The 57671-nt window shown below is 65.6% G+C and carries 50 protein-coding genes, 2 other RNA genes and 2 pseudogenes (1 of these 54 running past the window's edge); 27 read left to right on the top strand and 27 right to left on the bottom strand.

What is annotated here, in order from left to right; genetic code table 11:
* Positions 1-145: 145 nt before the first annotated feature.
* Together Y887_RS13950 and Y887_RS13955 are read left to right on the top strand one after the other, a co-directional pair.
* Positions 146-1399: an efflux RND transporter periplasmic adaptor subunit gene (locus Y887_RS13950; protein WP_046964913.1), complete on the top strand. Its 1254-nt coding sequence runs from the start codon at positions 146-148 to the stop codon at positions 1397-1399.
* A gap of 52 nt (positions 1400-1451) precedes the next feature.
* Entirely contained in the window at positions 1452-2210 is a 759-nt protein-coding gene (locus tag Y887_RS13955) for an ABC transporter ATP-binding protein (protein WP_046964914.1), read from the top strand.
* A 44-nt stretch (positions 2211-2254) separates the two neighbouring features.
* On the opposite strand, the gene Y887_RS13960 is transcribed toward Y887_RS13955, so the two are convergent.
* On the bottom strand, positions 2255-3136 hold the full coding sequence (locus Y887_RS13960) for a sulfotransferase family protein (protein ID WP_146093353.1): 882 nt from the start codon (positions 3134-3136) through the stop codon (positions 2255-2257).
* A 151-nt stretch (positions 3137-3287) separates the two neighbouring features.
* On the opposite strand from Y887_RS13960, the gene Y887_RS13965 reads away from it, so the two are divergent.
* Positions 3288-4118, top strand: a complete 831-nt coding sequence (locus Y887_RS13965; protein ID WP_046964915.1) for a hypothetical protein — start codon at positions 3288-3290, stop codon at positions 4116-4118.
* A 55-nt stretch (positions 4119-4173) separates the two neighbouring features.
* On the opposite strand, the gene Y887_RS13970 is transcribed toward Y887_RS13965, so the two are convergent.
* Both Y887_RS13970 and Y887_RS13975 read right to left on the bottom strand, forming a co-directional pair.
* A complete protein-coding gene (locus Y887_RS13970) occupies positions 4174-5127 on the bottom strand; it encodes an alpha/beta hydrolase (RefSeq protein ID WP_104611532.1) in 954 nt (317 codons plus the stop codon).
* A 550-nt stretch (positions 5128-5677) separates the two neighbouring features.
* Positions 5678-5947: a hypothetical protein gene (locus Y887_RS13975; protein WP_146093354.1), complete on the bottom strand. Its 270-nt coding sequence runs from the start codon at positions 5945-5947 to the stop codon at positions 5678-5680.
* A 66-nt stretch (positions 5948-6013) separates the two neighbouring features.
* Between Y887_RS13975 and Y887_RS20370 the strand changes: the two are divergent.
* The 3 genes and pseudogenes from Y887_RS20370 to Y887_RS13985 form a co-directional block, all read left to right on the top strand.
* A pseudogene (locus Y887_RS20370) lies at positions 6014-6175 on the top strand (IS3 family transposase); the annotation flags it as partial.
* A gap of 55 nt (positions 6176-6230) precedes the next feature.
* Positions 6231-6539, top strand: a pseudogene (locus Y887_RS13980) (DUF4442 domain-containing protein); the annotation flags it as partial.
* Between the two features lie 138 nt (positions 6540-6677).
* A complete protein-coding gene (locus Y887_RS13985; RefSeq protein WP_425445612.1) occupies positions 6678-7682 on the top strand; it encodes a peptidylprolyl isomerase in 1005 nt (334 codons plus the stop codon).
* Between the two features lie 202 nt (positions 7683-7884).
* Here Y887_RS13985 and Y887_RS13990 read toward each other — a convergent pair whose 3' ends face one another.
* Positions 7885-8772 (bottom strand): DMT family transporter, encoded by an 888-nt coding sequence (locus Y887_RS13990; RefSeq protein WP_046964918.1) that lies wholly within the window; start codon positions 8770-8772, stop codon positions 7885-7887.
* A 170-nt stretch (positions 8773-8942) separates the two neighbouring features.
* Between Y887_RS13990 and Y887_RS13995 the strand changes: the two genes are divergently transcribed.
* The 4 genes from Y887_RS13995 (at position 8943) to Y887_RS14010 (ending at position 12362) form a co-directional block, all read left to right on the top strand.
* Positions 8943-9878 (top strand): LysR substrate-binding domain-containing protein, encoded by a 936-nt coding sequence (locus Y887_RS13995; protein WP_046964919.1) that lies wholly within the window; start codon positions 8943-8945, stop codon positions 9876-9878.
* 330 nt (positions 9879-10208) lie between these two features.
* Positions 10209-10523 carry a metalloregulator ArsR/SmtB family transcription factor gene (locus Y887_RS14000; RefSeq protein WP_024939743.1) on the top strand — a complete coding sequence of 105 codons (315 nt, stop codon included), beginning with the start codon at positions 10209-10211 and terminating at the stop codon, positions 10521-10523.
* A 30-nt stretch (positions 10524-10553) separates the two neighbouring features.
* Positions 10554-11987: a DUF2867 domain-containing protein gene (locus Y887_RS14005; protein WP_104611534.1), complete on the top strand. Its 1434-nt coding sequence runs from the start codon at positions 10554-10556 to the stop codon at positions 11985-11987.
* Between the two features lie 81 nt (positions 11988-12068).
* Complete coding sequence (locus Y887_RS14010; RefSeq protein WP_046964921.1) at positions 12069-12362, top strand: hypothetical protein; 294 nt, start codon at positions 12069-12071, stop codon at positions 12360-12362.
* 171 nt (positions 12363-12533) lie between these two features.
* Here the strand turns inward: Y887_RS14010 and Y887_RS14015 are convergent, their stop codons facing one another.
* Both Y887_RS14015 and Y887_RS14020 read right to left on the bottom strand, forming a co-directional pair.
* Entirely contained in the window at positions 12534-13340 is an 807-nt protein-coding gene (locus Y887_RS14015) for a DUF4349 domain-containing protein (protein ID WP_046964922.1), read from the bottom strand.
* Positions 13337-13693 carry a GFA family protein gene (locus tag Y887_RS14020; RefSeq protein WP_046964923.1) on the bottom strand — a complete coding sequence of 119 codons (357 nt, stop codon included), beginning with the start codon at positions 13691-13693 and terminating at the stop codon, positions 13337-13339. Before Y887_RS14020 ends, Y887_RS14015 begins: the two co-directional genes overlap by 4 nt.
* 235 nt (positions 13694-13928) lie before the next feature.
* Here Y887_RS14020 and Y887_RS14025 point away from each other — a divergent pair, with 235 nt between their 5' ends.
* A complete protein-coding gene (locus tag Y887_RS14025; protein ID WP_046964924.1) occupies positions 13929-15737 on the top strand; it encodes a DUF885 domain-containing protein in 1809 nt (602 codons plus the stop codon).
* Positions 15738-16201: 464 nt separating this feature from the next.
* On the opposite strand, the gene Y887_RS14030 is transcribed toward Y887_RS14025, so the two are convergent.
* The 7 genes from Y887_RS14030 to Y887_RS14060 all read right to left on the bottom strand — a co-directional run bounded on the left by Y887_RS14030 (position 16202) and on the right by Y887_RS14060 (position 27407).
* Positions 16202-18034: an ABC transporter ATP-binding protein gene (locus Y887_RS14030; protein WP_046964925.1), complete on the bottom strand. Its 1833-nt coding sequence runs from the start codon at positions 18032-18034 to the stop codon at positions 16202-16204.
* Between the two features lie 197 nt (positions 18035-18231).
* Entirely contained in the window at positions 18232-18828 is a 597-nt protein-coding gene (locus Y887_RS14035; RefSeq protein ID WP_046964926.1) for a plasmid pRiA4b ORF-3 family protein, read from the bottom strand.
* A gap of 96 nt (positions 18829-18924) precedes the next feature.
* Positions 18925-20889, bottom strand: coding sequence for an esterase/lipase family protein (locus tag Y887_RS14040; RefSeq protein ID WP_052765015.1), 1965 nt, complete (start codon positions 20887-20889; stop codon positions 18925-18927).
* Positions 20886-23972, bottom strand: coding sequence for an efflux RND transporter permease subunit (locus Y887_RS14045; RefSeq protein ID WP_046964927.1), 3087 nt, complete (start codon positions 23970-23972; stop codon positions 20886-20888). Before Y887_RS14045 ends, Y887_RS14040 begins: the two co-directional genes overlap by 4 nt.
* Positions 23969-25072: an efflux RND transporter periplasmic adaptor subunit gene (locus Y887_RS14050; protein WP_425445610.1), complete on the bottom strand. Its 1104-nt coding sequence runs from the start codon at positions 25070-25072 to the stop codon at positions 23969-23971. The genes Y887_RS14045 and Y887_RS14050 overlap by 4 nt, the downstream gene beginning before the upstream one ends.
* A 25-nt stretch (positions 25073-25097) precedes the next feature.
* Positions 25098-25934: a MipA/OmpV family protein gene (locus tag Y887_RS14055; protein ID WP_046964956.1), complete on the bottom strand. Its 837-nt coding sequence runs from the start codon at positions 25932-25934 to the stop codon at positions 25098-25100.
* Positions 25935-25952: 18 nt separating this feature from the next.
* Positions 25953-27407, bottom strand: coding sequence for an efflux transporter outer membrane subunit (locus Y887_RS14060; protein WP_046964929.1), 1455 nt, complete (start codon positions 27405-27407; stop codon positions 25953-25955).
* Between the two features lie 105 nt (positions 27408-27512).
* On the opposite strand from Y887_RS14060, the gene Y887_RS14065 reads away from it, so the two are divergent.
* Together Y887_RS14065 and Y887_RS14070 are read left to right on the top strand one after the other, a co-directional pair.
* Entirely contained in the window at positions 27513-28202 is a 690-nt protein-coding gene (locus Y887_RS14065; protein WP_046964930.1) for a response regulator, read from the top strand.
* Positions 28199-29392 (top strand): sensor histidine kinase, encoded by a 1194-nt coding sequence (locus Y887_RS14070; RefSeq protein WP_046964931.1) that lies wholly within the window; start codon positions 28199-28201, stop codon positions 29390-29392. Before Y887_RS14065 ends, Y887_RS14070 begins: the two co-directional genes overlap by 4 nt.
* A 61-nt stretch (positions 29393-29453) precedes the next feature.
* Here the strand turns inward: Y887_RS14070 and Y887_RS14075 are convergent, their stop codons facing one another.
* The 3 genes from Y887_RS14075 to rraA form a co-directional block, all read right to left on the bottom strand.
* Positions 29454-30719: a cation:proton antiporter gene (locus Y887_RS14075; protein WP_046964932.1), complete on the bottom strand. Its 1266-nt coding sequence runs from the start codon at positions 30717-30719 to the stop codon at positions 29454-29456.
* Between the two features lie 197 nt (positions 30720-30916).
* Entirely contained in the window at positions 30917-32512 is a 1596-nt protein-coding gene (locus Y887_RS14080; RefSeq protein ID WP_046964957.1) for a serine hydrolase, read from the bottom strand.
* Between the two features lie 23 nt (positions 32513-32535).
* A complete protein-coding gene (rraA, locus tag Y887_RS14085) occupies positions 32536-33030 on the bottom strand; it encodes a ribonuclease E activity regulator RraA (protein ID WP_046964958.1) in 495 nt (164 codons plus the stop codon).
* 452 nt (positions 33031-33482) lie between these two features.
* Here rraA and Y887_RS19230 point away from each other — a divergent pair, with 452 nt between their 5' ends.
* The 5 genes from Y887_RS19230 (at position 33483) to Y887_RS19240 (ending at position 37974) form a co-directional block, all read left to right on the top strand.
* Positions 33483-35459, top strand: a complete 1977-nt coding sequence (locus tag Y887_RS19230; RefSeq protein ID WP_162199170.1) for an asparagine synthetase B family protein — start codon at positions 33483-33485, stop codon at positions 35457-35459.
* 346 nt (positions 35460-35805) lie between these two features.
* The gene (locus Y887_RS14095) at positions 35806-36639 is read left to right on the top strand and encodes a DUF72 domain-containing protein (protein ID WP_046964933.1); all 834 of its coding nucleotides are present in this window, start codon (positions 35806-35808) and stop codon (positions 36637-36639) included.
* A gap of 115 nt (positions 36640-36754) precedes the next feature.
* A non-coding RNA gene (locus Y887_RS19235) (sX9 sRNA) lies at positions 36755-36831 on the top strand.
* A gap of 57 nt (positions 36832-36888) precedes the next feature.
* Complete coding sequence (locus tag Y887_RS14100; RefSeq protein WP_046964934.1) at positions 36889-37836, top strand: DMT family transporter; 948 nt, start codon at positions 36889-36891, stop codon at positions 37834-37836.
* 63 nt (positions 37837-37899) lie between these two features.
* Positions 37900-37974: non-coding RNA, sX9 sRNA (locus Y887_RS19240), on the top strand.
* Positions 37975-38051: 77 nt separating this feature from the next.
* Here Y887_RS19240 and Y887_RS14105 read toward each other — a convergent pair.
* The 4 genes from Y887_RS14105 to Y887_RS14120 form a co-directional block, all read right to left on the bottom strand.
* Positions 38052-39122, bottom strand: coding sequence for a GGDEF domain-containing protein (locus tag Y887_RS14105; protein WP_046964935.1), 1071 nt, complete (start codon positions 39120-39122; stop codon positions 38052-38054).
* A gap of 114 nt (positions 39123-39236) precedes the next feature.
* The gene (locus Y887_RS14110) at positions 39237-39959 is read right to left on the bottom strand and encodes a pseudouridine synthase (RefSeq protein WP_046964936.1); all 723 of its coding nucleotides are present in this window, start codon (positions 39957-39959) and stop codon (positions 39237-39239) included.
* A 79-nt stretch (positions 39960-40038) separates the two neighbouring features.
* Positions 40039-42444, bottom strand: coding sequence for a putative bifunctional diguanylate cyclase/phosphodiesterase (locus tag Y887_RS14115; RefSeq protein WP_046964937.1), 2406 nt, complete (start codon positions 42442-42444; stop codon positions 40039-40041).
* A 261-nt stretch (positions 42445-42705) separates the two neighbouring features.
* Positions 42706-44637: a DEAD/DEAH box helicase gene (locus tag Y887_RS14120; protein WP_046964938.1), complete on the bottom strand. Its 1932-nt coding sequence runs from the start codon at positions 44635-44637 to the stop codon at positions 42706-42708.
* Positions 44638-44809: 172 nt separating this feature from the next.
* On the opposite strand from Y887_RS14120, the gene Y887_RS14125 reads away from it, so the two are divergent.
* The 4 genes from Y887_RS14125 to Y887_RS14140 all read left to right on the top strand — a co-directional run bounded on the left by Y887_RS14125 (position 44810) and on the right by Y887_RS14140 (position 46683).
* A complete protein-coding gene (locus Y887_RS14125; RefSeq protein ID WP_046964939.1) occupies positions 44810-45310 on the top strand; it encodes an RNA polymerase sigma factor in 501 nt (166 codons plus the stop codon).
* Positions 45311-45333: 23 nt separating this feature from the next.
* Positions 45334-45981: a hypothetical protein gene (locus Y887_RS14130; RefSeq protein WP_046964940.1), complete on the top strand. Its 648-nt coding sequence runs from the start codon at positions 45334-45336 to the stop codon at positions 45979-45981.
* A gap of 142 nt (positions 45982-46123) precedes the next feature.
* The gene (locus Y887_RS14135) at positions 46124-46366 is read left to right on the top strand and encodes an RNA-binding S4 domain-containing protein (protein WP_046964960.1); all 243 of its coding nucleotides are present in this window, start codon (positions 46124-46126) and stop codon (positions 46364-46366) included.
* The gene (locus Y887_RS14140) at positions 46363-46683 is read left to right on the top strand and encodes a hypothetical protein (protein WP_046964941.1); all 321 of its coding nucleotides are present in this window, start codon (positions 46363-46365) and stop codon (positions 46681-46683) included. Before Y887_RS14135 ends, Y887_RS14140 begins: the two co-directional genes overlap by 4 nt.
* Before the next feature lie 201 nt (positions 46684-46884).
* On the opposite strand, the gene Y887_RS14145 is transcribed toward Y887_RS14140, so the two are convergent.
* The 5 genes from Y887_RS14145 to Y887_RS21365 form a co-directional block, all read right to left on the bottom strand.
* Positions 46885-47286: an MAPEG family protein gene (locus tag Y887_RS14145; protein WP_046964942.1), complete on the bottom strand. Its 402-nt coding sequence runs from the start codon at positions 47284-47286 to the stop codon at positions 46885-46887.
* A gap of 25 nt (positions 47287-47311) precedes the next feature.
* Positions 47312-47851, bottom strand: coding sequence for a DUF4019 domain-containing protein (locus Y887_RS14150; protein WP_046964943.1), 540 nt, complete (start codon positions 47849-47851; stop codon positions 47312-47314).
* A gap of 266 nt (positions 47852-48117) precedes the next feature.
* The gene (locus Y887_RS14155; protein WP_046964944.1) at positions 48118-48372 is read right to left on the bottom strand and encodes a hypothetical protein; all 255 of its coding nucleotides are present in this window, start codon (positions 48370-48372) and stop codon (positions 48118-48120) included.
* Positions 48373-48449: 77 nt separating this feature from the next.
* A complete protein-coding gene (locus Y887_RS14160; protein ID WP_046964945.1) occupies positions 48450-49640 on the bottom strand; it encodes a COG3904 family protein in 1191 nt (396 codons plus the stop codon).
* A 532-nt stretch (positions 49641-50172) separates the two neighbouring features.
* Positions 50173-50706 carry a hypothetical protein gene (locus Y887_RS21365; protein ID WP_245879372.1) on the bottom strand — a complete coding sequence of 178 codons (534 nt, stop codon included), beginning with the start codon at positions 50704-50706 and terminating at the stop codon, positions 50173-50175.
* A gap of 126 nt (positions 50707-50832) precedes the next feature.
* Between Y887_RS21365 and Y887_RS14170 the strand changes: the two genes are divergently transcribed.
* From Y887_RS14170 to Y887_RS14185, 4 genes are read left to right on the top strand one after another with little or no spacing between them, the layout of a single operon-like run.
* Positions 50833-52296, top strand: a complete 1464-nt coding sequence (locus Y887_RS14170; RefSeq protein WP_046964946.1) for a DNA-3-methyladenine glycosylase 2 — start codon at positions 50833-50835, stop codon at positions 52294-52296.
* Positions 52293-52838, top strand: a complete 546-nt coding sequence (locus tag Y887_RS14175) for a methylated-DNA--[protein]-cysteine S-methyltransferase (RefSeq protein WP_046964947.1) — start codon at positions 52293-52295, stop codon at positions 52836-52838. The genes Y887_RS14170 and Y887_RS14175 overlap by 4 nt, the downstream gene beginning before the upstream one ends.
* Before the next feature lie 36 nt (positions 52839-52874).
* Positions 52875-54179, top strand: a complete 1305-nt coding sequence (locus Y887_RS14180; RefSeq protein ID WP_046964948.1) for an alkaline phosphatase family protein — start codon at positions 52875-52877, stop codon at positions 54177-54179.
* Positions 54180-54224: 45 nt separating this feature from the next.
* Positions 54225-55565, top strand: a complete 1341-nt coding sequence (locus Y887_RS14185) for a chloride channel protein (protein ID WP_046964949.1) — start codon at positions 54225-54227, stop codon at positions 55563-55565.
* 308 nt (positions 55566-55873) lie between these two features.
* Here Y887_RS14185 and Y887_RS14190 read toward each other — a convergent pair whose 3' ends face one another.
* On the bottom strand, positions 55874-56056 hold the full coding sequence (locus Y887_RS14190) for a 30S ribosomal protein THX (RefSeq protein WP_003487537.1): 183 nt from the start codon (positions 56054-56056) through the stop codon (positions 55874-55876).
* Between the two features lie 279 nt (positions 56057-56335).
* Positions 56336-56752 (bottom strand): MerC domain-containing protein, encoded by a 417-nt coding sequence (locus tag Y887_RS14195; RefSeq protein ID WP_046964950.1) that lies wholly within the window; start codon positions 56750-56752, stop codon positions 56336-56338.
* Between the two features lie 159 nt (positions 56753-56911).
* On the opposite strand from Y887_RS14195, the gene Y887_RS14200 reads away from it, so the two are divergent.
* On the top strand, positions 56912-57671 hold the 5' end (the start) of the coding sequence (locus tag Y887_RS14200) for a TonB-dependent receptor (RefSeq protein ID WP_046964951.1). It continues 1307 nt past the right edge of the window; 760 of the gene's 2067 nt are visible here — the first part of the coding sequence; its start codon is at positions 56912-56914; its stop codon lies off the right edge, out of view.

The following is a 57671-nucleotide window of genomic DNA, read 5'->3' on the forward strand; positions in this document are numbered from 1 at the left end:
GAGCTTCGGATTTGTTAACAATTCTTAGCTAAAGTGCGCGCGGCGGCACAGAAGCAACGCGCCTTTGGGTGCCAGCCCATGCCGTCACCTCAGCTGTGATAACGTTCCGAGCAACGCTCCATGACTGTCTATTCAAAAACTTCACATGGATATTAAACGAACGGATCTTGCCAAGAGCCGGAGGCGGCGATGGACCATTCTTTCAGCTGCCGGGGCTGCGCTCGCAATCGTTGTCGTGGCTGTGGCTTCCACGCTTAATGCTGCTGCGTTCAAGGTCGACCGCGCGAATCTCTGGCTGGATACCGTCAAGCGCGGTGAAATGCTGCGCGAAGTTCGAGGTCCCGGTTTATTGGTCCCTAAAGAAATCCGGTGGATTGCAGCCGAGACGCCAGCGCGCGTCGAACGAATGTTGCTGAAGCCAGGTGCCGCAGTGCAGCCCAACGACGTCATTCTGGAGCTGAGCAATCCCGAGGTCGTCGAAGCGCAGCTCTTGGCGCACTCCGAACTCGTCGCGGTTGAAGCGGACATGGCGGCGGAGCGGGCGACGCGCCAGAATCAGCTTCTTGATCAAAAGGCAAAGCTTGCCGACGTCCAATCCCAGTATGAGTTGGCGCGCATGCAGACCGAGGCGGAGACCGAGCTTGCCGTCACCGGCATCGTTTCGAAACTGCAGTATCGTCGGAACCAGGTCGCTGCCGAACAGCTCAAATTGATGGTTGGTATCGAAAAGGAACGCGTCGCCAGGTTCATTCAGACTATGCGCACGCAGCAGTCCGCACAGGATGCTCGGATGGAGCAACTGCGTAATACCGCCGACCTGCGCACTCGCCAACTTGAGGCACTGAAAGTGCGTGCCGGCATCGCTGGCGTACTGCAGCAGGTGCCAGTGGAGGAGGGACAACAGGTTATCGCAGGCGCAAACCTAGCGCGCGTCGCGCGGCCCGACGTACTGATGGCCGAGTTGCGGATTCCTGAGACGCAGATCACAGATGTCCGCGAAGGCCAGGAAGTGAGCGTTGATACCCGAAACGGCATCGTACTTGGCCGGGTGATCCGCCTCGACCCAGCCGTTCAGACGGGTACGGTGCTGGTTGATGTCGAGCTGACCGGCCGCTTGCCGCCGAGTGCCCGCCCTGATCTCTCGGTGGATGGCACGATTCGCATAGAGCGTTTGCCCGACGTGCTCTACGTGGGGCGTCCAGCATACGCCCAACCCAACTCGGAATCACGCCTGTTCAAGGTCGATCCCAGCACCGGCATCGCGCAGCGAGTCTCAGTGCACTTCGGCCGCGCTTCAATGACCCTGATAGAGGTCAAGGATGGGCTACAGCCCGGCGACCAGGTCGTGGTCTCCGATACCTCGCAATGGGACAAGCACGACCGTCTCCGCATAGATTGAATCACACCTCCCGCCCACTACCGCAGAAACCCAACGTACAGAGAGTCAGTGCATGACGGATAAAGAGCCACTCATCCTCATGAAGGACATTACCAAGGTCTTCTATACCCACGATGTGGAAACCCACGCGCTCTCTAATATTCAGTTTGCATTGGCGCGTGGCGAGTATGTCTCCATCTCCGGCCCTTCGGGCTGCGGAAAGTCGACCCTGCTTTCTATCCTGGGGCTGCTCGACACGCCGACCGGCGGCGAATACCTTCTAAACGAGACGGCTGTTAGTGGCATCACCACCGACGAGCGCGCCCGCATTCGCAACCAGGAAGTGGGATTCATCTTTCAGTCATTCAATCTGATCGGCGATCTTACCGTATTCGAGAACGTCGAACTGCCACTTACGTACCGTGATGGCATCAGCAGGGCCGAGCGCCGTGACAGGGTGCAGAACGTGCTAGAGCAGGTTGGAATGGCACATCGCCTCTCGCACTACCCATCACAGCTGTCGGGCGGCCAGCAGCAGAGGGTCGCCGTTGCTCGCGCTTTAGTCGGGTCACCTTCCATCCTGCTGGCGGACGAACCTACCGGCAACCTTGACTCCAGGAACGGTGAAGCGGTGATGGCGCTACTGGATCAACTTCACAGAGCAGGAGCCACGATCTGCATGGTCACGCATGACCCGCGCTATGCCGACTTCGCACAGCGCAAGGTCTTCATGTTTGATGGGTGCATCGTCGACGAGGAAACCCTGCACCAGCTCCGTAAGGAGGAAGACACCCGCCTCGAGGCGCAGGTCGCCAAGGCAAGAAGCAGCTGATCGCCACGTGCGCGCCTCACCGTCGATCCTCGATCATGCCAAGATCAGAGCGCGAGACCGAATTCGATGCCAAAGTGCCTGAGCAAGGGCCGTTGTCCTGCTGCCTGAGCGCGGCTCATATCCAGATGCGCCTCATCCAGAAGCGCGATATCGAGCCCGCCGCCGTGGCACGCTAGTGACAAGGCGCGATAGACATCCTTCAGCCAGGGGAGATCGGTCGACACGGCCCCCTCATCGCTGATGACATGACGGAGGCCTGGGTCGAGGAACAGGTCGACATCGTCGTTTGGCAGCAGTGGTAGCCCCAAAGATTGCGCGATAGTTGCAATCTCTCCTCGCCAGTCCCTCAGCAGTCTAGAATAGCTGACAAAGACGCGCGGAAGGTGCCGCGAGTGGCGCTCCGTCAGCAGGTTGTACTTCATCCAGAGCTCGGCGGCGTGTCGTTGCGGCACTCCCTTCCATGCGTACAGCGAGGACACAACCTCGTTCGGGTGCCTCACCGGTATGACGATGCGAGGCGACAAATTCTCAGCTGCCATCGCTTCCAGCCAGAACGGCAGAAGAATGCCGATTCTCGGGTCCTTCAGGATCAACGGAGCATTCGCGGCTGTGCCCCTGTAACTCCTGAGCAGTCCTGTGATCTCTGCAATAAATGCGCGATTCAAGGGCTCATTGCTGGGAATACCCTGGTCGAGCTGCGCATCGAAGAAGCCTGAACCGCTGTCCCTGAGGTAACGGGCGTTCGCCTGTACTGTGGTGGTAGGCTCCCAGTAACCGGACGGATTCCAGCGATTGGGCGACAACAGCGATTCCGGCAACCTTCCGCCACACAAGGACAGCACGCGTGCCGTCGCCGACGATCCGCTGCGCGCCATGCCCAGCACGGGGACGATGAGGTTCCCTGAGGCGTTTCCATGGTCGCTCAAATGCACCTCCTCCAAACCAATCTGCCAACGGTGACGCGGGCCCCGCCCTGATCTTTCAGGTCGCCGCAGACTGGCGTGCAGGGCATACAGTACGCATCACCATTGCGCCGGCTGATGCCGCCGCGCGTGCCTACGTCAGAGGACATCACGCATGTTCGTCGGAATTGATTTGACACACCTCCCCCATCGAAACCTCGGTGCCGCCGTGAGCCGGGCATTGACCCTGCTCGGGTTCAATGAATTCGACCATGTCGTCGTTGGCAACCACGACGCAGCCTACCTCAACGACCTGGACATCGCCATCGGGAGAAACCAGCTCGCGTCACATCTGGAACTTACCGGCGATGGGTGTCTATGGACAGGCTTGGAGGCTTATCTCAAGGAGAGGCCGATCGGCGAATTCACCATCCATAACCGGTTTCGTCAGTTCCATTTCGCGACCCCACTTTCAGGCATGTGCGCCGGATCCACTTTTGTGAAGACCGATGTATTCATCGGGGAAATCGGCTGGATGAAGGCGCTTGTCAGCGGCGCCCCCAGCGACAGTAAATACAAGGCCGTCTATCGCAATATGCTCTTGATGAGCGTGTTCTTGGAGGTGTGTTGGCCAGCTGGGGACGGTGATGGCGACGAATTTTTCCGGTATGCGTTGAACTACAGGGATGGCCTCAGCGCAAGGCGGTTCAGGCGAGTGCATGCATCGCAGCAGGACGGCCGCCCGAAGCGGATGATGATCCAGGAGGCGCGGGTGACGTCCGATCCCAACGACATCCCCCTTATCCTGTTCGATGGGGAAGGCGACTGGAGGGACATCGATTCATTCGAGAAACTCCACCATCTGCTCCAGGGAAGCCGCTTTCGATATGGCAGCTTTCTGCCTGCGATCTTTCAGAACTTCCGCGCGTCGCTGCAGAAAAGCAACATGCGGCTACCGGATATCGCAGAACTCGACTACAGCGTGCGACAGTCAGACTCTGCGTGAGGGGACTGCGAATACCCCGTACTGCCCCTCCGGATCCAGGTAATCTGGCTTCGCATCAGTGCTTGAACATTCCAATGGTCTTCAGCCATGTCTCGGCAAGATCGGTCCAATGCGTGATCGGCTGCTGAGTCCGGCGCAACCCGAAGCCGTGCCCTCCCTCGGCATAGATGTGCATTTCGGTAGGTATTCCGGCCTGGCGGAGCGCAAGAAAATAGAAGATGGAATTACGTACGTCGTCCACAGGGTCATCTTGGGCATGAAGGATGAAGGTCGGCGGGGCTTGCTTGCTGACATGATTGAACGTGTAGCCATCCATGCCGCTGCCGGACCACAGATGACCAGGGTAGAGCGCTATGCCAAAGTTTGGACGACTGCCGAGCGCGTCGGCGGCGTCGACAGGTGGGTAACTCAGTGCGTCCGCGTTGCTGATGGCAGTGACGAGATGCCCGCCTGAAGACATGCCGAGCACCCCGATCTTGTTAGGATCGACGCCCAGCGATTTCGCACGCGACCGTAACAGCACCATCGCGCGCTGCGCATCCTGCAGTGCCATAGGCACTTGAGGGGTCTTGTGGCAGCGGCACGATGCGTCCCAGTAATGCCCGGAACCCGGTACTCGGTACTTGAGAACTGCACAGGTAATACCTTTCGCAGTCAGCCAATCGCAAACGTCGGTTCCCTCCAGATCAATCGCAAGCTTGGTGTATCCGCCGCCAGGGAACACCAGCACGGCCACCCCGGTGTTGTGGGCCGTTGGATGCATGAACACGATCGTGGGCCGCGTCACCTCCGAAACCCACGTGACCGGCCGTCCTGCCTTGAGATATTTTCCGACGTGCACAAGCTCGGGCCCATCGGCGCGAGGGCGTGCCAACGGCGGCTCGGCTGGCCATAGCGGAACTTCCTCACTGCCCACTGGCGGATGCCAGCCTTCCGCGAAGGAAGCCGCGGACCAGAGCAATGTAACTGCCAGGGAGAGTGCCTTGGAGAAATGTCGTTGTTTGATCACGCTCGACCCTCAAAGTGCGGTTGATTGGCGCTCCCACCTTGCTTGTCAAATGGAATAGTTAGCCCAACCATCCCCCTTGCAGGACAAGGCTTTCGGATCTGACGCACCGCACACTCATAGCGAAAATTGATCCAACTCGCCCAGTTGGGCGAGGTTTTTGGTGCCTGACCCGTACTTGTAGAGCCCAATGCTAGATCACTCCTACGGACATGAAAAGCCGGACAGTGCAAAACCCACTTCGGTGGTGCTATCAGACTGCAGAGCTGCATGGAACTCCTGATCGAGACAGCGCTCGCTTCCTTCCAGGAGCGAACATGCGACGCATAGATCGTTAGAGATTGCCAATCAAAAAATGGAGCACAGGCAAGACCGGGCCACGAGTTGAGGACACCCTATCAGGGACCGAGTGCTATGGAGAAACGTCTCTGAGAGGTAGCCGCGCTTGCCTGATGACTTCATTGCAAGTGTAAAGGCAATGGCGGACTGTCTCTTCCACCATCTCAAAGAATGCATCGTCGAGCACTTGCTTTTGATGACCACCGCAGTATTACTACAGGAGGAATACTCCGTTGTGCTCATGCAGGACCTTGCCGTGGGCAAACGCATTGCGCCACGCCATAACTTTGTTGAGTGCAGCCTTGACCGGTAGAATCTGCATAGGATCCAGTGCATCGGTCTGTTCAATCAGCCTGTTGAACACCCGGTGTTTGAAGGCAAAGGAGAAATCTAAGGTCGCAATGATCTCCCTGATGAAGAACTCACTTTCGAGATCACCCGATATGTGCTTCCGAAAGAGAAGAGTGCCAACTGCCTCAGCCATTCGGTCTTGCAACATGACGGTCGCCGCAATCAGCTCCGAACTGTTCTTTCTAATGGTCGCGAGCTCATGCTCAAACGCGAGCGGATCAGGCGGCAGATCTATCCCACCAAGGACGCTGCACGCGCCGAGGTATTTCGACTACATCGAGATGTTCTACAACCCCAGCCGCCACAATGGTTCAACTGGCGACCTTCACCTGTAGAGGTAGAGTTTGAACGGCGCTCCGCGTAACAAGGGTCTTGAGTGTCTACGTAACCCTGGGCGTATAACATGTTTTTTTCAAGGCACCCATTTCGGCGGCAGCCTGTTTGCGATGACCGATCCGTTCTGGATGCTGCTGGTCATGCAGAACCTGGGGCGCGACTACTACGTCTGGGACAAGGCCGGCAGCATCGAGTTCGTCAAACCCGGGCGCGGCACGGTGAGCGCGGATTTTGTGATCGACAACGGCATGCTCGCCGACCTGCGCGAGGCCACCGCCGGCGGAGAGAAGCATCTGCGCTGGTTCGAAAACGCGATCCACAACCGCGATGGCGAGGTCGTTGCGCGCGTGCGCAAGCAGCTCTACGTCAAGCGCAAACCGGCGCGGTAATCGCAGCTCCCGTCGACCTGCGGCAAGGCACGCGATCGCCACAGCCATTGCCGATCGGTCATGACGCGTCCGTTCGATGGGAGTGTCATGGCTGCGATGCGGGCGGACTGACGGCACGCAGCCAGCACTGACACGACGCTGGCGTGGTGCGTCCGCGTCGCCGCCAGCGACGCATCAACTTTGCGTCCTTGCACGCATTGGTCAAGAATCAGGCACCTCTCCTCGCTGGTCGCCTTCATGCTGCTGCGCACTGTCGTTTCTGCCTGCCTGCTCGCTCTGGTCTTGCCCGCTACCGCCCACGCGGCCTATCGCAGCCCGCAACAGATCCTGGACAGCTCGCCGGCCAATGCGTGGCGCGTGCTCGACCCCGATCGCACGCTGTATCTGGAGCTGGACACCGGCCGCGTGATCATCGAACTGGCGCCGCAGTTTGCGCCCGAGCACGTGGGCAACATCCGCACGCTGGCCCACGAACGCTTCTGGGATGGGCTGAGCATCTACCGCTCGCAGGATAATTTTGTGGTGCAGTTCGGCGACCCCGACGGCGAGACGCCGGGCAAGGCCAAATCGTTGGGCTCGGCCAAGACGCATCTGCCGGCCGAATTCGAGCGCGCGGCGCAGGGCCTGGACTTCCAGCGCCTGCCAGACAGCGATGGCTGGGCACCGCAGGTCGGCTTTGTCGACGGCTTTCCGGTCGGGCGCGACAGCGCCAGCGGCAAGGCCTGGCTGGCGCATTGCTACGGCACGCTGGGCGCGGGCCGCAACAACGACGAAGACAGCAGCATCGGCGCCGAGCTGTATGTGGTGACCGGGCAGTCGCCGCGGCAGCTGGATCGCAACATCACCGTGGTCGGCCGCGTGGTCAAGGGCATGGAATTGCTGAGCGTGATCCCGCGCGGCCCCGACCCGATGGGCTTCTACGAAGCCCCTGCGCAACGCTCGCCGATCCGTGCGATCCGCCTGGCCAGCGAGGTACCGGTCCCCGAGCGCACCCCGTTGCAATTGCTGCGCACCGACAGCCAGACCTTCCGCGACGTGGCCGAAGCGCGCCGCAACCGCAAGGACGATTTCTACAAGCGCCCGGCCGGGCATATCGATCTATGCAATGTGCCGCTGCCGGTGCGGACGCCGCCGGGTGGCTAGTTCGGGATTGGGGATTCGGGATTGGGGATTCGTAACAGCGGGCTGCGCCTGATTTGGCGCGGCCAACACGCAGAGCGGGCAGTCATCAGACCGGTGCGGTCGGCGTACGCGGAACCGGAGTGTCCAGTGATCCACGCCCACCGAATTCCGAGTACCGGCCGCGCGTCCCTGGCGGCGAGCGTACTAATTTTGTTCGCCGCCCTCAGCGCGCACGCTGGCTGAAGGCGACGCTGCCCAGGATCAGCACCGCGGCCACCAGCATCGTCCAGGTCAACGGTTCGCCCAGCAGCGACCACGCCAGCAGTGCGCCGAACACCGGCACCAGATAGGTCACCGTGGAGGCGCGTGCCGGGCCGATGCGTTGGATCAGGCGGTAATACATCAGGAACGCCAACCCGGTGCAGACCACGCCCAGCGCGGTCGCGCACACCCAGGCCACTGCCGGCACCGGCGTGGTCGGCCACTGCAGCCAGGCCAACGGCGCCAGCAGCAACGCACTGCAGCCCAGCGTGGAGGCCGCCGATGCAGCCGGTGGCAGGTCGCCCATGTGGCGCTTCACCAGGTTGTAGCCGATGCCGTACAGCAGCGAGGCGGTGGCGCCTGCCAATGCCGCCGGGCCCACGCTCAACCCGGCCGATTTGCCGGTCGCCAGCACCAGCACGCCGATGAATCCGACCAGCAAGGCCAACGCGCGTCGCGTGCCGATGCGTTCGCCAAAGAACACGAACGCGATCAAGGCGGTGAACAACACCGTCATCGCATTGCAGATCGCACCGACGGCGGCCGGCGCATGCTGCGCGCCCCACGCGAACAGCAAGAACGGCAAGGCGGAGTTCAACACGCCGATCGCGGCCAGCATCGGCCAACGCTGCAAGGGGAAGCGGTCGCGCGCCAGCCACAGAAACGGCAACAGCACCGCCGCACCCAGTGCCAGGCGGATTTCCACCAGGGCCACCGTGCCGAACTTGGGTGCCGCCACACGCATGAACAGGAACGAGCACCCCCACACGATGCCGAGAAAACCCAGCTCGAGCGGGGTCCGCCATTCGCGCGTCGCAACCACCGGCTGCGTCGACGGGTGCGCACTCATGGCCGTGCTCCGGCACCATGCCGTGCGGTCCTGAAACGGCAGCAGACAAGCGCGGGCAGACAGCTGGGCATGGCACGATCATCGCGACGGGATGACGCAGCATCGGCTGCCACTGCGGGCGCGACAAGCGCGTAGTATCGCGGTCAGCCACAAATTTGACTCATGTCTCGATGAATCTGCGCCCGACCCTGTTGCCCGCGCTGGGCGTGTTCGCCGCCGCCGCGCGCCATCAAAACTTCGCGCATGCGGCCGAAGAACTGCATCTCACCGCCAGCGCGGTCAGCCACCATGTGCGCAAGCTCGAAGCGCTGCTGGGCGCCACCTTGTTCCAGCGGCTGCCGCGCGGGGTCAAGCTCACCGCCGAAGGCCGCCAGCTGGCCGACGCCGCCACCGCCGCCCTGGCCGAGATCGCTGCGGTGGCCGGCAACCTGCATCCGCGTGAAGATGCCATCCCGCTGCGCGTGACCACGCTGCGCTCGCTGTCGTACTGCTGGCTGTTGCCGCGCCTGCCGCGCTTTTGCCGCGCCCATCCGCACATCCGCCTGGACCTGCAATCGGACCCGGCGTTTTCGCGTTTCGAAGAAGGCGGCCCCGAACTGGGTATTCGGTACGGGCAAGGCGCATGGCCCGGACTGACTTCGCACCATTTGATGGACGATGAGCTGTTCCCGGTGGCCTCGCCGTCGTTGCCGGAAGTGGCGGCACTGCGCACACCGGCGCAGATCGCCCGGTTGCCGCTGCTGAGCGATATGTCGCCACAGGGCTGGCGCGACTGGTTTCGCGCCGCCCAGGTGCTCGGCACCACGCTGCCGCCGATGCATACCTTCAACGACAGCACCGATGCGATGCGCGCGGCGGTGTACGGCCTGGGCGCGGTGCTGGCACGCAAGCACATTGCCCAACCCTACCTGCAGCGCTACGAACTGGTACGGCTGCCAGGCCCCACGCTCAAAGCCCGTTACGCGTATTACATCGTGCACCCCAGCCACCGCGAGCCCAGCCCGGCCGCAGCGTTGTTCATCGACTGGCTCAAACGCGAAGCCCTGGACGAACGTACCCCGATGCCTGCCTTGCCGGCAGAGCTGCTGGCACTGCCTGCGGCCTGAGGCGGCTGCTTGCATCACTGCGACCTTGCATGCCGGGCCCTGCCTGCCTGGAGGACTTGAGCGCGGTGCCTGAGCCGGTGCTGCCGGACTGATCTGGCATGCCTGGGCTGCAGGCCGCCGACCGCAACAACCTTCAGCACCCATCGGCTGCGACCTGCCCCGCGGGCAGATCCCGCGCACCAGACGCCCGGCATCCCCCATCACGGCAACGCTGGTACCAGGCGCCAGCCGCGCTCGACCACCGCCGGGCAGCGCCGCGCCGAAAAAACGCTTGACATCGGCCGCCAGAAAATCAATTAATTAGCTAATTCGTTAATTACTTAAGCCCTTATGTCCATCGACCGCATCTTCGAAGCCCTCGCCTCCCAGCCCCGCCGCAAGATGCTGGCGTGCCTGGCAGACCAGGAACTCACCGCCGGCCAGATCGGGCAATTGTTCGAAATGAGCGCGCCGGCCATCTCGCGACATCTGTCGGTGCTGGAAAGCGCCGGGCTGGTGTCCAGCGAACGGCGCGGCCAGTTCGTGGTCTACCGGCTCACCCCGGACAACATGGTCAACACGCTCAGCAGCTTTGCCTTCGAAGTCTGCCCGGCCTCGGCGCCGCTCAAGCGCAAGGCGCGTGCCTTGACCAAAAAGACCTCCTGACCCTCCTCCGGCCGCAAAGGACTCATGCCGATGTTCAGCACGCCCCAGCAACGCCCTGCCGACGCACAGGCAGGTTTTCCGTCAGTCCGTCTGGAGTCCTACAGCGGCGGTCTGCCGGTGGAGATCACGCTGATCGCACAGCTGGGCGTGGGCGCAGGCAACCCGTTGATCGAACAGGCCTGCCGCCGCCAGCGCGCGCATCCCAGTTTTCACGATGCGCTGGACGAGCCATCGGCACGCCTGGCCGGCACCGACTTTGCGCACGGCGAATCGACCGCGCTGTTCTCGTTTGCGGTGGGCGCCAACGGCCACCCGTTCCATCGCCACGCCGGCCATCGCATGTTCACCGCCATCACCGGCAGCAGCGGCGCGCAACTGCGCTTCTGCACCGCCTCGATGGAACAGATCGAACAGGATCCGCAGCACTTTCTGGCGGCGTTGCGGCATATCGATCTACCGGCCGACTGTCTATTCACCGTGCGCTTTGGCGGCGGCACCTGGCATCAGTTCGCACCGCTCAAAGCGCAAGCCGCACACCCGGCGTTCTTCGCACTGTCCTGCCACAGCGATGAGGCCGGCGGCGCGTTGAGCGATGCGGTGCGCGCACGCGTGCTGTCCGGCACCGCCGATATCGCCACGCTCACCGAAACGCTGCCCGAGGCGGTGATCGGGCTACTGGCCTCGGCGCAGGCGCGCGCGCTGCAGATCCCCACCGTGCGCCTGTCGCTGGCCGCATCGCCAGGCAGCAGCAGGTCTGCATGGTGCGGCCGGCTGCGCGCGCTCAGCGGCAGGCTGCGCCAGGCAGTGAGCCGGCTGCGTCGGCCGGTGGGGTTCGTTGCAATGGCACCGCAGCTGGCGCAGGTCAGCGTGCATGCCGAGCCCAAGCCCGGCTCGCTGCTGACCCGGCACCTGCAGGGCTTCGATCATCAGGACAGCGTGCGTCTGCGCCTGCAGCCGCATCAGTTGCGTCAACGCGGTGCGCACACCTTGATGGCGTTGCTGCTGGAGGGGTTCACCGAGCGCGCGCCGCGCGGCGTGACCTGGTTGATGCGGCTGCGCAATGCGCTGGTGGCGCCGCTGCAGTTGCGGACCTCTCCGCTGGGCTGCCCGGTGTCTTCGTTGCTGTCGGCACAGCGCGACTGCCTGTTCGCAGGGCGATTCCCGGTACTTGCGCAAGACAACGCACCACTGGACCGACGCGTGCAGGTATTGCTGGGCGCCGACGACCGCCACCTGGTCTTCCGCAGCAGCGTAGGCGTGGAGGTGCTGGAGGATGGCAGCGTGGAGCTCAGCCTGGAGACGCGCGTGGCCTGCCGCAACAGGTTTGGCCGCGTGTACATGGCCCTGGTGGACGGCGTGCACCATCGCTACATCGCACCGGCGCTGCTGCGCACTGCCGCCCAGGCCCTGCTGGTGCCGGTGCTGGAGACCACCGCAGCACAGGCGACCGCGCGGCGCCCGTGAGCGGCAAGCGCACGCAGCCATCACCCGATCTTGCCTGACGGCTGCCTAGGCTTTGGGTCCCCAATCCAAGGAAGCTCTCCCATGCCGACTCTTCGCATGCGTATCACCGGCACCGACGACGACGCGCGTGCCATCGCCAACCTGTTGCAGAGCATCGAAGGCATCGAGCACGTCGAAGAAGTGGACGACCTGATGCCGCATCTGGACGACGACGATTCCAGCTCGGCCGGCCTGTCCGACGACGAAGGTCCGGGCAGCCACGAGTTCGAAGTGGAAGCCGGCAACGAGGCGACCGCGCAGAAGGTGCGCGACGCCGTGCAGGAACTGGCATTGCAGCTGGATGTGTTTGTCGAATACGAATTCGACGAAGGCTGAGCCTGCGTTGGGCGCGACTGCAGCATCGATCGATGTCTGCAGTCGGCCTGCCCTCGTCCACGCCGGATCTCATGCTGCGGCCTGCACGACGCAGCAAGCGCGGCTTCAAGGGCGCACGCTGCCGGCTACGGCACCTGGCTGGTGCGGCAATGCCGCCCAGCCGCATGCAGGTCAGGAGGTCCTGCGTCGCCGCGCGCGCCAGCGCCACGCCTGCAACAACAGCCATCCGGCGATCGCCGCCACCAGCGCCACTGGCAGCAATGCCGCGACTGCGCGGATCACGAACGCCACGCTGGAGGAGAACACCTGCCCGAACTCGGCAGTGGCCTGCGCGATCTCGCTTCTGCCCTGCTCCCCGCCCGTACTGCGGAAGTTGAGCGTCAGCAACTGCGTGCGGATACGGCGTTGCTGCTGCGCGGACTCCTGTTGGGTCTGCTGCGCCTGGGCTTCGATCTCGGCCAGGCGCTTGGACAATGCAAGCAGATCGCTCACCGCCAGATCGCGGCGCTGCTGCAACTCTAGCAGACGCGCGTGCTCCTTTTGAAGGCGTGCCTGCGCCAGGCCGGTATCGGCAATCTGCTGGGCCAGATCCTCGGTGCGCGTGCTGCGTGCCGCGACCTCTCCGTGCTGGCCGGCCAGTTGCACCAAGGGCTCGATGCCATCGGGCACCGTGCGCACGCGAACGCTGCCGCTGGGCTCGCGTCCGCCATCCTGTTCCACCGCCAACAGCGCGCAGGTGCCGAACTGCGCGCTCTGGCAGGCAGCGCGCACGGCCGCGATGCGATGGCCGATCTGATCGGCAGGCAACTCGATCCGCACATCGTGTTCGTACGCAAGAGCATCGCCTTGGGCGGCTGGCGGCGCGGGCGGTGCCGGGGCACCGCCATCTGCGGCCATCTCACCCGGAGGCCGCGCGCACCCGCACAGGGCCCAGCCGACCAGCAGCGCGATGCCGGGCCAGCGCGTGCCGCGCCTCATAGGCTGGCTCCGTCGACCTGTTGCACGTTCAAGGTGGCCAGATCCAGCGCGGGCAGGCAGCGGACGTTGACCGCCAAGCTGGCTTCGCCGGTCTTGGGGTTGGCGCCCTCGCTGAAGGGCGCAATGCCGCACTGCGGGCAATGATGATGATCGATATGGTGGCGATTGAAGCGGTAGGTGCCGACCGCGTCCGGGTCCGCCTGCAGGCGCAGCTGGGTACGCGTGCCGAACCAGAGCAGGCCACCACGACGGCGGCACAGCGAGCAATTGCAGTCGTAGACCTCGGTGATCGGGGCATCGGTCTCCAGCTCGAAGGCGATGCGTCCGCAATGACAGCTACCGGCATACAACATGGTGTTCCTCCTTGGAATGCGCCACCTCGCTGTGGCGTGCAACAGGCATACGGTGGCGACACGACGGCGGGCAAGGCGCCAGCCAGGACCCCTGCCGGAGACCGGCCGATTCAGCATGCCGGCCGAACCCGCTTGGCGCGCGACGCACCGAGTCGACCGCCACTCTAAACCAATGGCGGATGCGGACAACCGCGCAGTTGCCTATGCTGGCAGATTGACTCCACCAGGACCCACCATGCGTCAACGCCTGCTTGTCCTCGCCCTGATCGCCGGCCTGAGCGCCTGCCAGCAGCAGCCCGAATCGCCGCGCGCCGGTACCGCCCCGCCCGCCGGTGCGCACGATGCGCAGACCCCGGATGCGCGTTTTGCCGCGCTGTCCAAGCGAGCCCTGGACACCTGGATGCAGCTGTCGCCGGTCACCGCCACCCAGACCGGCGATCACCGCTTCGATACGCAGATCGACGATCTCAGCACCGCCGGGCGCCAGCGCAGCCTGGAGGCCGGCAAGAAGCTGCTGGGCGAGCTGGATGCGATCGACGTCGCCAAGCTGTCGCGCGAGAACCAGGTCGATGCGGCGATCCTGCGTAACCAGCTGCAGTCGGAAATCTGGAACACCGAGGTCCTGCAGAGCTGGGCCTGGGACCCGCAGGTCTACAACGGCCTGGCCGGCAGCGCGTTGTACGGGCTGATGGCGCGCGAGTTCGCGCCGCTGCCCGAGCGGCTGGCGTCGGCCACCCAGCGCATGGAAAAGATCCCCAGCATCTTCGCCCAGGCACGCGCCAACCTGGACCCGGCGCGCGTGCCCAGGATCCACGCCGAGACGGTGGCCAAGCAGAACAAGGGCATCCTGAGCATCGTCGACACCTTGATCGCGCCCAACATCAGCCAGCTTGGTCCGATCGAAGCGGCGCGCGCGCAGGCGGCCATCGACAACCTGCGCAAGGCCGTGACCGAGCAGCAGACCTGGCTGGACACCGTGCTGGTGCCCAATGCCAAGGGCGATTTCCGCGTCGGTGCGGACAAGTACGACCAGAAGCTGAAATTCGCGCTGCTGTCGTCGCTGTCGCGCGCCGACATCAAACAGCGGGCGGAGTCCGAACTCAAACGCGTGCGCAGCCAGATGTACGACATCGCGCGGACCGTGCTCAAGGACAGGCAAGGTGCGCCGAAGCTGCCCGCCGCGCCCAGCGACGACCAGCAGCAGGCCGCGATCGAAGCCGCACTGGAACTGGCCTATGCCGACAAGCCCGCGCGCGACAAGGTGGTGGACGAAGCCAAGGCGGCGCTGGCGCAATCCACTGAATTCGTGCGCCAGAAGGATTTGATGACGCTGCCGGATTCGCCGGTGGACATCATCCTGATGCCGGAATTCCAGCGTGGCGTGGCGGTGGCGTATTGCGATTCGCCCGGCCCGCTCGACAAGAATCTCAAGACCTTCTACGCGGTGTCGCCGATCCCCGACGATTGGAACGACAAGCAGGTCGACTCGTTCCTGCGCGAGTACAACACCCGCATGATCCATCTGCTCAGCATCCACGAGGGCACGCCGGGCCATTACCTGGAAGGCTGGCACTCGGCCAAGTTCCCCTCCACGCTGCGTGCGGTGCTGCGCTCGGGCATGTTCGCCGAAGGCTGGGCGGTGTACACCGAACGCATGATGCAGGAACAGGGCTATCTGGAGAACGACCCGCTGTTCCACCTGGTGCAGCTCAAGTTCTACCTGCGCACCATCGCCAACGCCATCCTCGACCAGGGCGTGCATGTGGACGGCTGGGATCGCGACAAGGCGATGCACCTGATGACCCACGACACCTTCCAGCAGGAAAGCGAGGCCTCCGGCAAATGGGTGCGCGCGCAGCTGTCGTCGGCGCAGCTGCCGACCTACTTCGTCGGCGTGCAGGAACACCTGGATACGCGCAAGGCGGTGCAGGACAAGCTGGGCAAGGACTTCAACCTGAAGGCCTACCACGACAAGATGCTGTCCTATGGCGCGCCGCCGGTGCGCTTTGCACGCGAGTTGATGCTGGACCAGCCGATCGAGTGATTGATCGTCCTCCCGAGGGGAGAGCGAGTGCCCTTCTCCCGCATGCGGGAGAAGGTGCCCCGTAGGGGCGGATGAGGGCGCGGGCGAAGCCTCGTATGGCAGAACAGCGAGTGGTTCGCCCCGTACCCTCACCCCAACCCCTCTCCCGCAGGAGAGGGACTTGCTCCAGCAGACGGATGAGGCGCTGCCTGTCTCCCTTCTCCCGAAGGGAGAACGGGTGACCCTTCTCCCTTCGGGAGAAGGTGCCCCAAAGGGGCGGATGAGGGTACAGGCGAAGCCTCGTATGGCCGACCAGCGAGTGGCTTTGCCCCGTACCCTCACCCCAACCCCTCTCCCGCACGCGGGAGAGGGGCTAGATCTCGACGTTACTACGCCCGCCTGCGAGCTCTCGCATCGAGCATCGAGCACTCAAGCGCTCAAGCACTCAAGCACTCAAGCACTCAAGCACTCAAGCATCGTTCGACTCATCCATCCGCCGCAACAAACCCTCCGGTCTGTCTCGCCCACAGGCGTGCATACAGCCCGCCCTGCGCGATCAATTCTGCATGCGTGCCGGTCTCGACGATGCGTCCGGCGTCCATCACCACCAGCCGGTCCATGCGCGCGATGGTGGACAGCCGGTGCGCGATCGCAATCACCGTCTTGTTGCCCATCAACGCGTCCAGGCTGTCCTGGATCGCCGCTTCCACTTCCGAATCCAGCGCCGAGGTGGCCTCGTCCAGGATCAGGATCGGTGCATCCTTCAGCAGTACCCGCGCAATGGCGATGCGCTGCCGTTGACCGCCCGACAGCTTGACCCCGCGTTCGCCCACAAAGGCATCGAATCCGCGCCGGCCTTCGCCATCGACCAACGTGTCGATGAAGCCATCCGCGCGCGCCTTGCGCACCGCTTCCAGCATCTGCGCATCGCTGGCCTGCGGCCGGCCATACAGCAGGTTATCGCGGATCGAGCGATGCAAGAGCGAGGTGTCCTGGGTGACCAGGCCGATCTGCCCGCGCAGGCTTTCCTGGGTGACCTGGGCGATGTCCTGCCCGTCGATGAGGATGCGTCCCTGCTCCAGGTCGTACAGACGCAGCAATACGTTGACCAGGGTCGACTTGCCCGCACCCGATGGCCCGACCAGGCCGATCTTCTCGCCGGCACGCACCTGCAGATCCAGCCCGGCGATCACACCGCCGCGTTTGCCGTAGTGGAAATGGATGTGCTCGAACCGCACCTGGCCCTGCGTCACCTGCAGCGGCACCGCGTTCGGCGCGTCCTGTACCAGCACCGGCTGCGAGATGGTCTGCATGCCGTCCTGCACGCTGCCGATATCTTCGAAGATGCCGTTGACCGTCCACATGATCCAGCCGGACATGTTGTGGATACGGATCACCAGACCGGTGGCCAGCGTGATCGCGCCCACGCTGATCTGGCCGCGGCTCCACAGCCACAACGCCAGGGCGCAGGTGCCGACGATCAGGAAGCCGTTGGCCACGGCAATGGCGGTGTCCATCGCCGTGGTGACGCGCGTCTGCCCGCGATGCTTGACCGCCAGTTCGTCGATCGCGTCGCGCACATAGGCTTGTTCGCGGCCGGCATGGGCGAATAGTTTGAGCGTGGAAATATTGGTATAGCCATCGACAATGCGCCCGGTCGCCTTGGAGCGCGCATCCGATGCGATCCAGGCGCGCGCCTTCATGCGCGGCACGAAGAACGCCATCAGCGCCACATACACCACCAGCCAGAGCAGCAGCGGCACCATCAACCACGGGTCGGCTTGCGCGAACAGCCACAACGCGCTGCCGGTATAGACCACGATGTACCAGAGCGCATCGACCATCTGCACCGCCGACTCGCGCAGCGAGGTACCGGTCTGCATCACCCGGTTGGCGATGCGGCCGGCGAAATCGTTGTTGAAAAAGCCCAGGCTCTGCCGCACCACGTAGTTGTGCATCAACCAGCGCGAGCGGTTGCTCAGGCCCGGCACGATCGCCTGGTTGACCAGCAGGTTGTGCAGCCCGGTGAACAGCGGCCGCGCCACCAGCGTGATCGCCGCCATCCAGAGCAACTCGCCGGCATGACGGCGAAAGAAGTCCGCTCCCGGCCGCTCGGCCAGCATGTCCACGATGCGCCCGAGGAAGTCGAACATCGCCACTTCCACCAGGGCCAGCAACAGCCCGGCGATCAGCGTGGCCAGCAGGATCGGCCATAACGGCCGCAGATAATGCAGATAAAAACGCCACACACTGCGGGGCGGCATCTCCCGCTCGATGGGCGGGAAGATATCGATCAGGGACTCGAACCAGCGGAACATTGCAGACACTTTCGGGAAACACCGGGAGATCAGGCTAGCTGATCGCGCGTCAAGCTGCAGTGGCGCTGGCGTCGGGTTGCTGCAGCATCACCTGCACGGCAGGCTGCGATGCGCGCGGCAGGCAACCGGATCGATCTCGGTTGCCCAGGCCATGCATGGCCTGGGCATCACTGCAGATCATGAGGCGTCGGTCGCGCTCACTCGCGGACACGCGCGAGCAGGCGGTTGACCTCGGCCAGATCGAAATGGCCCGGATCGAAGCGCCCGCCCAGGGTGGCCAGCTCCTGCACATGTTGCGCATGCTCCGGGTCGGCGATGATCCGCAGCAACGCCTGGTAGCTGTCGATTCCTTCGCTGCTTTCCGGCGGGCAGGCACTGGCGCCGTCCACGCAACGGCCCGCGCGCAGGCTCGCGTCCGGTGGCAGGATCGCCTCGACCTGGACGCGGTGCTGCCAACCCGCGCCGGCACCGTAGAAGTAGTCGAACCGCTCCAGCTCGCCCACCGCGCTTTCCAGCGTGACACGGGCCGCATGCTTGAGCCGCGGTCGGTCTGGAACATCCAGCCCGGACTCGCCGTAGCGGCCGCCGCCCAGGTCGAATTCGTATGGATGCGCGCCGTTCCAGCCCATCACCGGTTGCAACACGCGATGCAGCGTGGCCAGGCGCAGCGCTCCTGGCACCAGCACGCGGCGCCAGATCAACGGTGCGCTCTCCACCAGCGAAACATGCAGCTGATACACCGGCGCAGGCGCGGGCACCGCCTGCTGCGCAGCTTTCTTCTTGGCCTTGGTCATCGGGTCTTGGTCGCCTGTCTCAACGCCAAGTATGGCGCGCCCGGCCAGGGACTGCAGCGCAGCGTCATCGAAAGGATGCCGGCAACCAGTCGTGCGTTACGGCTCTTGCGATCGCACCGCATCTCGAGCCAATGGTTCCAGCGACGCCGGCAGCGCATCCGGCAAACCACTGTCCTGGCGCAGGATGCGGCGGATTTCCAGGATCGCGGCAGGCGTCTCCTGCACGCTGTGGCCAGACAGGATCACCTTCTCCGAGCGGGCACCATCCAGATGCGCACTGCGATACGGCACAAAGCCATCGCCGGAACTCGCCAGCGGGCCGTGCAGCGTGCGGCGCGCGATGATCGAGTGATACGGCACGTTGGGGCTGATCGACAGCTCCGCTGCTGCCTGGATGAACGGATCGCTGTCGCGGAGATTATCCATGCTGGTCGGCAGGCGATCTGGACGTGTGCCGGCCACGTCCATGACATCGGCAAAGCGGCCCAGCAAGGTCGCCGGCAGGACGACGAAGCGTCTCACCACTCCCGCCAACATGCCGTCCGCTGCAGGCGTGCCTCGATGCGGCGCGGCGATGAAGACCGCGCGCCCGACGGACGGCATCGCTGTGAACTCCAGCATCGGGCCGAGTTTTCGGCGCGCACGTGCGACGCGGTCGCTGTCTGGGGACAGATCGCCAAATAGGCGCAACCAGAGCGTGTCGCCTCGGCTGGATGACACCATCAGCCGCGCCAGGATGCCGCCCATGCTGTGCCCGACCAGCACCATCCCATGTGACGCGGCGTTGTTGCCGGCCGGGTCGAAGTGCTGCAAGGTGGTCTCGATGGTGCGGCGGACGGCGATGTGGTTGTACGGCAGCGGCAGATTGGTCGGGTAATAGACCAGCCAGATCTGGTAACGCTCACGCAGTGCCGCATCGCCCAACACTTCGTTGGCCATGTTGACCCAGGCCTCCGGGCTGCTGGCCAGACCATGCAGCAGGAGCAACACCCGTCGGTTCGGGTCGTAAGGCTGAAGCATGAACACCTGCGGCTTGCTGATGCCCTGCTTCAGCCCAAAGAACGTTCGCAGCGACTGATCGGCAAAACCCGCGCGCGCCAGCCACACGCCATATCCGGCGGTGAAGTTGCCCGCCAGCGGTGCCTGGTAGTCGCCGAAGCCGGAGCTGGCCGTTTGCAGTGGATCGTGCCCTTCGAGCGTCACCTGCGTGCTGCCGAGCACCTGGGCCAGCGAGCTGCCATGGAAGCGCAGCAGCACCGTGACATTGGGCGTGTGCATTTCATTGAAGTCGCCGGTGGCGATGTCCGCATCCGCTGCGGGAGGCGCCTGATGTGTTCCCGGCAACACCGCCACCATCGCGGTGCCGAAGCCGTCGCGACGATAGACGCTGCGCAAGCCGTCGAAGCGCATCGTCGAAGCAGACAGGATTGCCTGTGGCATCGGCATCTGCTCGATCGGCCCCAGCTCGCTGACATCCAGCGTGACCGTCCACGGCGCGGGTGCCGGCAACCGGGTCAACTCGCCGTCGCGCGGTTCTGCCTGCCGGTAGCGTTGGAACAACGCGGCGACACTCTGCTCGGTCGCATAGTTGTAGTAATCGCGCACCTGGGTCTGGCGATCCTCGAACGCACGCTCGCTGGGCGAACGCCCGCTGTAGAACAGATAGGCATACGCGTAGCGCGCCGTCTGCAACCAGCGGGTCAACTCCGCATCGGAAACCTGCGCGCCGGCGGCAGGACGCCGCTTGAGCGCCTGCAATAGCGACACCTCCGCTGCCGCAGACAGGCGCCGCTCCTGCGGCAGGCCAGCGCCGTGCATTAGCTGTTCAACGCACTGACTGCGCGCATCGGCACAACTGCCCGCATCCAGTCCGAGCACGCGCAGACTCTCCAGCGTGCCACTCCCGAGTGTGCCGGTGCTCAATGCGTCGCCACGCAGTGTTTGCAGATACGCCTCGGGTGTCACCGGCTTCAGCGTCACCATTGCGCAACCACTGCCGAGCACTGCGCACAGCAGCACCCAACGGACGCTGTGCAGTGACGTCGATGACCATGTCTTCATGCGCCGCCAGCTCCATGATCCGCAGCCCCACGACCAGACCACCGCAGGCCGAACAGCAAGTCGTACAGGATCGGAATCAAGCCCAGCGTCACCAGGGTGCCCAACGCCAGGCCTCCGATCATGGTGATGGCCATGCCGGTCCACAGCGGGCCGGCGAACAGCATCAGCGGGATCAGGCCGACGATGCAGGTGAGCTTGGTCATCACGATCGGGCGCAGGCGCTTGACCGCTGCAGTGACCACCGCCTCGCGGCGCGGCAGGCCATCGGCTAGTTCGGCCTCGATGCGCTCCAGCAGCAGTACCGCGTTGTTGACGATGATCCCGGCCAGCGCCAGCAAGCCGAAGGTAGCCATGAAGCCGAACGGATACCCGGTGATCACCAGAGCCAATGCCGCACCGATCAACACGAACGGCACCGCCGACATCACGATGAACAGCTTGCGGAACGAGTTGAACTGCCACACGAACAGCAGCAGGATCGCGCCCAGTGCGTGCGGCATGTATTGCAGCAGCGCCTGATTGGCCTCGGCAGAATCCTCCAGCTCGCCGCCGATTTCCAGCCGATAACCGGGCGGCAGCTTGAGCGCGGCCATCGGCGCCGACAGCCGCTCGACGATTTCTGTCGCAGTCAAGCGTGGATTGCGTGCGGTGACCGTGATCGCTCGACTCAGATTGCGCCGCTGGATCGCCGAGGGCTCGCTGTCGCGCAGCACCGTGGCGACCGCCGCCAGCGGCACCGGCGCAGCGCCGGCTTGCGCGTACACCAGGGTGTCGCCGGGCGTGCCATCGGCGGCACGCTCCTGCGCACTGCCACGCAATACGATCGCCACCGAGCTGCCATCGTCGCGCAGCAACGAGGCGTCCACGCCGCTGTAGCGCGCCTGCAGCGCTTGGGCGACATCCTCGCTGCTCACGCCGGCACGCCGGGCCTTGAGCTGGTCCACCTGCACCACGTAGCGCGGAATGCGCGCCTGCCAGTCGTCCTGCACATCCACGGTGCCCGGCACTGCGCGCAGCGCCTTGGCAATGGCCGCCGCACTGCTGCGCAGTACCGCTTCGTCGGGGCCGACCACCCGATACACCGCCATCCCGGCTTCGGTCGCGCCCAGCGAAAACCGCTTCGGTTCGGCGCGTACCGCGGGAAAGCGGCTGCGGACATGCGCGCGTACCCGTGCAATGACTGCATCGATGTCGGTGCCGGGCCGCACGCTCACGGTGAAATACGCCATGTTGGCTGCAGGCAATGGTGGATTCAGGCCCAAAACGATGCGCGGGCCGCCGTCGGCGACATAGCCGATGCTGTCGGCAACCTCCGGATTGGCGCGGCGATCGGCCAACCAACGGCTCAGCTCGCTCACCGTGCGCAGGGTTTCGCGCGCGTCCGTGCCCGCCTGCAGGGTCACCGGCATCTGGAACTGCAGACGATCGGACTTGGGCAGGAAATCGTAAGGGATCGACACCAGCACCGTGACCGCCACCGCCAGCATCGCCACCATCCCGGCGATGAACAGCGCCTTGTGCATCAGCACGCGTTCGATGACACGGCGATAGCTACGATAAAAGCGTGATTCTTCGGTGTCGCTGTCTTGTGCAACATGCGCCTTGGCGAAGTACATGCACAACAGCGGCGTCACCGTGATGCTGAGCAGCCACGAACCCAGCAGCGTCACGCCGAGCACGGTGGCCAGCGAGCGCAGGTATTCGTTGGTGCTGGTCTGGCCGAAGAAAAATGGCGAAAACGCCAGCACGATCACCAACGAGGAGGTCAGCAACGGGGTCGCCAGGGTACGGCCGGCTGCGATGCAGGCCTGACGACGCTCTTCTCCCGCAACCAGGCGGCGTTCGATGTCTTCGGCAATGACGATGCCGTTGTCCACCAGCAGGCCAAGCGCAAGAATGATCGCGGCGATGGACACCGTCTGCAGTTCGACGCTCAACACGCGCATGACGATCAACGAGGCGAAGATGGTCAGCGGCACGATCGCGCCGACGATCAGGCCGGTGCGCCAGCCCAGGAACAGCATCACCACCGCCATCACGATGACAATGGTTTCGCCCATGACGTGGTGCATCTTGTCCATCTCGCGCTCGACCACGTCGGCCTGGAAGGTGACCACGTGCTGCGCGAACCCTGCGGGCAACTGGTGCGCGGTCTCGTCCAGCTTGGCGCGTAGCGTTTTACCGAACTCGGCGATATTGCTGCCGGGCTGCATCGCCACCGACACCACCACCGCTGGCTGGCCCTGGTAGACGGCCGCGCTTTCCGGCGGATCGGCCGGCATCACCTGCACCTGCGCCAGCTCGCCCAAGGTCACCTCGCGCGCGCCAGTGGCGTTCGCTGTCGGCAAGGTCAGCAGCAGGTTCTGCAACTGCGCAGGCGTGCGTATCTCGCCGGAAGTCGCAACCGTCATCGCCAACCCGGAGACCGTCGTCTGGCCGCCGGAGGCCACCACATTCTGCGAGCGCAACTGCGCCATCACGCTGGCCGGGCTCAGCCCGGTGGCCAGCAGCCGCGCGCGATCGAACGCCACGTAGACGCGCTCGTCCTGCAGCCCGTACAGCCTCACCTGCTCCACGCCCGGCAAGGTGTACAGCTGCTCGCGCATGCGCCGCAGCGGGGCACGCATCTCGCTCATCGAAAAACCTGGCGCCGTGACCGCAATCGAGGCCACCGACACCCGGCCGAAGTCGTCGTCGATCAATGGCCCGAGCGTTCCCGCAGGCAGCTGCGCACCGGCCTCGGTCGCCTTGGCGCGCACGCGCTGCCACAACGCCGGCAGATCCTGCACATCGTCGTAAGCGGTCAGCTGCACGATCGCGCTGCCGGGCCGCACCGTGGTCACGATGCGCTTGATGCCGGCCAGTTCGCGCAAGCGCTCTTCGATCGGGTGCGCCAGCAGGGTTTCCACCTGCTCGCTGGGCATGCCCGGAAACGACGCCGACACGATGGTGTCGCGGACGGTGACCGACGGTTCCTCCTGCGAGGGAAATCCGACGAACGCCACGATGCCGCCAACCAGAATCATCACTGCCGCAAACAACGTCAGCCGGCTCGACGTCATCGCCATCCGGGTCAGCATCATGGCGCCTGCACTCCGCCCAGCTGCGTTTGCGCCTGAAACGGCATCACCGGCTGGCCATCGATCAGGAAGCCCACGCCCGTGCTGACCACCTGTTCGCCTGCCTGCAATCCGCGCTGGACCTGGATCCGCCCGCCGACGATCGACCCGAGTTCGACCGCACGCTCGACCACGATCCGTTGTGCCGGCCGATACACGAACACGCTGGCCTGTTGACGATTGAGCCTGGGCAATACCGCCGACAGCGGCACGCTGGGCGCGCCTGCGGCATGTGCAGGCAATTGCAGCAGGACACTGTCGCCACTGCGCAAGGCTTGTGGCGCGCGTACCACCTCGAGAATCGCCAGCGCAGTGGCGCCGTTATCCAGGCGGCTGGACAGGCTGCGCACGCGTAACGTCAGCGGCACCGCAGGCTCGTCGGCCAGCGTGGCCTGCACGGTTTGCCCAGGCCTCAGCCCGGCGGCAGCAACCGGCGGCAGATTGGCGAGCAATTGCAGATGCGCCTGCCCTTCCACCTGCAGCACCACCTGCCCCGCCGCCACATCGGTCTGCGGTTGCTGCAGGCGTGCGATCACACTGCCATCGAACGGTGCGCGCACCTCGCCCAGACGCGATGCGCGGCGCGCCAGCGCCAGGTCGGCCCTTGCCACCTGCAGCTGCGCGCTTGCCGCATCCGCCGCCGCACGTGCGGCGGCCAGCGTGGCCGCAGAGCTGGCACCATCGTCGAACATGGCCTGCTGCTGGCGCAGTTGCAGCTGCCGCTCGCCAGACTGTGCCATCGCCGCACGCAGGTTTGCATCGGCCTGCTGCTGGCGCAACTGCAGCGGCTCGGCATCCAGACGTGCCAGGACCTGCCCTTTCTGCACGTGATCGCCCACATCCACCAGCAAGGCGGCGATACGTCCGCCGCTCTCGAATGCCAACTCGGCGCGCTGTTCCTGACGCACCATCGCCGGCACCTGCAGCCATCCGGTGTGATCGGCACCGAAGCGCTCCAGCTTGACCGCCCGCGGTGTCTCGGCAGCCGGCGCATCCGGCCGGCTGCAACCGGCCAGCACGAGCACCAGACTGCACCACGCCATCCTGCGAAAGAATTCCATCATCACGCTCTCCCCTGCCATGCGCCGCTCAGCGGCTATAGGTCACTGCAAACGTGCCGCTGACAAAACTGCGGCGTACCACCAGCGGGCTGTCATCGGCGTTGTCGGCATAACGCGTTCCGGTCACGCCCACCGTGGTGGCCCAGTGATCGCCCAGCGAGTGCGTCCAGCTGCTACCCACCGCAGCGGCATAGACACCCGAGCCGGCATTGAAGCGCTGCAAGCCCGAGCGTGCGGACTGCGCATCGGTGACACCGAAATACGCCTGATTGAAACGACGGTCACCGGCATGCACGTCCAGATCCAGCGTCACCGTGTCGCTGGCGCTGTGCAGCAGGGTGAACTCCACCCCGGCGCGATAGCGATTGCGCCGCGCAGCGTCCTTGAGCGCGAATTCGGCTTCCGCATTGACGTTGACGTACGGGGTGATCTGCTGCATCAGCAGCGTGCGCGCCGTGACCGATCCCGGCACGTCGCCCATGCCGGCCAACACCCGCGAACCCGGACGCCAGTCGTTGTCGCGTTGCAGCCGGCCCAGGTCGTAATACACCGATTGCGACGCATAGAAACCGGAGTCGCTCTGGAATTGCAGGCCCGCGCCACGCGCGGCATCGAAGAACAGCATGCCGCGCTGCACCACCAGCACCGGGTTGGCCTGCACGCGTGCGCGCTCGGCGCCGGCGTAGCGCGGCGCCGCAACCGCTGCCGCGCCCACGGTGATCTCGGTATGGTCGCCCAGCAGCCGCGAGCTGCCGGTCAGATCGGTCTGCGCCTGCGCAAGGCACGGCAGGAGCAGGCTGGAAGCCAACAGCGAAACATGCAGGGCGGCGCATCGACGCAGCTGCGTGGAAAACACAATGGCCATGAAAATCTCCGTCATCAATCAAGAAAGGGGGGGCAGACAAACGCCGTAGAACGCCTGGAACAGCGCGATCCGGCTCAGCACGCGCTGGCGTGCGGTGGTCAGGTAATCCAGTTGTGCCTGCGTCGTGCGCAGGCGCTCGCTCAACAGCGTGGTACGGTCTTCCAGGCCTGCGTCCACGCGCCTGGCCATCCGCGTCACGCGTAACTGCTCACGCTCGGCCTGCGCACGCACGCGTGGCTCGGACTCGGCCAAGGTGGCGTGTGCGTCGAGCGCATCGGCAACCTCGCGGAAGGCGGATTGAATCGCCTGCTCGTAGGCAGCGACATCGGCGCGCTGGCGCACCTGCGCCAACGCAAGATTGGCGCGATTGCGGCCGCCATCGAACAACGGCAGATTCAATTGCGGGCTGAAGCTCCACATGCCGTGGCCGGCGGAAAACAGACCATTCAAGCCGTCGCTGGCAGTGCCCACGCTGCTGCTCAAGGTGATCGATGGAAAGAACGCGGCGCGTGCGGCGCCGATATCGGCGTTTGCCGCGCGCAGTTCCAGTTCCGCCTGCTGGATGTCCGGACGTTGCAGCAGCAGCGAGGAATCCAGCGCACGCCATGCCGTGCTGGGCGTATCTGCGGCAACCAGGCTCTGCAGGTCGCCGGGCACCGGCGCGCTGTCGTAACCGGCCAGCAACTGCAGCGCACGCAACGCCGCAGCGTGGTCGTCGGCTCCCTGCAGTGCCGCGACGTGGGCCTGATCGGCCTGGTGCTGCTGGCTATCGCGCTGCTCGCGTGCGATCAGCCCGATCCGGTACTGCTGCTGTGCGATCGCCAGCAGCGCAGTGCTGTCGGCATCGGCTGCTTGCAACTGCTGCAGCACCTGGGCGCTTGCCCGTTCGGCGGTATAGGCGCGCAGCACCTCGGCAATCAGCGCGCCACGCGCCGCATCGCGTCCATAGGTGCTGGCCAGATAGCGCTGCCGCGCCGCCTCCGACATCGCCTGCAGCTTGCCGAAGAAATCCAGCTCGACATTGCCGATGCCGGCGTTGGCGACGACCAGATCCTGTTGGTAGCGTGCGTCCAGCGCCGGATCGTCGAAACGCTGCCGCAGCTGTTGTGCGCCCACGCCGATGGTGGGTACACGCGCCGCCCGCTCGATGCGGTACTGCGCCCGTGCCTGCTCCACCTGCAAGGCGGCGCGACGGAAGTCGCTATTGTGCGCAAGCGCGCGTTGCAGCAACGGCCGCAGATCGCGATCCGGCGCGAACGCCTGCACGAACGCGCGTTCCTGCAAATTCAGCTCGATACCCACCGGCGCGCTCGCTGCCGCGGCGGACATCGCCTGCGAGCTGCCGAAGGTGCCCGGCACGGTGACCGCAGGTCGCTGGTACGTAGGCGTCAATGAACAGCCGCCCAGCAGCACGGCAACTGCCGCAAGATGCAGGGCACGGGAACAACGGTGCGCGATCATTTGTGGAATCATGGTGTCGGAGTACACGAGCCAATCTCGACCGACATCCTCGACCCGCAGCGTCCAGGTTGTTTTCGGGATTTATCCAGATTTGATCGAGACGACAGGCACTACGCCATGACAGGCAAAAAGGTTCTGCTGGTGGAAGACGACGCCGATAGCGCCAGCATCCTGGATGCCTATCTGCGTCGCGACGGCTTCGACGTTGCCATCGCCGGAGACGGCGAGCGGGCGATACACCTGCATCGCCAGTGGGTGCCGGATCTGGTGCTGCTGGACGTTATGCTGCCCAAGCTCAGCGGGATCGAGGTGCTGTCGGCGATCCGCCGCGCCAGCGACACACCGGTCATCATGGTGACCGCCATCGGCGACGAGCCGGAGAAGCTCGGAGCACTGCGTTACGGCGCCGACGATTACGTGGTCAAGCCGTACAGTCCCAAGGAGGTGGTCGCGCGCGTGCATGCGGTGCTGCGCCGAAGCGTGGCAGTGCGCGCGCCAGGCGAGCCGTTGCGGCACGGCCGCCTGAGCGTGGATCCGGCCGCGGTCGTGGCCACCGTGCAACGCGAAACCGGCGACAGCGTCGCACTCGACCTGACGCCGACCGAATTCAATCTGCTCGCGTTATTGCTCAAGACCCCGTTCAAGGCATTTACCCGCAGCGAATTGCTCAACGCCTGCCTGCCCGACAGCGATGCGTTGGAACGGGTGGTGGATTCGCACATCCACAACCTGCGCCGCAAGCTGGAAGTGCACGGCATCACCGGCGTGCTGGTCACCGTGCGCGCAGTGGGATACCGCTTCCAATGAACGCCTTGCGGCGCCTCATCGCCCGGCGCCGGCAAGCGCCGCTGTGGATGTGGGTCGGCTTGCGGATGAGCGCGCTGGCGGTGGTGACCGTGGTGGTGATCGCCTTCGGCATGTGGTGCTATTTCAATCTGCGCGATAGCCTGATCCTGCGAAAACTGCCGGCGGCTGCACGTGCCGAACTCGAACAACTGCGCGAACAGCCCACTGCGAACGAGGCGCGTCTGTGGCAGTTGTTCCAGCAGTACTACGACCTGGAAAATTTCCTGCCCGGACTGGCCAACCCGGATTGGTGGATGCTGTGGGCCATGGTGACGCTGTCCATCCCGGTGATTGTGGTCTGCGGCCTGCTCGCATCGCGTCCGCTCTCACGGCAATTTTCCCAGGTCGCCAGCGCCGCGCACCGGGTCAGCGATGGCGATTTCAGCGCACGCGCGCAGCTGGTGTCCGGCGCGCCGGACGAGCTCACCGCGCTGGCTGACGACTTCAACGCCATGAGCGGCAAGCTTCAGCAGTACGAACGCGAATTGCGCGACTCCAGCGCAATGCTGGCGCACGAATTGCGCACACCGCTCAACGCCGCCATGGGGCGTGTGCAAGGCATGCTGGACGAGGTCTTCCCACGCGAACCCGAACAACTCCGGCTGGTGCATCGCCAGCTGGAACAGATCAATCGGCTGATCGGCGATCTGCATCTGGTGTCGCTGGCGCGCGCCGGCCAACTGGTGCTGGAGCCCGAAGACGTCGATCTCCACGAGCTGATGGCCGAGCAGGTGGAATGGGCAGGCCCGACCATCCATGCGTTGCAGATGACGATCACCGCTCCCGCGCCTTCCGGACTACGCGTCCATGCCGACCGTCATCGCCTGGGCCAAGTCTTTTCCATCCTGATCGACAATGCGCTGCGTTACGCCGCCGCGGGCAAGGCGCTGGACATCCAGATGCATCGCGATGGCGCGCATGTGATCGTCACGGTCGGCGACCGCGGCCCCGGCGTGGAGCCTGCACATCTGCCGCACCTGCTGGACCGCTTCTGGCGCGCGGACAGTTCGCGCGCGCGGCACTCCGGCGGCAGCGGCCTGGGCCTGGCCATCGCCTCGGCCATCTGCCAGGCGCACGACGGCCGCCTGACCCTCAGCAATCGCTCCGGCGGCGGGTTGTTGGCCCACGTGCAATTGCCGCTTTCGCGCTGAAGCGCTCTCGCGTGCACCGCACCGCTCGCAGCGGCCCGGTACTCCAGGCGGCTGCGCGTATTCACCGCTGTTGCAGACTCGGCACCGCGTCGGTCACGTTGGCATGGCGACGCATGATCCAGTTGAACAGCGGCGTGGCCATCAAGGTGGACAGGATTGCCATCAACACCAGCACCGAGAACAGCCCCTGCTCGATCACCCCGGCCTGCAAGCCGATGTTGATGATGATCAGCTCCATCAACCCGCGGGCGTTCATCAACGAGCCGATCGCCATCGCATCGCGGTTGTTTTCGCCGGTGGCGCGAGCGGCGGCCCAGCAGGCCACGCCCTTACCAATGAACGACGCCGCCAGGATGGCGGCACCGGCCAGCATGATCTGCGGCTGCAGCAAGACGCTGAGCTGGGTTTTCAAGCCCGAATAGGTGAAAAACAATGGCAGCAGCAACACCACCACGAACGGCTGCAGCATTTCGCGCAGTTTTTCGGTCAATGCGCCCTTGGGCAGGCACACGCCGAGCAGGAAGCCGCCGAACACGGCATGGATGCCGATCGCATCCATTGCCCAGGCGCTGACGCAGAACAGCATCAACACCACCGCCAACATGCTGTTGCCGAGCGGCCGATCCGGCACCACGTGATCGGCCAGGCGGCGCAGCAGGTGCCGGCCGACAAACAGCATGAACACCGCATACGCGACGCCGCCGCCGATGGCCAGATACGCACTGCCCCAGCTGCCGCCGAAGCTGGCCAGCACCACCGCCAGAATGCACCACGCTGCCGCATCGTCGAACGCGCCTGCAGTCAGTGCCAGCGTGCCCAACGGGCTATTGGTCAGGCCGCGCTCGTGGATGATGCGCGCCAGCATCGGGAAGGCAGTGATCGCAATGGCCGCGCCCAGGAACAGCGAGGCTTCCATGAGCTTGGCCTTCTCCGAGAACAGGCCTTCCACATTGAGCAACCACGGGCACATCGCAAAGGCCAGTGCAAACGGCACCGCGATGCCGGCCAGCGACACGCTCATCGCGCTGCGATAACGCGCACGGAAGTGATCGCCGCGGAAGTCGGTACCGACCAGAAACATGTACAGGCCCACGCCGAACTGCGCGAACACGTACAACACATCCATGGTCTGTTTGGGGAACAACGCTGCCTGCACGCCCGGCACCAGCAAGCCGAACAACGACGGCCCCAGCATCACCCCGGCAATCATCTCGCCCACCACCTGCGGCTGCCCGATGCGCTTGGCCAGCATGCCGACCAATCTGCATACCAGCAGGATCGCTGCAGCCTGCAGAAAAAAATATACCGACATCTGCGGAGTGGTCATGCGTGTGGGGACATCCTTGAGAAGTGCGCGGATCATAGCGAGCCGCGCCGGCGGGCGGTAGCCGCCTGGGCGCCGAACGCGGCTATTGCAGCGTCGGCAGGTCGATTCAGCCGGTCTGGATGGGCACGGCGGCGCTCATCAATTTGCCGGTGAGCGCGCAGTAAGGCAGCCGCACTGGCGCCGCCCTCGGACGCGTGTCATGGCGATGCGGGCGATGCCGCCGGCACCGGGGTCAGCACCAGATCCTGAAAATCGAAGCTGAAATCGGTCAACGGCGAGATCGCATGCATGCGCATCTCGCGCACCGCACCGTCCGCAGTGAGCGCGAAGTTGACGAAGGCATCGGCATTCAAGGAGCGGTCGTCCCAGCGCACGATGAAGCTGTCGTGCTGCCAGTGCTCCAGCGTGCCGAGCAACTGCGCCGTCTTGGCAAACTGCAGCCGCAGCCGCTTGCCGTCCTGGCGGATCACCACATCGCCGTACCACGGGTCGCGATAGGTCGCCGCATAACTGCGTAACGGCAACGACGGCGTGGAGCGTGCGGCGCGTGCGTCCTGATGCTTCTTCCAGCTGGTGTCTGCCTCGCTGTCGGCCTTGTTCACCGCCTTGGCGTACGCATCGGTCCAGTCGGTCGGCGGCACCTGCAAGAACGCATCCAGCACCTGCAGCGTCACCGCATTGAACGCCGCCCCCACTTCCTGGTTGGTCAGCACCACCACGCCCAGTTTCTGATCGGGAACCAGGGTCAGGCGCGACACCATGCCCGGCCACCCACCGGTGTGCCAGACCAGGCGGTGGCCGCGATAGTCGCTCAGGCTCCACCCCTCGCCATAGCCGGCAAAATTGGGACGCGCGCCAGCCAGCTCGGGCACCGGCGGCTCGGCAATGGCGATCGGCGTGATCATCGACCACATTTCCTGCTGCCGCTTGGCGCTGAACAGCGGCGTGCCATCGGCCAACACGCCACCGGCCAGCTGCACCTTCATCCACAACGCCATGTCGTGCGCACTTGCGTAAATACCGCCGGCACCGGAATTGTTGGACCAGGTCAACGGCGCAACGGTACGCAGCTCGGTGAAGTCGTACTTGGCATGGCCCACAGCGACGTTGTCGCCGGGCTGCAGATGGTCGGCGTTGAAGCGCGTGCCACGCATGCCCACCGGGGCGAAGATGCGCTGCTGCAAGAACGCGGCATAGGACTGCCCGGAGACCTGCTCGATCACCTTCTGCGCGACGGCGTACAAAATATTGTCGTACGCGTAGCGGTCGCGAAACCCGCCTTTCAACGGCACCTTGGCCAGGCGCTGCACCACCTCTTCGGTGCTGTAGCTGGTGGTCGGCCAGAACAACAGGTCGCCGGCGCCCAGGCTCAGTCCGCTGCGGTGCGCGAGCAGGTCGCGCACGCGCATCTCGCCGCTGACATAGGGGTCGGACATCCGAAACCACGGCAGATGGTCGATGACCTTGTCATCGAGCGACAACTTGCCTTCGTCGGCCAGAATCGAGAGCGACGCTGCGGTGAACGCCTTGGTGTTGGAGGCGATCGCAAACAGCGTATCTGCCTGCACCGGCTCGGGCTTGCCGATCTCGCGCACGCCATAGCCGCGTTCCAGCACCACCTGACCATCCTTGACGATGGCCACCGCAATGCCGGGCACATCGAACTGCTTGCGCACCCGTTCCATCTGCGCATCGAACTGCTGCATGCCGACCGGCAGGTCGGCCGCGTGCGTCGTTGTCACCAGGGTCGCCAGCATCAGCACGCCTCCCGTCAGCCATCCGTTCAAAGTCACTGCCACACCTCGTCAGTTGTCGATCAGATTGCGCCGCCGGCACTGTCCAGCGGCAGCGGCGTCACCAGCACGCCATTGGTATCGGCATACAACCAATGACCAGGCACGAACGGGACGCCGGCAAAATTCACCGGCACATCCACCTCGCCCAGGTCGCGCCGCTCGGTGCGCCGCGGGCAGGCGGCCAGTGCCAGCACGCCCAGCGGCAGCGTGGCCAGGATCTCGACATCGCGCACGCAGCCGTGGATGAGCACTCCGGCCCAACCATTGGCGACCGCGTGCGCCGCGATCTGGTCGCCCAGCAGCGCATGTTTCAACGAGCCCTGGCCGTCCACCACCAGTACCCGCCCCTCGCCAGGCGTGGACGCCAGTTCGCGCACGCGCGAGTTGTCCTCAAAGCAGCGTACGGTCGCGATCGGCCCACAGAACACGCTGCGCCCACCGAAATGGCGGAACAACGGCTCGGCAACGGTCACCTCGGGAAAGCGGTCACACAGATCGGGCGTGGTCCAGGTCATCGGTGCGGTCTCGATCGGCTGAGCAGGCATGGTAGCCGGCTGCGGTGGCGCGTGGGCGGTTGTTGTCGCGCCGCCTTTCGCCTGCCGGCTGCGCGTGTCCATCCAACCGCGCACGCCCCCTGCTCTGTCGCAAGCCGTGCGCCACAGGCGTGGCGCGCGACAGCAGTCTACCAATTGATCCCGGTTTCGCAGGCAGTGGCGACCGATACCCCTCTTGCCCCTTCTGCGGGGCGCCCATCCCCAGCGTGCAAGAGCCGGAGGTCGGCGCAGGCGATGCGTGCCAGCAGGTTCACCAGGACGGACACATCTCCATCGTTTCTCGATCATTTCTCGTCCGAACGCCAACACCACCAACCAACCATGCGCACCGCACGCGGGGAAGGGATCTAGGCGTTTATGAGTTCGCCACCCACCTGGTCGCGTCTTCTTCAATGGCGATGGTGGTGAAGCGGATGTCGGGTATTTCGGGCTACTGGTCGCAAGCGCATGCAGACGAAGAGACTACGCTGCGTCGCTATGGTCACCGCATGATGAACACACTCAGGCACCGCGGACACAGTGCGTGTATCGCCAGCGCTGCCGAACAGGCGGTGGTTCTAGCTGCCTGCGACGACTCTACCCATGCCGGCGCGCGCATCGGCATCTCGCCTAACGGGCGTTACCTGGTTGCGTTGGCAGGACATGTCAGTGGATTACGTCCATTGTGCGCTATGCAGACGGCAGGAACCGCCGACCACGCAGCTAGCCAGCTCGCACAACATATCCAGGCATCGGGCCTGCAGCGCACACTGCACTGCATCGACGGCAGCTTTTGTCTGGCAGTGCTCGATCGCCGCCTGCATACCGTGTCGTTGGCACGCGATCGCATGGGCCGGTCCAGCCTCTACTACGGCTGGACCGCGAACGGCTTTGCCTTTGCGTCCGAGGTCAAAGCCATCGCCGCGTTGCCGGGCTTTGATAATGCGATCGACCGCAATGCACTCACCTTGCTGCTGCGTTTTGGCTATATCCCCGCGCCGTTCTGCATCTATCGGGGCATATTCAAACTCTGCGCCGGCGATGTGCAGGTGTTCGGCCTGGCCGATGTGGAAAGTGGCGCGGCCTGTCATGCGCCGGATGAGCGCATGCGCTATTGGGACGCCAGGCAAGCGATCGAAGATGCGATTGCGCAACGTACGCCAATCAGCGAGGCGCATGCAATCGAGGATCTGCAACAGGTATTGTCCGCGGCGGTCGAACGCAGCGCAGGCGATGGCAGCGGCGCATTTCTCTCCGGAGGCATCGACTCCAGCCTGATCACGGCCGTGCTGCAATCGCAGCGGGCCACACCCATCGACACGGTGACAATTGGATTTGCAGATGCCGATCACGATGAGATGGGCTGGGCCAATCGGGTGGCCGCCCATCTCGGCACCCGGCACAACCCGCATCGCATCAGCGACCAGCAGGCGCTTGGCTTGTTGCACGGCATTGGCGATGCGTTCTGCGAGCCCTTTGCCGACTCCTCACAGATCCCGACACTGCTGGCGGCTGGCAACGCAAGCCAGAAAGTCAGCCACATCCTAACCGGCGATGGAGGCGACGAATTGTTCTTCGGCCATGCAGCCTATACACGCGCGGTACGGAATGGCCGGTTGACCGCAGTGGTGCCGGAATGTGTCCGCACCATGCTGCATCGACGCGGCACCTACGCCTGCGAATCCGCACGGATGGGGGGCTGGCGCGCCGTCCTTGGAGAGACTGCAAGCCGTTCGATCGAGGAAAGTTACCTGCTGCGGGTTTCGCGATGGCGCAACCCGACCGCAGTGGTACGCGGCGCCAGCGAATATCCCACGCTCTACAACCGGCCGGCGCAGCACCTCACCACCGGCGCGCCGGGTGAGCGCGTGCTGTTCCTGGATAGTGCAATGGAACTGAGCGAAGGCCTGATGACCAAGATCGATCGCGCCTGCATGGCGCACGGGCTGACGCCCGCTTCGCCCTTTCTCGATGCGCAGGTGTTCCAGCTCGCCTGGCAGTTGCCGTTCGAACTCAAGACAGCCGGCGGCCAGCAGAAGTACATCCTCAAACGGCTTCTGGAGCGGTATCTGTCGCACGAGTTGATCTATCGCCCCAAACGCGGCTTCGGCGCACCGGTCGGGCGTTGGTTGCAGGGTCCGCTACGCGACTGGGCCGATACCTTGTTGCATCCCTCCAAGCTGGAAGATCAAGGCATTTTCGATGCAACCGTCGTGGCAGGCATGTGGGCCGCGTTCCTGGGTGGACAGCGCAAGTGGCACACGCATCTGTGGCCGATCCTGATGTTCCAGGCATGGCAACAACGCTGGAGCGATGCGTCCGGCACGATCACCGACGACGCGCTTTTTCATGCTGGGGAGACCAGCTATTTGAGTGTCGGCGCAGTGCACTGCGCGGCGTCTAGCGACTGAAGCGGTGTGGTTGTCATCGTTGCTTTTGATCCACGCAAGAAGCACGTCGCATGGTGCCTTGTGTCTGCCGGCGGAGCGCATCGCTTCCTGTCGCTCCCGTTGATCGAAATGGCAGCATGCGGGCGCGACGACCACGCCGCAGTCGCTGTGTGGATGAGCGGCGCAGATCGGCACACCTGCGCATCGCAATGCGGGCACTGCCATTGGCAGCGCGTCGCCAAGGCGCGTTTCGCCATGGGGGCATCAAACCATCCTTGGCAAGGCTATGATCGGCTTCGACCAGTTGCAATCAGCTAGACAAGCAGCGTAATGGTGCGCTCCACCTCTGCCAACGAGTCTCCCTGCGATGACTGATCTGTTCGCTTCCGCGCCGCCCGCCCTGGACGGCATCCATGTCGGTATCGGCGGTTGGGTGTATGCGCCCTGGCGTGCAGGCATGTTCTATCCCGACGGCCTGGTGCAGCGGCGCGAACTGGAATACGCCAGCCGCCACGTCACCGCCATCGAGATAAACGGAACCTATTACGGCGCGCAAAAACCGGCGACCTACGCGAAATGGCGCGATCAGGTGCCGCCCGGCTTCGTGTTCTCTGCCAAGGCGCCGCGACGCATTACCCAGTCACGCACGCTGGCGGCTACCAAGGCGCAGGTGGAGGACTTCGTCGGCGGCATTGTCGAGCTCGGCGATACCCTGGGGCCGCTGCTGTGGCAATTCGAGCAGGGGCATCGGCTGCAGGCCGACGACCTGGATGCCTTTTTGACGCTGCTCCCCAGACGCGCAGGCAATCGCAGCCTGCGGCATGTGCTGGAAATTCGCGATCATGCAGCGGTGGATGCGTCGCTGCTCGCATTGGTCCGCCGCCACGGCGTGGCCACCGTGTTCACCGATTCGGACGAGCACCCCTGCTTTGCCGATCTGTCCACCGACTTCGTCTACGCGCGTCTGATGCGTAGCCAGGCGCGCCTGCATGCCGGCTATCCGGCGCCGGCATTGAAACAGTGGGCCGGGCGGATCCATGCTTGGCGACGCGGTGAAGACCCGGCCGATCTGCCGCATGTGGACCCCACGTCATCGGCGGCAGGCACGCCGCGCGAGGTGTTCGTGTTTTTCATCAGTGCGGCGAAGGAGCGCAATCCCGCCGCGGCGATGGCCTTGCTGAAAGAGCTGTCCGCCGGATAACGCGTTACCGGCAGCGCCCCCGGTGCGGCGGATGCAGTGGCCTAACGCGTTCTGGAGCAGCCAACAACACGACTGCGCTCACCGCCAGGAGGGCGCGGCCGGTGTCCGGTGCGGCATGTGCCGCTCGTCCACGTCGGTTCCGAGTGCGCCGTCCACACCCACCTGGCGGCGGCTCGCCAGGTTGTGTCAGCCGCTCCACTACGGCGCATGGCACAGCGCCGACCTGTGGCTTTTCGGCGACAATGGCGCATGCCCACGACCGACCTGCGCAAGGCGCAACTGCAAATTCATTTCTGCGTGCTGCTTTGGGGCATCACTGCGATCCTGGGCAAGTTGATCACGCTGCAGGCATTGCCGCTGGTGTGGTGGCGCATGTTGATCGTGGTGGTGGCCCTGGCGCTGTGGCCGCGGGTGTGGCGCGGCTTGCGCGGCCTGTCCGCGCGCGTGGTGCTGGGCTATTGCGGCATCGGTGCATTGGTGGCACTGCACTGGTTGACCTTCTATGGCGCGATCAAGCTGGCCAACGCATCGGTGGCGGCGACCTGCATTGCCTTGGCGCCGGTGTTCACTGCCGTGATCGAGCCATGGGTGACGCAGCGGCCCTTCCGTCCGCGCGAGTTGCTGTTCGGCCTTGCGGTCTTGCCGGGGGTGGCGCTGGTGGTCGGCGGCGTACCCGATGGCATGCGCGCGGGGATCGTGGTCGGCGCGATTTCGGCCGTGTTCGTCGGGCTGTTCGGCTCTCTCAACAAACGCATGGTGGCGCATGCCGACCCGCTCACCGTCACTGCCCTGGAGCTGGGCGCCGGCACGCTGACCTTGACCGTGCTGGCACCGGCCATGCCGCTGCTGCTGCCATCGCTGCACGGCGATCTCTTGATGCTTCCCAGCCTGCACGATGGCGTGTTGCTCCTGGCACTGTCGCTGGCCTGCACCCTGCTGCCGTTTGCGCTGGCGCTGGTCGCGCTGCGCCATCTGAGCGCGTATTCGGTGCAACTGGTGACCAATCTGGAGCCGGTCTACGCCATCGTGCTGGCCATCGCGCTGCTGGGCGAACAGCGCGAACTCACGCTGCAGTTCTATCTCGGTGTGGCGATCATCCTCGGTGCAGTGTTCCTGCATCCGGTGCTGGAACGCCGGCGCAAGGTGGTGCACCCGGAATTGCTGGGCACGGCCGAAGCCAAGAACATCGTCGACTGAGAGCGGCCAACACTTCCACTACGCTGCCCCGCGGGCGCGGGCGCGGACGGCGCCCGCTGCGGCATGCACTACCCGCACACTCCGGTTCCCGGTGCGGTCCGCACCCGGCAGACGATTGCCCGCGACGTCTTCTCGGCCGTGTTGAGCGGCACGGCATCACCCGACATCGCATCTGCCAGCAGCGCCTGCACGGCCCCAGGCGACAACGCCCACACCTACTCCAGCGCAACCACCCGATCGCGGCCGCCGCGCTTGGCGGCATACAGGGCCTGGTCGGCACGCTTGATCACCGCTTCCACGCTTTCGTGCGGATACAGCATGGCCACGCCGATGCTCACCGTCACCGGCAGCGCAATCGCCGTTGTCGCCACGCTCTGACGCAGGTATTCGCATTGCACCCGTGCCTGCTGCAGGTCCACACCGGGCAGCAGCAACACGAACTCCTCGCCGCCATACCGCGCGATGGTGCCGGCACCGGCGACATGCGCGCGCAACAGCGTCGAGAGCTCGCGCAGCACCACGTCGCCCTGGTCGTGCCCATGCACGTCGTTGACCACCTTGAAGTGATCCACGTCCAGCAGCGCCACCGACAGCGGCTGGTTGGCGACCCGCGTCTGCTGCGTCGCTGCAGCCAGTGCCGCGGTGAAGGCGCGCCGATTGGGCAGGCCGGTCAGCGGGTCGGTGCGCGTCTGCTCGACCAGATCGGCGTTGACTGCTTCCATTGCCGCGTAATACTGCGCCATCTGCTGCTCGTACCATTCGCGCTCGCGCAACTGCCGACGCAGCTGCTTGCCGGCCAGACGCAGCTCCAGCAGATGCGAGGCCTGTCGCGACAACGCCTGCAGCGCGGCACGCTGGTCGTCGCGCAACTGCGCCGGCGCCTGGTCGAACACGCACAGCGAACCCAGCGGCATGCCTTCGCTGGTGACCAGGGGCGCGCCGGCATAAAAGCGCACGGCGCCTTCGCCGATGACCATCGGGTTGTCGAAAAAGCGCGGGTCCAGCAAGGTGTCTTCGACGGTCATCACCTCGTCCGGGCGCAGGATCGCATGCGCGCAGAACGAGATATCGCGTGGCGCTTCGCTGCGCGGCACGCCGTGGGCCGCCTTGAACCATTGCCGGTGTTCGTCCACCAGCACCACGGCCGCCATCTGCGTCTGGCAGACGGTGGACGCCACCAGGGTCAGGTCGTCGAAGGCGCGCTCGGGGGGCGAGTCCAGCAACTCGTACTGGCGCAGCGCGATCAGCCGCTCGGCTTCGTTTCCCGGCAATTGCGGTTTGATCACGCGCTCAGTCCCCTGCTGAATCGTTATCGGCGGCGGTATGCCCAAACTCCGTGGAGCGAACCCTCCGCACAAGTGCCATTGGCCGCTCGCACGTCGGGCGGTTCATCCAGGGGCTTACCAGTCGGTGCGCTGCGGCAACAAGCCGCGCAGCTCCGCATCGCTGAGGTTGCGCCATTGTCCCGGCTTGAGTGCGGCAAGCTTGATGTTGTCGATACGCACCCGGCGCAGCTGCGTTACCCGATAACCGAATTCGGCAGCCATCAGGCGGATCTGCCGGTTCAAGCCCTGCTCGAGCACGATGCGAAATCCGAACTTGGCGATACGCGCCGTGCGGCAGGGCAAGGTGGTCTCGTTGTGGATGCGCACACCACGCGCCATGCCACGCAGGAATTCGTCGGTGACCGCCTTGTTGACCGCCACCAGATACTCTTTCTGGTGGCGATTTTCCGCGCGCAGGATCTCGTTGACGATGTTGCCGTTGCTGGTCATCAGGATCAGCCCTTCGGACTCCTTGTCCAGGCGGCCGATCGGGAAGATGCGCTGCTCGTGGCCGACGAATTCGACGATGTTGCCCTTGACCGAACTCTCGGTGGTGCAGGTGATACCCACCGGCTTGTTGAGCGCGATATAGACATGCTTGCGTCCACCGGGCTTCTTGGCCTCGCGCGCGCGCAGCGGCTGGCCATCCACCAGCACGGTGTCTTCCTCGCCCACGACCGCGCCGGTGCCGGCCGCCACGCCGTTGACGGTGACGCGGCGCTCGCCGATCAGGCGGTCGGCCTCGCGACGCGAGCAGAAGCCGGTATCGGCGATATGTTTGTTGAGTCGGATTGTCATCGTTGGATTATCGGCCATTTGCGGCCGGCGACGCACTCTGGCGCAGTAACGGCCCGGCGCGCAGCGCTGCCGGCTCGCCCTACCCGGTCACTGCCAGCGCGGGCTGCGGCGTGACCAGGTCTTCCAGCGGGCACGGGCGGTGCAGGCTGAAGCCTTGCACCTGGCCCACGCCGGCATCGCGCAGGCCGGGAATATCCGCCTCCGACTCCACACCTTCGGCCACCACTTCGATCCCCAATGCCAGGCCAACCTGGGCGATGGAATGCACGGCAGCGCGGTCCACCGCGTCATGCGCGTAGTTGCGCACGAAGCCGCAATCGATCTTCAGCACATCGACGGTGAATTGCTTGAGGTAGCCGAACGAGGCCAGGCCGCTGCCGAAGTCGTCCAGCGCCACATGGCAGCCACGCGCACGCACGCTCTGCACGAAGCGCTGCGCATGTTCCAGGTCGCCGATGACGGCGGTTTCGGTGATCTCCATGCACAGCTTGGACACCAGCGTGGGATAACGCTCGAACAGGGCGCAGACGAAATCGAGAAAATCCGGCTGCGCGATCGATTGCGCGGACAGATTGACGTGGCACAGGTCCAGGGTCGCCACATGCAGCGGGTTGTCGGACAGCTGCGCGCACAAGGTTTCCAGCACGTAGGCATCGACCATGCGTCCGAGCCCGTAACGCTCCACCGCAGGCAGGAATTCGCCCGGGCTCAGCACACGTCCATCGCGTGCACGCATGCGCACCAGCACTTCGTACTGCAGGCGGCCGGGGTCGCTCAGCACCTGGATCTTCTGTGCGTACAGCAGCAACCGGTGTTCGGCGATCGCCTGCTGCACGGCGCTGATCCAGCCACCGTCATGCCGACGCCGCGCCAATGCCAGATCGTTCTCGCCAAGACACCGGATCCGGTTGCGCCCTTCTTCCTTGGCGGCGAAACAGGCCAGATCGGCCGCGGTCATCAATGCATTGACGTCGTTGGCGCCCCGGCGGATTTCCACCACGCCAAAGCTGCAACTCGGCGTCAGCGGCCGGCCGCCCTGGTGGCTCCACGGCTGCCCCAGCACGCCATGCATGCGTTCCAGCAGGGCCTGCGCCTGCACCAGGTCGGTATCGGCCAGCAGGATCGCGAACTCGTCGCCCCCCAGCCGCCCCAGCCAGTCGCCCGGACGCAACTGCATGGTGATGACGTCGGCGAAGTGGCACAGGAACTTGTCGCCGACCGCATGCCCGAAGGTGTCGTTGACCAGCTTGAAGTGATCCAGATCGACGAAGCACAGCGCATGGCACAGCTGCGGCGATTGCGGCGGCTCGATCAGATGCAGCAGGCGGCGCTCGATCTCGCGCCGGTTGATCAGGCCGGTCAAGGCGTCGTGGCGCGCGTGGAAGGCGACCTCGTCGGCCAGCTCGTGCGCGTGCGAGACGTCTTCGATCACCGCCAGCACCAGCGTGGGTTCCTCCGGGCCGGGCTCCACCAGCGAGGCGCTCCAGCGGCCCCACATCACTTCGCCATCGGCGCGCAGGAAGCGCAGCTCGCCGGACTGCATCAGCCGCGGCCAGTCGATCGTGCCACGGCTGTCCAGCACGATGTCGTCCGGGTGTATCAGCTGGGCCAGCGTGGACGCCTGCAACTCTTCCGGACGGTAGCGCAGGATATTGGCCATCGAGGCGTTGGCATCCAGCACGTGGCCGCGCAGGTCGAACTTCACCATCCCCAGCGCAGCCTGCTGAAACGCCGTGCGAAACCGACCCTCGTGCGACAGCAGATAGTCGCGGATGCGACGTATCGCCAGCACGCAGGTGATCAGGACCAACAACAAGGTGGCCAGGCTGCAGACCACCATCACGTCGTGCAGCAGCCGTGCGCAGCGGATCAGCTGCGCCTGGAACTGCGCTGCATCGCTGCGCATGCGGCCATCGAGCAGATGCAGCTCGTCGCGCAGGTCCTGCAGCGCGCGCGCATCCGGCCTGCTGGCGGCTTGCACGGAGGCAGCACGGTCGGCCAGTGCGCTGAGCTTCAACAGATCGGCATCGGTGTGCTTCCACAGCGCGATGGCATCGCCCAGATACGGAATCACCTGGCCGTAGCGATACAGCCGCACCATTTGCGGCATGTCTTCACGGGCATTGCGACCGGCCGCAAGCCCGGCATACACCTCCGTCCAGGCGATCACCGGCTGTTCGACCGCCTCGCGTGCCGCGCGATCGCCGAGCGGCACCTCCAGCGCACGGCAGGCAGCCTGCAGATCGCTCGGGTCGCCGCTCACCAGGTAGCGCTCCAGCCAGTAGACCGACTCTTGCTGGGCATTGGACCAGTGGCTCTGACCGACAATCCAGGCGGTGGCTCCGGATTGGATTTCGATCGCCAGTGCAGAGAGCACGGCCATGCCGACAGCCACAGCCATCAGCAGCGCCAGTGGGAGCGTTAGCCAGCCGCGCACCATGTGCATGGTTTGGCCACTGCGTGTGCCGCGTGCTGACTGCGCCATTGCCATCCGTCCTTCACCGCCCCAGTGCGTTTCAGGCGCCCAGTGGGCGCCTGAAGGCTGTAGCGGCCGCAATGGCCGAGTCTGTATGGCGGCGTCCGTTTGCCGGACGACCGGCGGGAAATGTCAGCCTGGCTGACCATCCGCCGTCTGCGGTCTCGGTCGGGACACGCTTGGCCGCATCAATGCTATGCCCTGGAAGGAATAACAGCGCGGACATGGGCTGCGCATGCGCTACGCTGCGCAGCCGATTGTCAGCCCGGCTTACTCGCCGCGCGGCTTGGGCGGACCCTTGCGATGCGGCGCGCCGGCGCGATCCATCGGACGTCCCGGTCCGTTCGGACGCCCGGACGGCTTGCCACCGCGCGGGAAGCGCGGCTTGGACGGCGACGCCGCGGCCTCGCCTTCTTCCAGCTTGCGCATGTTGAGCTGCTGGCCAGACACCCAGACCTTCTTCAGGTGCGTCAGCAGCTCGCGCGGCATGTCGGCCGGCAGATCCAGAATCGAGTAATCGTCCTGGATGTCGATCCGGCCGATGTAACGGCTTTCCAGACCGGCTTCGTTGGCGATGGCGCCGACGATGTTGGCCGGCTTCACGCCGTGGGTATGGCCCACCTCGATGCGGTAGCTCTCCATGCCGAACTCCGGCTCGCCGCGCGGGGCAACCGGATCGCGACGCGGACGCTCTGTGCCAGCGCCATCACCGGCAAATGCCGGACGTTCTGCACGCGGCGGGCGTGCCGCGCGCTCGCCATCGGCACGCGGGCCACGCTCGAACTTCGGCTCGAAGCGCGGACGCTCGCCACGGTCGCCGCGATCTGCACGCTCGGTGCGCTGCGGGGCGAACTCTTCGCGCGCGCCACGCACCGGCGGGGTCAGCAGGAACGGCGCATCGCCCTGCAGCAACTTGGCCAGCGCGGCGGCGATCTCGATCGCCGGCACGTTGTTTTCTGCCTCGTAGCGCTGCAGCAGATCGCGGTACATCTCGATCTGGCCACCGGCCAGGGTCTCGGTGATGCGGGTCATGAAGCGCGCCACGCGGGTGTCGTTGACCGCATCCACGCTCGGCAGCTGCATTTCTTCGATCGGCTGGCGGGTGGCGCGCTCGATCGAGCGCAGCATGCCCTTCTCGCGCGGAGTGACGAACAGGATCGCATCGCCATTGCGGCCGGCACGACCGGTACGGCCGATGCGGTGCACATAGCTTTCGGTGTCGTACGGGATGTCGTAGTTCAGCACATGGCTGACACGCTCCACGTCCAGGCCGCGCGCGGCCACGTCGGTGGCGACCAGGATGTCGAGCTTGCCGTCCTTGAGCTGAGCAATGGTCTTCTCGCGGGCGGCCTGCTGCATGTCGCCGTTGATGGCCGCCGCGGCCATGCCGCGTGCCTGCAGCTTCTGCGCCAGCTCTTCGGTGGCCGCCTTGGTGCGCGCGAAGATGATCATGCCGTCGAACGGCTCGACCTCGAGAATGCGGGTCAATGCGTCCAGCTTGTGCAGGCCGCTCACCCACCAGTAGCGCTGGCGGATATTGGCCGAGGTGGTGGTCTTGGCCGCGATGGTGACTTCGGCCGGATCCTTCAGATAGGTCTGCGCGATGCGGCGGATGGCCGGCGGCATGGTCGCCGAGAACAAGGCCACCTGGCGCTTCTCCGGCAGTTTCTTGAGCACGGCTTCGACGTCGTCGATGAAGCCCATGCGCAGCATTTCGTCGGCTTCGTCCAGCACCAGCGTCTTGAGCTGGGACAGGTCCAGGGTGCCGCGATCCAGGTGATCGATCACCCGGCCCGGGGTGCCGACCACCACATGCACGCCGCGCTTGAGCGCGCTCAGCTGCTGGGCATAGGGCTGGCCGCCGTACACGGGCAGCACGCGAAAGCCCGGAATGGCTTCGGCATATTTCTGGAACGCCTCGGCGACCTGGATGGCCAGCTCGCGGGTCGGCGCCAGCACCAGCGCCTGCGGCTTGAGCTGGTTCAGGTCGGCGTTGGACAGCACCGGCAGCGCGAACGCGGCAGTCTTGCCGGTACCGGTCTGCGCCTGGCCGAGGACGTCGCGGCCGGACAGCAGCGCGGGGATGGTGGCAGCCTGGATCGGCGACGGCGACTCGTAGCCGACAGCGGCAACGGCTTTCATCACAGCGTCCGAGAGGCCGAGGTCTGCAAACAGCAGCGGCGCGGAAGATTCTTGGGTCATGGGTAACTCCGGAGGCGCCGCACGGAGCCGGCAGGCGCAAAGCAGCATAGTGTGCGCCCTTACCCCCCTTCATGTCGAAGGGTCGTGACGTTTTGTTCAGGTTGTGAGGATTCGCCCGTCGTGGCGAATCATCCTGGCACGCACTTCCCCACCCTGCCCGCCCCCCATCGCCATGCCCCTGGACACAGACCTGCAAACCCGCTTCAGCGCCCTGCTTCAGCAGCACCGGGGCATCGTGCTGAAGGTGGCCGCCAGCTATTGCCGCAACCGTGACGACCGCGACGAGCTGGCCCAGGAAATCGCGGCCCAGCTGTGGCGCGCATTTCCCGCGTACGACCCCGCCCGGCGTTTTTCGACCTGGATGTATCGCATTGCGCTGAATGTGGCGATCAGCGACTTGCGCGGTCGCAGCCGTACGCCGGAGGCGGCGATCGCACTGGATGCGGTGGTGGACCATCTTGCCGACCCGGCGGCGCACGACCCCGTGCGCGAGCAGCAGGTCGCCGCGCTATACGCCTTCATCGCGCAGCTGCCCGCGCTGGAGCGTGCGTTGCTGCTGCTCTATCTGGACGACCACAGCTACCGTGAGATCGCCGAAGTGCTCGGCATCAGCGAAACCAACGTCGCCACCAAACTCAGCCGCCTGAAGGCGCGCATCCGCAACGAACTCTGACCCACGACCTTACCGGAGCCGCAATGGAACTGGACGACATGAAACACGCCTGGCATGCCCTGGAACACCGATTGGATCGCCAGGCCGCAGACATCAACCGGCTGCTCGGCGACACCCGCCGCGATGCAGCGCACGCCAGTCTGCGCCCGCTGTGGTGGCGCCAGTGGGCACAGCTTGTCTGCGCGCTGGTCCTGAGCGTCGTGGTTGCGCGTTGCTGGCTGGGCGAGCCCGACCAGCTCACGGCCATCATTGGCGGCGTGCTGCTGCAGCTATGGTGCGTGGCGCTGGCACTCTCGGCGGGGCGGCAATTGCAGCTGCTGTCGCGACTGGATTTCAGCGGACCGTTGGTGCAGACGCAACACGCGCTCGCCCAGCTGCGGCGTTGGCGGACGCGTGTCGCGCCGTGGCTGGGCATCGCGTTCTGGGTGCTCTGGGTGGCCGTCGCCGACAGCGCCTGGCGCAGCCTCACCGGCGCCACGCTGCCGCAGGCCTGGCTGCTGCTCAACCTGTTGGTCGGCGCGATGGGCGCCCTGGGCACCTGGTACGGCTATCGGCGCTTGCAGCGCGCGCAGCACCCCTGGCTGGACCGCATCGACGATACGCATGCCGGCCGCAGCGTGACCCGCGCGCAGCGACTGCTGGAGGAACTTGCGCAGTTTCGCCGCGAATAGCGGCCGGCCTGCTGGTGCGGGCAGCGCCAGCAATGCGGGTCATCGCTCGCCGGCGCCCCCATGCCTCTGCCGCCGAGAGACGCCCGGTGGTGCTGGTCGCGACTCCGGGCGGATAATCGATTTCTTTTTGATCGAGCGCAGCATGCAATTCCTGGAATTCGACCTGGACGGCGAGTATATCGAACTCAACCAGCTGCTCAAGCTGGCCGGCATCGCCGATAGCGGCGGACAGGGCAAGGCCATCGTCGCCAGCGGCGCGGTCAGCGTCGATGGCGTGCAGGAACTGCGCAAGACGGCGAAGATCCGTCCCGGTCAGCTCGTGCAACTGGATGACGTGGAGATTCGCGTCATGGCCATGGACCCCGACACCGAGTCCGGGCAATGAGCGTGATCGAGATCGGCCAGCGCAATATCGCGCCGTCCTGCGAAGATCCGAAGCACGACGTCTATGTCTTTTCGATCGAACTCGGCTCAGCGCGCCCGTTCTGGCTGGAGCAATCCATCCACGGCGGTCATGCCGACCGTGGCGGCTGCATCATGCTGGCGTTGCACGAGTTGGACGGCTGGCGGGGCGACTGGCGCCTGCATCTGACCCATGCGGGGTGCGCCTGGGCGATCCCGCTGCTGGAAGAGGCACTGCGCAACGGCGATGTGCAGGCGGCGATCGATGCGATCGTAGCGCGGGTGCGCGTGCCGGGATGAGGCGGCCGCGTGCGGCGGCATGCTCGTAGTGCCCACCTGTCGCACGTCCATGCCCGCCTGCAAGCATGGGATCACGCTCTCCGTCGATTGCATGCCGCGCACCTGCAGCCACCGCTGCGCCCGGCCTGCAGCCAACGCGTCGCACCGCGCTTGATCAAGATCAGGCGCGGTGCGCGGCGCACGCGCACGAACCCGTATGCATCACCACCCCAGCAACGCACGCACCAGTTTGACGATGCCCCAGAACGACACCACCCAGATGGCGCTGCGCAGGTAGGGGATGCCGGCCGCGTAAACCGGCACATAGGCCACGCGCGCCCACAGATACAGCTGCACGCCCAGGGCGGTTTCCGCATTGGTGCGTCCGGCCACGCTCACCGCCAGCACCGCTGCAGCAAAGATCGGAAAGGTTTCCAGGTAGTTGCGAAACGCGCGATCCAGGCGTGCGGCGACGCCGGTCAGCGGTTTGGCATCGCCATCGCGCGCACCGGCATTCCACTTGGTGCCGCGCTGCGCGGTCATGCTGGCCGATGCAGCCAGCAGCTGTACCAGGCCGAGCACCATGGCCCAGCCCAGCATCTGCAGTTCGATGGTCAGTTGCACGCAATTCTCCTGGCGGGCTGCCGCATCACTTGGCCGCCGAGCGCAGGCTGTAGCCCGCAACGCGCCAGGTCTTGTCTTCATCCAGACGGAACGACACCAGCTCGCGCACCGGTTGCGGCGCGTTGGCAAACCGGGTCGGGAAGCTGACGTTGACGTACAACCCTTCGGGCACCTGCGCGCCGGGGCCGTACTTCACTCGCGTCACCGAGCCCTGGCCACGCCCGACCATCGCGCCCAGACGTGCACGCTCCCCGGCGAGCTGGGCGACGAAGGCATCGCGCTTGACCGCAGTCTTGGCCACGCTGGAGGCACCGTCCCACAGCGAGGCGGCCTTGTTGGCGTCGACCATCTGCGCCACGCGCAGGGCAGCCTGGGTCATTTCGACATCCTGCTTGGCGACCTGCGCCTGCTGGGCTGCGGTCAGCGCCGGTGCCGGTTGGCCTGCCGCCGGCCGTGGCGCCAAGGGTGCCGGCTGGGCAGTGGCCGTGCGGGAAGGCTGTGGCTGTTGAGCGAACGCCAGCGCTGGCGCCAACACCAACGCGACAAGCAAACGAGGACGGAGCATGGGGCAGCACCTTGAACGGATTGGAAAGCGGTGGACCGCACAGATCGCGGCGGGTAGCGCAGTCTATGACGGGACGTGCGCAACACAAGCGACGCCCGATTCGGGTTGCAGCGGCTGGCTGCATGATCGGGAAGGCAATGTCGCGCTGGCGTGTAACCGGCGATCAGTGCACGGTGGGCAGGGTGCCCGAGTTTGCACAGCCAGCGGGGCTGCGCCTTCAAGGCTGTGCCTGTCGCAAGCAGGCTTGCTCGGCCTGGCTCGGCTCGCTAGAGCTCTCCACCAGGCGCAGGCGGTACGGCTGCCACGCCGCGCGGGCGCCACAGCCGCCAGCTGACCCAGAACGCGCGTGCAATGGCCGCCACCAGCGCCAATAGGCTCAGCCACGTCGCCAATGTTGCCGGCCATTGCGCATGCAGTTGAGCAGCGGACAGGCGCAGCAGCTCGGCCACACCGAAGCCCACCAGCACCAGCAGTGCCGATGGCAGATACGCCAGTAACACACCCTTGGTCTTGCCTCGCATACTGCCCCCCGGCCCGGTTGTCATGGGGCGACCATAGGCAGCGCGCAGTGCGATACGCGTGAAACTTGTCGCCGCGCTCAGCCCTTCGCGTGTGCAGGCGTCGACGGGTCGGGCTCCGCCTCTGCCGCGTCCGGCACCGGCGCTGCATCCGGTTCTGCCGGAGGCCGCTCGTCCGTTGCGGCACCAACCTGCGCCTCGGCAGCTGGGGTGGCCGGCAGGGCGGCGGCATCGGTCTCGGCAAGCGGGCTCTCTTCCGGGCAGGCCGCATCCGGAAAGCCGAAACGCTGCTTCAGTGCCAGGCCACAGGCGTTGACCGCATCCAGGTCGGCGCCCTCGCCCTTGCACTTTTGATCGAACGCCACCAGAAACGCATCCTTGCGCCGCACGAACGCATCGCCGCACTTGCGCATCTGCCGGATGCGCTCCAGATCGTCCTGCACCGCATTGGTGCCATCCAGGCCGTACTCGCGCAGCTCTTCCATCGTCAGCAGCCGCAGGCTGCGGTTGGGCACGGTCATCATCAGATCCGCCACCGCCACCGCCACACCGTTACGCTCCAGATAATCCTTGACGTTGCCGTAGACCTCGCGCAATTCGCGATTGAGCTCCGCACGCGAGGTCGCCCTGGAGCTGATCCGCATCATCCGGTGGATGCCGACCTTGCCGGCCACCAGCCGGTTGTCGCCGGCCGCCAGCACGAAGACGCAGGCGCTGTGGCAGATCGAGCCCTCGCGCACCCAGATGGTCCAGTTGGATTCGCCGATGGTGTCGCCGGCACGGATCGCCGCCTCCACCTGCCCGCCACTGGAATCCAGATCCAGGATGCGATGCGGCAGCCGCAGTTGTTCGGCCACCGCCGCCAGGCGCCACACCAGCGCGGCAAACCCGGCATTGATCTTGCCCGCATACCGCACCCGCACCAGCCCGGTCTCGCGGCACGGCGCCAGCGCCGCCTCTACGCTGGCCCGATCCAGCGCCGGCAACAGCGTGCCGTCGCCGGCCTCCTTGCTGTAATCGGTCGCGCAACTGATCCACGCCTGGCCCGCTTCCAGCTGTGCCTGCGGCCAGCCCGCCTCACCCGCCTGCGCGCGTGGACGGGGCGGTGGCGCCACCGGCTCGGGCGTATCCACCGACACCATGTGGTCGCCATCGCCTGCCTGCGCTGCACCACCCTGCTGTGTTCCGGCAGCATCAGCGGATGTGCCGCTGCGGTCGCAGGCAACCAGCAGCAGTGCACAAGCAAATGACAGACAAAGCGGCTTGAGCATCGAGATGAGCACCAGACAGGAGCGTGAGCGGGCTCTCAGTCTAGGGCGGACGCGCCGCAGCCCCCGAACCCTGCCTTAATATGCGACATGTCATGCCAGTTGCAGGTGTGGCTGATCCGCACGGCACCAGGCGTCGTGGCGTTCCTGCACCTGTCGAGCAGCCTCGGTCACACTGCGCTCGTCGCCAAATGAGGCGATGTATCTGCATGCTGCGAAGGCGGTACTGGCGCCCTCATAGTCTGCAATCCACCGCAGGCGCTCCGGTAGCGCTGCGTGCTCGGCGCGCCACGCGGCATAGGGGGGACGGATGCGTCGATGAATGCCCACACGCCACGGCTTGGGGCTTACCCGAGCACGAAAGCATTGCTGCATACGACACATCCGGGCGTAGACCGCGTCAACGCCGAGTTGCGAAAAACAAGCGGCGACCTCTGCGTCATCCGGCTCAAAACAGCGGTGCAACGCCAGCAGACGAAACCCAGCAGGCGTTCGATACAGCCGCAGGTGCCACTGCGGGTGTGCGGCTGCGAAATCATCGATACGCTGCCGGGCCTGCTGTTCTGGTGTGCCTGCGCGACAAAACCGGTGACGGCGCCAAGACCTCGCCAGACTGTTCGATAACCAAGTCACCGCCGTCGCCAGTATCACCCCGCCGAACAGATGGGTGGAAAGTACCAAGCAACATCACGCTCACCAACATCAGCAAACCCCAACCAACCCCCAGGCCCCTACGCGGCAAATGTGCAAAATCCACATCCGCAAACAGCACGTTGGGGGTGTTCAGGCACAAGGCGCCATAGCTGTTGCGGGTAAGCACCAGACTACCTTCCTGCGCGACGATCTCTTCGCGAATCGGCAAGCCTTCTCCATAGGCCGCGAGCCTTTCCCTACGCGGCAGCGGCGTGCCGCTCAGAATCGCGTCGAGCGCCTCACCGGCACGACCACGCGCATGCAGCTCGGCCGCAGCGTAGCTTTCATCGGACCATCCGAATCGGCGGACGGTGATGCTGCGCTGGCCTTCCCGATGCTGGATACGGGCCTCGGCCCAATGTCTGGGAACAATCATCCCTGCGTCCTGTTTCACGTCTTGGCTGATCAATCCGGCAGAGAATATCCGGGCGGGAGACATCCAGGCAGCAACCCCGTCCGAAAACGGCCAGCCGTGGCGCGAGCCAGCGCATAGACTGGCGCCATGCAGACAATGACGCCAGATCGAATTCAATGCGACCGCGCCCGGTTGGCGCGCGATGCGCGCTTCGACGGGCTGTTCTTTACTGCCGTCCGCAGCACCGGCATTTACTGTCGGCCGGTGTGTCCGGCGCCACCACCCAAGCCGGGCAACGTCAGCTATTACCCGAGCGCGGCGGCGGCCAGTGCGGCCGGCTACCGGCCGTGTCTGCGCTGTCGGCCGGAACTGTCGCCGCAGGCGCAGCAGCATCTGGGCGAAGAGAGCGTGCAACGTGCGCTGGCGATGATTGCCGAAGGCGCGCTGCAGGAGCAGCCGGTGCAGACGCTGGCCGATGCGGTGGGCGTGAGTGCGCGGCAGTTGCAGCGGCAGTTCGTGCAGCAGCTCGGCGCCACGCCGATTCAGGTGCATGGCACGCGTCGGCTGCTGTTGGCCAAGCAGCTGCTGACAGAAACCGCCTTGCCGGTCACCGAAGTCGCGCTCGCCGCCGGCTTCAACAGCCTGCGCCGTTTCAATGCGGCCTTTCTGCAAGGCTGCGGCATGCCGCCGTCGGCATTGCGCAAGCAGCGCACCGACGTTCCGGGCGGCCAGCTGTGCCTGCGCCTGGGCTATCGCCCGCCGCTGGACTGGGCGGCAATGCTGGGGTTTCTGCAGCGCCGCGCGATTCCGGGGATCGAGCAGGTCGATGCCAGCGGCTACCGGCGCGTGATCGGTACGCCAGGAAACGCCAGCTTGATCGAGGTTGTCGCCGCGCCGCAGCGGGCCGAGCTGCTGCTGCGCATCGGCGCCACCGACCCGCGCCAGATTCCGCAGATCGTGCGCCGCGTGCGTCGGCTGTTCGATCTGGATGCCGACCTGCAGGCCGTCCACGCCACGCTGGCATGCGAACCGCTGTTGGCCGGGGCGATCGCGCGCCGGCCCGGCCTGCGCGTGCCGGGGGGATGGGATGGCTTTGAAGTGGCGGTGCGGGCGGTGCTGGGCCAGCAGATCAGCGTGGCCGGCGCCGCAACGCTGGCGGCGCGGCTGGTGGACCGCCACGGCGGCCATCATGCCGACATGCCGCCCGGTCTGGACCGAAGTTTCCCCACGCCCGCACAGCTGGCCGACGCGCCGCTGGAACAGCTCGGGCTGCCACGCGCACGCGCGGCCACCCTCCGCGCGCTGGCATCGGCGTGCGCGCACGGCCGGCTGCATTTCGGCGCCGGCCAGCGCCTGCCGGACTTTGTCGCCGCCTGCACTGCGTTGCCCGGCATCGGCCCCTGGACGGCGCACTACATCGCCATGCGTGCGCTCTCGCATCCGGATGCGTTTCCGGCCGGCGATCTGATCCTGCAGCAGGTCCTCGGCGCGCCGGAGCGCCTGAGCGAACGCGCCACCGAAGCGCGTTCGCAGGCATGGCGCCCATGGCGCGCCTATGCCGTGTTGCACCTGTGGCATCTCGCCGTCGATCGCAAGGACACCCGCCCATGAACATGCTGGACTACGACACCTTTCACTCGCCGATCGGCGCCCTCACCGTGGCCGCCGATTCCGCTGCGGTGCGCCACATCCTGTTCGCACACAATCGCTACGAAGCGCCCGGACGCGCGCGCTGGGCGCATCGCCCCGATGCCGCGCTGGTGCGCGCAGCGCGCGAACAACTGCTGGATTATCTGCACGGCGGGCGACGCAGTTTCGATCTGCCGCTGGCACCGGCGGGCACGCCGTTTCAGCTGCAGGTCTGGCAGACGTTGGCGCAGATTCCGTTCGGCCAGACCTGGAGTTATGCGCAGCTTGCACAGGCGGTAGGCCGCCCCGCCGCCAGCCGCGCGGTCGGCGCTGCCAACGGCCGCAATCCGCTGCCGATCGTACTGCCCTGCCATCGTGTGATCGGCGCCAACGGCGCCTTGACCGGTTTCGGCGGCGGCCTGCCGACCAAGCAGGCGTTATTGCACCTGGAAGGCTGGTCGCCGCGCCAGATCGCACGCGCCGACGACCTGTTCGCCGACAAAGGCGCAGCGCCGCTGCGCTGACTTCGCGACGTCATTGCCGCACCGTAAACTGGAGGCATGATCGATCGACGTCTTGTGTCTGCCGCGATGGCCGCCGCGCTGCTCGCGGCGTGCTCCACCCAGCCCGGCGTACGTGACGCCTCACCGCCGCCCAGCGCATCGCCGCCCCTGTCGGCCGCCGCGACGCCCGACGACGCGCCGCATGCCTTGCTGCTGATTTCCATCGATGGCCTGCGCGCGGACATGCTCGATCGCGGCATCACGCCGACGCTGTCGCAGCTTGCACGCGATGGCGTGCGCGCGCGCTGGATGACGCCCTCGTACCCGTCGCTGACCTTTCCCAATCACTACACGCTGGTCACCGGCCTGCGCCCGGATCACCACGGCATCGTGCACAACAGCATGCGCGATGCCGGGCTGGGCAATTTCTGGTTGAGCAAGCAGGACGCGGTGACCGATGCGCGCTGGTGGGGCGGCCAGCCGGTCTGGGTGGGCGTGGAAACCGCCGGGATGCACGCGGCCACCTGGTCGTGGCCCGGCAGCGAGGCGGCCATCCAGGGCGTGCGCCCCACGCATTGGCGCCATTACGAAGAAGGCGTTGCCATGGACGCGCGCGTGGATACCGTCCGGGCCTGGCTCAAGAGCTCCGGCGCCGACGCCAACCGCCTGGTCACGCTGTATTTCGAACACGTGGACGAAGCCGGACACGATCACGGCCCGGAATCGCGCGAATACGCCGACAGCGTGCGCGCAGTGGACACCGCCATCGGCCGGTTGCTGGCCGGCATGCAGCGCGACGGGACCCGCGCACGCACCAACATCATCGTGGTCTCCGACCACGGCATGGCCGAGGTGGCGCCGGGGCATGCGATCAGCGTGGAAGCCATCGCGCCGCCGGCGATTGCCACCGCGGTCACCGACGGCCAGGTGATCGGCTTCGACCCCAAGCCCGGGCAACAGGCCAGCGCCGAGGCGATGCTGCTCGGCCCCCATGCGCAGTACGACTGCTGGCGCAAGGCAGCGCTGCCGGCGCGCTGGCATTACGGTACGCACCCGCGCATTCCGCCGATCGTGTGCCAGATGCACGAAGGCTGGGACGCACTGTTCCCCGACAAACTGGCCAAGCGCTCACAGCAAGGCATGCGCGGCTCGCACGGGTTCGATCCCGCCCTGCCCTCGATGCGTGCGGTGTTCGTGGCGCAAGGCCCGGATCTGGCGCAGGGCAAGCGCTTGCCGGGGTTCGACAACGTCGATGTGTATGCCTTGCTGACGCGTTTGCTCGGCATCGCCGCAGCGTCCAACGACGGCAACCCGGCCACTCTGCTGCCGGCATTGCGCGTGCCGCCGGACGTTGCGCACTGAGCACTGCGCACACCGGCTGCAGCACGCGGATGCGACAATGGGGCCATGTCTGCTTCTGATCCCTCGCCGCGTCGCTTGCGGCCGCTGTTGTCCAGCGAAGGCTGGCGTCGTCGCGCCGCACTCTGGGGCGGCGCCATTGCGGTGGCCCTGGTCGCCATCGTGTTCGCCAAGGCCAGCGATGCTGCCTTCCAGTTGTTTCAACGCATCACCGCGCATTCGATCTGGTGGGCGCTGCTGCTGACGCCGGGCATCTTCGCCCTGCTCGCCTGGCTGACCTCAGGGGCGATGCGGCCGACCCGCGGTAGCGGTATTCCGCAGGTCATCGCCGCACTGGAGCATCCCGACCCGGCGTTTCGCGACACCAACCTGTCGCTGCGCGTGTCGCTGCGCAAGCTTGCGTTGACCACGCTGTCGCTGCTCGGTGGCGCATCGGTCGGGCGCGAAGGACCGACCGTGCATGTGGGCGCCAGCCTGATGCATGTGTTCGGGCGCTGGTTCGGCTTTCACGATCCGCGCGAGCTTTCGCATTTCCTGCTTGCCGGCGGCGCGGCCGGTATCGCAGCGGCATTCAATACTCCGCTCGCCGGCGTGGTCTTTGCGATCGAAGAACTGAGCGGTCGCTTCGAGCACCGCTTCTCCGGCACCTTGCTCACGGCAGTGATCGTCGGCGGCGTGGTGTCGCTGGGGTTGCTGGGCAACTACACCTACTTCGGCAAGGTGGCGGTGGCCTTGCCATTGGGCCAGGCCTGGCTGGCGATCGCGCTGTGCGGCAGCGTGGCCGGGCTGCTCGGCGGGGTCTTCGCGCGGCTGGTGCTGGCCAGCGTCAGCGGCAAACCGCGCTGGCTGGGCGCACTGCGCCAGCGCCACCCGGTGCTGCTGGCGGCCTTGTGCGGCGTGGCGCTGGTCGGGCTGGCACTGCTGTTCGGGCAAGGCGCCTTCGGCACCGGCTACGAGCAGGCGCGCAGCCTGGTGCAGGGGCATGCCGTGGTCGGCCATGAGTTCGGCCTGATGAAGCTCATCGCCAACCTGGTCTCGTACCTGGCCGGCATCCCGGGCGGCCTGTTCTCGCCCGCCCTGGCAGTGGGTGCCGGCATCGGCCATAACCTGTCGGTGCTGATGCCGAGCGTGGACCCGCGCACCTTCGTGCTGCTGGGCATGTGCGCCTACCTGACCGGTGTCACGCAGGCACCGCTGACCTCGGCGGTGATTTCGCTGGAACTCACCGACACCGGCCAGATGCTGCTGCCGATCCTGGCCACCGTGTTGATCGCGCGTGCGGTGTCCGGGCTGGTGTGCAAGACGCCGATCTACCGCGGCCTGGCCGAGCAGTTGCTGGCCCCTGCTGGTGGTGGCGCCAAACCGACGCCTGCCGCGCCGCCTCACTGAACGATGCAGATGGCCGGCCCCGCGTGCGCAGCGGCGCACGCTGAAGAGAGCGCCGATTCGCTGCTGTGTTGTCTATTGACCGGCCGCGCGCACCGACGTTGATCGCCTGACGGCGGACATCAAAAAACGCGCAAGCCGCGCCGTGCCGTTGCGAAGGCAGCCGGGAAAAGCAGCCTTCCTGCCACGACGCTCTGCCCGGAGCCTTGAGCATGCCGTCCGGGCAGCGCTGGGTGCGCACATAAACAGGCGCCGGACATAAAAAAACGCGGCGCAAGCGCCGCGTTTTCAGATCGCAAAGCGGGCCGGGATCAGCTGGCCTTGGCGACGGTCTTCTTGGCGACAGCCTTCTTGGCCGGCGCCTTGACCACGCCCTTCTTGGCAACCGGGGCAGCTGCACCCACGACAACCTTGCTCACCGCGTGCGAACGCGAATTGCCGTAGCTGGCGTTGTAGCGCTTGCCCTTGGCGGTCTTACGGTCACCCTTACCCATTTCGTCGACTCCTGAATGTGAATACAAATCCCCGTGCTGGCACGGGTCTGGCGAGGTTTGCACCGGCGGCGCCCTCGCGCAAGGCCGGCAAGCCTACCACGTCGGCCAGGGGCCGCGCAGCCGCGGGGCCGGCAAGGCGGTGACCAGCCAGTCCTGGACCAGGCCCATTCCTCGATGCGTGCTTGGTTGTCTCCTCCCGGCGCCCACCCAGTCGCGGCCTGATAAAAAGCGTCCCACGCGCCGACCGCAGCCATCGCGCAGTCGGATGTCGGCGCATCGTCAGTGCGCGCAGCTCGCGTCGTGCACGTGCGCATGCCCATGATTGAGCCGCAGATTGACCAGATGGGCGATGCCGACCAGGGCTCCGCCCAGCGTCATCACCACCGCGTGCGGCACCACCGAATGGTGCAACGGGTCATACAACAGGCCCAGCCACAACAGCGCCAGGCCCGGCAGCAGCAACGCCAGCGCATGCAGCGCCTTGTGTCGGCGATATCCCAGGACCAGGCTGAAAAGCCCAAGCAGGGTCACGAACACCACGATCGCCAGTTCGACCCCGTCGCCCAGCCAGAACGACAACCCAAGCGACGGCGCCAGGGCCAGCACCAGCGGCAGCACCGCACAGTGCACGGCGCATAGCAGCGACCCGGTCGCACCGAAGCGGTCCAGCAGATGGCGGAGTGTGGGCAGAGGCATGACTTCCAGCAGGTGCTCGCGGCGACGTGGAATAATATAACATCTTGCTTGTTCCAGGCCCGCACCACTGCATCGCACAGGACGGGCCTTGCCGTCGGCACAGCAGGCAAGCTGCGCCATTCCATTGATATACAGTAACAATTAGAGAGTCCGATCCACATGGCCCCCACGCTCATCCCCTCGCTGCGCCGCTCCGCCCTCTCGCTGGCACTGGCCAGTCTGCTGACTCCTGCCCTGGCCCTGGCCGAAGACACGCCAGAGGTTGCCGACCCGCAGACGCCGCCGCCATCGGACACCCGGCACGACGCCACCCATTCCAGCGGTCGGCATATCAAGGATCTGGACAAGGTGGTGGTCACCGCCAGCCCGCTGCGCGACGCGGCAGGCGAGTTGAGCCGCCCGGTCGAGGTGCTGGCCGGCGAGCGTCTGGATGAGGTGCGCAGTTCGAGTCTGGGCGAAACCGTGGCCAGCCTGCCGGGCGTGCAGAGCTCCAACTTCGGCCCCGGCGTGGGCCGGCCGATCATCCGCGGCCTGGATGGCCCGCGCGTGGCGGTGCTGCGCGATGGCCTGTCCACCCAGGACGTGTCCACCGTCAGCCAGGACCATTCGCCGGCCATCGAGCCGTTTCTGGCCAACCAGATCGAAGTATTGAAGGGCCCGTCCACGCTGCTGTACGGCTCCGGCGCGATCGGCGGCGTGGTCAACGTGGTCGACGGGCGCATCGCCGAAACCCCGGTGGACGGTTTCAGCGGCCGCGCCGAAGTGCGTTTTGACGGAGGCGACAAGGACGGCAACACCGACATGTTCCGCGTCGACGCCGGCAACGGCAGCGGCCTGTCGATCCATGCCGACGGCGTGTACCGCAACCAGAACGACTACGACACCCCGCAGGGGCGCCAGCTCAACAGCTGGATCGATT

Source organism: Xanthomonas pisi DSM 18956 (genome assembly GCF_001010415.1).
In the GTDB taxonomy this organism is placed as follows: domain Bacteria; phylum Pseudomonadota; class Gammaproteobacteria; order Xanthomonadales; family Xanthomonadaceae; genus Xanthomonas; species Xanthomonas pisi.

Bases quoted from the DNA above. Each gene is read 5' to 3' on its own strand.
- Y887_RS14045 (WP_046964927.1), bottom strand. From the start codon at position 23,972: ATGATGCTGACCCGGATGGCGATGACGTCGAGCCGGCTGACGTTGTTT.
- Y887_RS14060 (WP_046964929.1), bottom strand. From the start codon at position 27,407: ATGATTCCACAAATGATCGCGCACCGTTGTTCCCGTGCCCTGCATCTT.
- Y887_RS14180 (WP_046964948.1), top strand. From the start codon at position 52,875: ATGATCGATCGACGTCTTGTGTCTGCCGCGATGGCCGCCGCGCTGCTC.
- Y887_RS14075 (WP_046964932.1), bottom strand. From the start codon at position 30,719: ATGACCACTCCGCAGATGTCGGTATATTTTTTTCTGCAGGCTGCAGCG.
- Y887_RS14155 (WP_046964944.1), bottom strand. From the start codon at position 48,372: ATGCGAGGCAAGACCAAGGGTGTGTTACTGGCGTATCTGCCATCGGCA.
- Y887_RS14115 (WP_046964937.1), bottom strand. From the start codon at position 42,444: ATGGCGCAGTCAGCACGCGGCACACGCAGTGGCCAAACCATGCACATG.
- Y887_RS14010 (WP_046964921.1), top strand. From the start codon at position 12,069: ATGCCGACTCTTCGCATGCGTATCACCGGCACCGACGACGACGCGCGT.
- rraA (WP_046964958.1), bottom strand. From the start codon at position 33,030: ATGACCTGGACCACGCCCGATCTGTGTGACCGCTTTCCCGAGGTGACC.
- Y887_RS14175 (WP_046964947.1), top strand. From the start codon at position 52,293: ATGAACATGCTGGACTACGACACCTTTCACTCGCCGATCGGCGCCCTC.
- Y887_RS14055 (WP_046964956.1), bottom strand. From the start codon at position 25,934: ATGGCCATTGTGTTTTCCACGCAGCTGCGTCGATGCGCCGCCCTGCAT.
- Y887_RS14050 (WP_425445610.1), bottom strand. From the start codon at position 25,072: ATGATGGAATTCTTTCGCAGGATGGCGTGGTGCAGTCTGGTGCTCGTG.
- Y887_RS13995 (WP_046964919.1), top strand. From the start codon at position 8,943: ATGAATCTGCGCCCGACCCTGTTGCCCGCGCTGGGCGTGTTCGCCGCC.
- Y887_RS13950 (WP_046964913.1), top strand. From the start codon at position 146: ATGGATATTAAACGAACGGATCTTGCCAAGAGCCGGAGGCGGCGATGG.
- Y887_RS14195 (WP_046964950.1), bottom strand. From the start codon at position 56,752: ATGCCTCTGCCCACACTCCGCCATCTGCTGGACCGCTTCGGTGCGACC.
- Y887_RS14150 (WP_046964943.1), bottom strand. From the start codon at position 47,851: ATGCTCCGTCCTCGTTTGCTTGTCGCGTTGGTGTTGGCGCCAGCGCTG.
- Y887_RS14070 (WP_046964931.1), top strand. From the start codon at position 28,199: ATGAACGCCTTGCGGCGCCTCATCGCCCGGCGCCGGCAAGCGCCGCTG.
- Y887_RS19230 (WP_162199170.1), top strand. From the start codon at position 33,483: ATGTCGGGTATTTCGGGCTACTGGTCGCAAGCGCATGCAGACGAAGAG.
- Y887_RS13955 (WP_046964914.1), top strand. From the start codon at position 1,452: ATGACGGATAAAGAGCCACTCATCCTCATGAAGGACATTACCAAGGTC.
- Y887_RS14015 (WP_046964922.1), bottom strand. From the start codon at position 13,340: ATGAGGCGCGGCACGCGCTGGCCCGGCATCGCGCTGCTGGTCGGCTGG.
- Y887_RS13975 (WP_146093354.1), bottom strand. From the start codon at position 5,947: ATGGCTGAGGCAGTTGGCACTCTTCTCTTTCGGAAGCACATATCGGGT.
- Y887_RS13965 (WP_046964915.1), top strand. From the start codon at position 3,288: ATGTTCGTCGGAATTGATTTGACACACCTCCCCCATCGAAACCTCGGT.
- Y887_RS14130 (WP_046964940.1), top strand. From the start codon at position 45,334: ATGGAACTGGACGACATGAAACACGCCTGGCATGCCCTGGAACACCGA.
- Y887_RS14140 (WP_046964941.1), top strand. From the start codon at position 46,363: ATGAGCGTGATCGAGATCGGCCAGCGCAATATCGCGCCGTCCTGCGAA.
- Y887_RS14100 (WP_046964934.1), top strand. From the start codon at position 36,889: ATGCCCACGACCGACCTGCGCAAGGCGCAACTGCAAATTCATTTCTGC.
- Y887_RS14025 (WP_046964924.1), top strand. From the start codon at position 13,929: ATGCGTCAACGCCTGCTTGTCCTCGCCCTGATCGCCGGCCTGAGCGCC.
- Y887_RS14005 (WP_104611534.1), top strand. From the start codon at position 10,554: ATGTTCAGCACGCCCCAGCAACGCCCTGCCGACGCACAGGCAGGTTTT.
- Y887_RS14000 (WP_024939743.1), top strand. From the start codon at position 10,209: ATGTCCATCGACCGCATCTTCGAAGCCCTCGCCTCCCAGCCCCGCCGC.
- Y887_RS14095 (WP_046964933.1), top strand. From the start codon at position 35,806: ATGACTGATCTGTTCGCTTCCGCGCCGCCCGCCCTGGACGGCATCCAT.
- Y887_RS14030 (WP_046964925.1), bottom strand. From the start codon at position 18,034: ATGTTCCGCTGGTTCGAGTCCCTGATCGATATCTTCCCGCCCATCGAG.
- Y887_RS14035 (WP_046964926.1), bottom strand. From the start codon at position 18,828: ATGACCAAGGCCAAGAAGAAAGCTGCGCAGCAGGCGGTGCCCGCGCCT.
- Y887_RS21365 (WP_245879372.1), bottom strand. From the start codon at position 50,706: ATGATTGTTCCCAGACATTGGGCCGAGGCCCGTATCCAGCATCGGGAA.
- Y887_RS14040 (WP_052765015.1), bottom strand. From the start codon at position 20,889: ATGAAGACATGGTCATCGACGTCACTGCACAGCGTCCGTTGGGTGCTG.
- Y887_RS14020 (WP_046964923.1), bottom strand. From the start codon at position 13,693: ATGTTGTATGCCGGTAGCTGTCATTGCGGACGCATCGCCTTCGAGCTG.
- Y887_RS14120 (WP_046964938.1), bottom strand. From the start codon at position 44,637: ATGACCCAAGAATCTTCCGCGCCGCTGCTGTTTGCAGACCTCGGCCTC.
- Y887_RS14185 (WP_046964949.1), top strand. From the start codon at position 54,225: ATGTCTGCTTCTGATCCCTCGCCGCGTCGCTTGCGGCCGCTGTTGTCC.
- Y887_RS14160 (WP_046964945.1), bottom strand. From the start codon at position 49,640: ATGCTCAAGCCGCTTTGTCTGTCATTTGCTTGTGCACTGCTGCTGGTT.
- Y887_RS13990 (WP_046964918.1), bottom strand. From the start codon at position 8,772: ATGAGTGCGCACCCGTCGACGCAGCCGGTGGTTGCGACGCGCGAATGG.
- Y887_RS14135 (WP_046964960.1), top strand. From the start codon at position 46,124: ATGCAATTCCTGGAATTCGACCTGGACGGCGAGTATATCGAACTCAAC.
- Y887_RS14170 (WP_046964946.1), top strand. From the start codon at position 50,833: ATGCAGACAATGACGCCAGATCGAATTCAATGCGACCGCGCCCGGTTG.
- Y887_RS14190 (WP_003487537.1), bottom strand. From the start codon at position 56,056: ATGGGTAAGGGTGACCGTAAGACCGCCAAGGGCAAGCGCTACAACGCC.
- Y887_RS14125 (WP_046964939.1), top strand. From the start codon at position 44,810: ATGCCCCTGGACACAGACCTGCAAACCCGCTTCAGCGCCCTGCTTCAG.
- Y887_RS14065 (WP_046964930.1), top strand. From the start codon at position 27,513: ATGACAGGCAAAAAGGTTCTGCTGGTGGAAGACGACGCCGATAGCGCC.
- Y887_RS14110 (WP_046964936.1), bottom strand. From the start codon at position 39,959: ATGACAATCCGACTCAACAAACATATCGCCGATACCGGCTTCTGCTCG.